Origin of the sequence: Holdemanella hominis, assembly GCF_014306155.1 — a bacterium.
GTDB lineage: Bacteria > Bacillota_I > Bacilli_A > Erysipelotrichales > Erysipelotrichaceae > Holdemanella > Holdemanella hominis.
This window is the reverse complement of sequence record NZ_JACRWH010000012.1, coordinates 1-44,519: the sequence shown is the minus strand read 5'-3', so window position 1 is coordinate 44,519 and position 44,519 is coordinate 1. Positions and strand designations below refer to the sequence as shown.

The following is a 44,519-nucleotide window of genomic DNA, read 5'->3' as shown; positions in this document are numbered from 1 at the left end:
AGTTTCCTTGTCTCTGTTTGTGTTTTGGGTTTTCACAAATTACCATCACACGTCCTTTGCGTCGAATTACTCGACACTTGTCGCAGATTGGTTTAACAGATGGTCTTACTTTCATCTTTCTTCCTCCTACGTAATGATTCACGTATTTTAATGGCCCTGCTAAAATGCGTATGTGTACATGCGGATTTTAACAGAAACGTGAATGTATAAATCGCAAGCAAAGTTGCGCTTATATATTATAAGCGCAACTTACTTGTTTTTCAAGGCTTCTTTTAATTCTGGCCAAATTTCTTCCATAGATTTTGACGCATCAATTTTTGAAACCATATTTTTTTCTTCATAATATGCGATTACTGGTTCAGTATTCTTTGCATATTCATCTAAACGAACCTTTAAGCTTTCTTCGTTGTCATCTTTACGTTGTGTTAATTCACCACCGCAAACATCACATACACCATCAAGTTTTGCTGGTTTTGAATAGATGTTGTAGATTTCTCCACAATTTTTACAAGTACGACGACCTGTAATACGACGAGTTAATTCGTCAAATGGAACATCCATATAAACAATTTTTTCAACTGCTAAATCTGTTCCATTAGTCATTTCTTCAAAAGCTTTTGCCTGAGCCAAAGTTCTTGGATATCCATCTAATAAATATCCGTTCTTTTTATCTTCCAAAGTGTTTAAGTAATCCTTAACCATTTTGTTTGTAATTTCATCAGGTACTAATAAACCTTTTTCAGAATATGCTTTTGCTTGTAGACCCAATTCAGTTCCACCAGCAATATTTGCACGGAAAATATCTCCTGTAGAAATATGATTCAAATTGAATTCTTCTTTGATCTTAGTAGAGAATGTTCCCTTACCAGAACCAGGAGCTCCCATAATAAATATATTCATATCTATTCTCCTGAAGATCTTAGTCTTCGTAATATTTCTTGTAAGATTTTTGAGTAATCAATCCTTGTACTTGACGTACTGTTTCAATAGCAACACCAACAACGATAATCATTCCTGTTCCACCCAAAGCCATTGAGCTTGGAAGATCAGGCCAAATTAATGGCATGACATGTGGCATAACAGCAATAAATGCTAAAGCAACAGATCCTAATACTGTAATTCTTGATAAAACTCGGTTAATATAGTCTTTTGTTTCCGAACCTGGTCGAACACTAGGAATATATGATCCGGATTTACCCAAGTTTTCAGCAACTTTTTCTGGATTAATTTGCATCTTCGTATAGAAGAATGTAAAGAATAAAATCAATAATACATAAATTACAAGTGAATACCATGTTTGCAATCCTAACCATTTTTGCATTTCTTTAATGAAATCATTTGATGGAAAGAATGATGCAATTTGAATTGGTGCCATCATCAATGAACTAGCAAAGATGACCGGAATAACACTTGCTGAATTGACTTTCAATGGCAAGTAGTTTGCTTCACTTGGTTTACTCAATGAAATTGAACTTGATGTATATTGAATTGGAATTCTTCTTTCCGCTGTATTAATCAACGTAACAAAGATAATAATTAATAAGTATATTAATATATACGCAGCAAATAACCAAGCTCCATAGGAAGGCGCAGACTCACCTGAAATTAAGCTTGACCATGCACTAGAGAATTGTTGCGGCATACGCCCAACAATACCAGCCATAATTACCATGGAAATACCATTTCCAATACCTTTCATGGAAATTTGGTCTCCAATCCACACTAAAAACATGCTTCCTGCTGCAAATATTGTTGCAATATATAAAATCTTACTGATTGTAACACCGCCGACAATCAAACCTGTATATGCTTTTGAAAAACCATATACTAATGAGAATGATTGCACAAAGGCAAACACGACCGCAAGATATCTTGTGTACTTGTCTAATGTTTTACGACCATTAGCCCCTGCTTTACTCAACTCTGTTAAGTGAGGAATAACGTCCATACTTAATAACTGAATAATGATAGAAGCTGTGATATAGGGAGTAACTCCTAAAGCGAAGACAGAGAACTGTTCAAGTCCTCCACCTCCTAATAGATTTAACATTGCGAACAATGAGTTTTCCCCAAGACCATTTACTAAATCTGTTGTATTTACATCAGGTACAGTAATGGCTGATCCCAAACGATAGACAAGAAAGGCAAATAGGGTGAATAGAATCCTATTGCGGATATCCTTATTCGTCCACATTGCCTTTATCTTGCCTGCCATATTATAGAACCTCTACTTTTCCGCCTGCTTTTTCAATTGCTTCTTTAGCTGACTTAGAGAACTTAACTGCTTCAACAGTTAATTTTTTAGTTAACTCACCGTTACCTAAAACTTTAAGTCCAGAAAGTTCTTTATTAATAATACCAGCTTCAATTAAAGCTGCTGCATTAACAGTTGCTCCATCTTCGAAACGATTTAATGTTTCAACGTTAACGATAGCATATTCTTTACGGTTGAAGTTAGTGAATCCACGTTTTGGTAAACGTCTTGCTAATGGTGTTTGACCACCTTCAAAACCTAAGCGAACTCCTCCACCTGATCTTGATTTTTGACCTTTTTGTCCACGACCGCTAGTTTTCCCGTTCCCGCTTCCAGGTCCACGACCAACACGGTTACGTTCTGTGCGAGTTTCGGCTAAATTCATTGTATGTAATTTCATCTGATTTACCTCCTATTACCCGCGAATTTCTTCTGGCTTCTTACCACGAAGCGCAGCAACGCTTTCTACAGTTCTTAAGTTCTGTAATGCATCAACTGTTGCACGAACAACGTTGATTTTTGTACGTGATCCTAAACATTTAGTTAAGATATCAGAGATACCTGCAAGTTCAAGGATTGCACGAGTTGCACCACCAGCGATAACACCAGTACCTTCGATAGCTGGACGCATGTATACAGATCCTGCACCATATCTACCAGTGATTTCGTGAGGGATTGTTGTACCGATTACTGGTACTGTGAAGATGTTTTTCTTAGCATCTTCAACGGCTTTTTTGATTGCATCAGGAACTTCGTTAGCTTTTCCTGTACCAATACCTACACGGCCTTTACGATCTCCAACTACAACTAACGCAGCAAAACGGAAACGACGTCCACCTTTAACTACCTTAGTTACACGGTTGATTGAGATTACTTGTTCTTCAAATTCTTTTTGGTCTCTTTTTGGTTTTCTATCCATTGCCATTGTGCGACCTCCTAAAATTCCAAGCCAGCTTCACGAGCTGCTTCTGCTAAAGCTTGTACACGACCAGCGTAAACATATCCACCACGGTCAAATACAACCTCTTTAATATTCTTTTCTAGTGCGCGCTTAGCAATTTCAGTTCCTACCAAACGAGCTGCTTCCACGTTTCCACCATTTTCTAATTTCATGTCAACACTTGAAGCACTGACCAATGTGTTTTGGTTAACATCATCAATGATTTGAACATGGATATGTGCGTTACTTCTGAATACGCATAAACGTGGGCATTCTGGAGTTCCGCTAATTTTTGTACGTACACGTTTGTGACGACGTACACGAGTTTCATTACGTGATACTTTAGTAAACATTTTTGATCTCCTTTCCCACTACTATTTCTTACCTGCTGTTTTACCTTCCTTACGACGGATGATTTCACCAACATAGCGAATACCTTTTCCTTTGTAAGGTTCTGGTCTACGAACAGCACGAATATTTGCTGCAAATTCACCAACTTCTTGTTTATCGATACCTGCAACTTTGATAGTTGTAGCAGTTGGACAAGTTACTTCTAAGCCTTCTTTAACTGGCATCTCAACTTGGTGAGAATATCCAACGTTTAAAGTTAATACGTTTCCTTTCATTGCTGTACGGAATCCGATACCAACTAATTCTAAGTCTTTAGTGAATCCTTCAGATACACCAACTACCATGTTGTATAACAAAGCACGAGTTGTTCCGTGTAATTGTTTTGTGTGTTTTTCGTCATTTGGACGTTTTACAGTGACAACATTATCTTCTACGTGGATTTCCATCAAAGAAGAGAATGTACGTGTTAAAGAACCCTTAGGTCCTTTAACAGTCACCTCATTCCCAGCAGCTACTTCAATAGTAACTCCTGCAGGAACGGTAATCAGTTTATTCCCGATACGTGACATTACGTTTTATCCTCCTATATATTTATTACCAAACGTAAGCAATAACTTCTCCACCTAAGTGGTTCTTTCTTGCTTCTTTGTCAGTCATCATTCCATTGCTTGTAGAAATGATTGCGATACCTAATCCGTTTAATACGCTAGGTAAGTTTTCAACCTTAGCATAAACACGAAGACCAGGTTTAGAAATACGACGTAAACCGCTGATAACTTTTTCATTGTTAGGTCCGTATTTCAATTCGATATTCAAAGTTTTCTTAACATCGCCTTCAACGTTGAAGTCTACGATGAAACCTTCGTTTTTCAAAATTTGAGCAATTGCTTTCTTTTCATTGCTCGCTGGCATACTGACAGAGGCATGCTTTTGTTGCAAAGCATTGCGGATTCTAGTCAGCATATCCGCAATAGGATCAGTCATAATCATATGCAATATACCTCCTTACCAACTAGCCTTTTTAACTCCAGGAATTTGACCTTTGTAAGCCAATTCACGGAAGCAAATACGACATAATTTGTACTTTCTTAATACAGAGTGTGGACGACCACAACGTTCACAACGAGTGTACTCACGAACTTTAAATTTTTGAGGACGCTGTTGTTTGTTAATCATTGATTTCTTTGCCATTTAAAAGCTCCTCCTACTTTTTGAAAGGCATACCCATTTGAGTTAATAATGCCTTTGCTTCTTCGTTTGTTTTCGCTGATGTAACGATTACGATGTCCATACCACGAGTACGGTCTACTTTATCGAAATCAATTTCAGGGAAAATGATTTGTTCTTTAATACCTAATGTATAGTTTCCACGACCATCGAAGCTAGTATCGCTAACTCCACGGAAGTCACGTACACGAGGTAATGAAATGTTGAATAGCTTATCTAAGAATTCATACATTTTTTCTTTACGTAAAGTAACTTTACATCCAATTGGCATACCTTCACGTAATTTGAAGTTCGCAATTGATTTTTTAGCCTTTGTTACAACTGGAGCTTGACCAGTAATAGCTGTTAATTCTTCAACAGCTTCGTCTAATAATTTAGCGTTAGTGATAGCATCACCTACACCAATATTAATAACTACTTTTTCAACGTGAGGTACTTCCATGACAGATTTGTATTCGAAATCTTTCATCATTTGAGGGACAACTACGTTTTTATATTTTTCTTGTAAACGATTCATCTTCTACCCTCCTACTTCACTTCGTTACCGCTCTTTTTGAAGACGCGTGTTTTTACATTTTTACCATCTACAACTTCAACTTTTGTTGTAATACGGCTAGCAACTTTTGCTTTTTCATCATAAAGCATTACATTTGAAACGTGGATTTTAGCTTCTTTTTCAACAATTCCACCTTCTGGATTTGCTTGAGTTGGTTTCAAGTGTTTTTTTACCATGTTAACACCTTCAACGACAACTCTGTCTTCCTTAGGGAATACAGCTTTTACTTCACCGATTGTGCCTTTGTAAGCACCTGTAATAACTTTTACTTTATCACCTTTTTTAATTCTCACTTAGACACACCTCCTATAATACTTCTGGCGCAAGAGATACGATCTTCATGAAGTCTTTATCACGTAATTCACGAGCAACTGGACCGAAGATACGAGTTCCCTTTGGCGTCTTGTCATCTTTAATGATTACACATGCGTTATCATCAAATTTGATGTAAGTTCCGTTTTCACGACGAACACCACGACGTGTACGTACGATTACGGCTTTAACTACATCACCTTTTTTTACGGATCCACCAGGAGTAGCCTGTTTAACAGCACATACAACGACATCACCGATGTTTGCAAATTTTCTTACGCTACCGCCTAAACAACGGATAACTAAAACTTCTTTAGCTCCAGTGTTGTCAGCAACGCGCATACGACTTTCGTTTTGAATCATTGCTTTCTCCTCCTAGTATTAACCACGAGCCTTTTCAACGATTTCAACTAAACGGAAACGTTTTGTAGCAGATAATGGACGAGTTTCCATAATTACTACTTTATCTCCGATACGTGCTTCGTTGTTTTCATCGTGAGCTTTAAATTTCTTAGAATATTTAACACGTTTTCCATATAATGGGTGTGTTTTTTTAGTTTCTACCATAACTGTGATAGTTTTGTCCATTTTATCAGACACAACTGTACCACGGTATACTTTACGAGCGTTTCTTTCCATAGATACGTCCTCCCTACTCTTGGCCAGCGTTTTCACGCTCTGTCAATACAGTTTTAATACGAGCAATTGTTTTCTTTACAGTTTTTAAACGAGCTGTATTTTCTAACTGTCCTGTGGCTTGCTGGAAACGAAGGTTAAAAAGTTCATCTTTAAGCGTATCGATTTCCTGAAGAAGCTCTTCATTTGTTTTTTCGCGGATTTCTTTAGCTAACATTACTTCACTTCTCCTTTTCTAGCAAAACGAGTCTTAACTGGTAATTTGTGAGCAGCAAGACGTAAAGCTTCACGAGCTACTTCTTCACTTACTCCACCAACTTCGAACATTACACGTCCCGGTTGAACTACTGCTACCCATCCTTCAGGAGCACCTTTACCAGAACCCATACGAACCTCTAGAGGCTTTTTAGTACGCGCCATGTGAGGGAAAATACGAATCCAAACATTTCCTCCACGTTTCATATAACGTGTCATAGCAATACGAGCTGCTTCAATTTGACGGTTACTTACATAGTTTCCTGATTCAGCAACCAATCCATATTCACCAAAGTCAATAGTACGACCTGCTTTTGAACGACCTTCGTAGCTCAAACGGTGAGGACGACGATACTTTGTACGTTTAGGCATTAACATTATTCGTTACCTCCTTTTTCTGCAGGTGCTGCAGCTTTAGCAGCATCTTTAGGGGCACGGTTTGAACGAGCATCTGGACGACGACGTCCTTTTCCTTTACGCATTGGGCGTTGTTTTGGAGCTTCTGGTTCTTTAACCATTTCACCAGGTAATACTTCACCACGGCAGATCCAAACTTTTACACCTAAACGACCATATTGAGTCGCCGCTTCTTCCCAAGCATAGTCAATATCACTACGAAGTGTATGTAAAGGAACAACTCCTTCTGAATATCCTTCAGTACGTGCCATATCAGCTCCACCAAGACGTCCAGATACAGCAGTTTTGATACCTTTTGCACCAGCACGCATAGTGTTTTGAATAGCTTTTTTCTGAGTTGCACGGAAAGATTTACGTCCTTCCAATTCGTTAGCAATCCAACGAGCTACTAAACGAGCATCTAAGTTAGGATTAGCAACTTCTACAACGTTAATTTGTACGTTCTTTGCAGAAGCGATTTTTGAAACTTGTTTTTTCAATCCTTCGATTGATTTTCCATCTTGACCGATTACTACACCAGGGTGTGCAGTACGGATGATAACTGTCATACGACCCTTAGTACGTTCGATTTCGATACGAGAGATTTGAGGGTCTGCCTTACGTTTGTCGACAGCTTCGTTTGATAATTTAACGTAGTATGCTTCAACCAATTCACGAATCTTAACATCTTCCAATAATAATGTTCCGAATTCTTTATCGTCAGCGTACCATCTTGATTGCCAGTCACGAATGACTCCGACACGCATTCCAATTGGACTTACTTTCTGTCCCATAGCTTACCTCCTACTCTTTTTCAGCCACTACAACTGTAATGTGGCTTGTACGTTTGTGAATAGCACTCGCACTACCTTTCGCACGAGGCATGAAGCGTTTCAAAGTAATTCCTTCGTCAGCCCAGCAAGCCTTCACATATAACTTGCTTTCATCCAAATCGTTATTGTTAACTGCGTTAGCAACAGCTGAGTGCAATACTTTACCAACAAGGTATCCACCTTTGTTAGGTAAGAATTTCAAAATAGCAGCTGCTTCTTCTACGTCTTTTCCACGGATCAAGTCTAAGACTAGTCTTGCTTTACGAGGTTGAATACGTAGAGTTTTTGCGGTAGCTTTTACTTCCATTTCTTCTCCTCCTACTATCTAGATTTCTTATCATCTGATCCATGACCAGTGTATTTACGTGTTGGAACGAATTCACCTAATTTGTGTCCAACCATGTCTTCTGTTACATAAACAGGAACATGTTCCTTACCGTTATAAACGGCAAATGTGTGTTCAACAAATTGAGGGAAGATTGTAGAACGACGGCTCCAAGTTTTAATAACTTCTTTTTTTTCAGTTTCGTTTAATGCAACAACCTTTTTCATCAAATGGTCATCACAGAAAGGTCCTTTTTTCAAACTACGACTCATTGTATCTTACCTCCTTGCCTACTTACCATTACGACGACGTACAATTAATTTTGTACTAGCCTTCTTGTTACGACGAGTTTTAACACCCAATGCTTTTTTACCCCAAGGAGTCATTGGTGATTTACGTCCGATAGGAGTACGTCCTTCACCACCACCATGAGGGTGATCATTAGGGTTCATTACAGAACCACGAACAGTTGGGCGAATACCTCTCCAACGGTTACGTCCTGCTTTACCATAGTTAACTAAGCTGTAATCTTCATTACCAACTGTACCTACAGTAGCACGGCAATTAGCCAATACTTTACGAACTTCACCAGAAGCTAAACGTAAAGTTACATATTTTTCTTCAATACCTAAGATCTGAGCTGAACATCCAGCACTACGAGCCATCTGTCCACCTTTACCAGGTTTCAATTCAACGTTGTGAATGAATGTACCTTCAGGCATGTTTTTCATTTCGCAGCAGTTACCAATTTTGATATCTGTTTCTGCTCCTGATACAACTGTCATACCAACCTTCAAATCTTTTGGAGCGATGATATAACGTTTTTCACCATCAGCATAGTTTAACAATGCAATGTTTGCTGAACGGTTTGGATCGTACTCGATTGTAGCAACACGTGCAGGCACGTTGTCTTTGTTACGTTTGAAATCGATGATACGGTAAGTTCTTTTGTGACCAGAACCTTGGTGACGTGTAGTAATACGTCCTGTGTTGTTTCTTCCACCTTTAGATTTCAATGGAGCTAACAAACTTTTTTCTGGTTTAGATGCTGTGATTTCATCTTTAGCCAAAGTTGTCATTCCACGACGTCCAGGTGTCATTGGTTTATACTTCTTAATTGGCATAAACTTAATTTTCCTCCTTATCGCAATATTTATTCAGGAAATAGCGTCTTCTCCCTGATTATTCTTCAGAACCGAACAATTCGATTGTTTGTCCTTCTTTAATTTTTACAATAGCTTTGTGTACAACGCTTGTTTTTCCAACATAACGACCTACACGTTTTGTTTTTGGTTTGCAGTTCATTGTATTTACTTTTACAACTTCTACATTGAATGCAGCTTCAACAGCTTTAGCAATTTCAATTTTGCTAACACCCTTAACTACTTCAAAAGTTACTTTGTTATCTTCAGCCATCATCTTCATAGTTGCTTCAGTGATGATTGGGCGGATAATTACGTCTCTGTAATCTTTCATTATGCCAATGCCTCCTCAACTTGTTTTACGGCAGCGCTTGTCATAACAACTTTGTTTGCATTTACTAAATCGTAAGTGTTGATTGCAGAAGCAGACATTACTGTAGCTCCAGCAATATTACGTGCTGATAAGTAAACGTTTGTTGCATCTTCGCTATCTGCAACAACAAACAATGTTTTCTTAGGCGCTTGGATAGCTTCAATAATTGAAACAAATGTTTTTGTTTTTGGTTCAGCAATTTCAAATTTATCCAAAACGCTGAATGCTGTTTCTTGAACTTTTTCGCTCAATGCAGATTTAACTGCTAAACGGCGAACTTTTTTGTTAATGCGGTATGCATAGTTACGTGGAGTAGCTCCGAATACAGTTCCACCACCTCTAAATTGAGTAGCACGGATAGAACCTTGACGAGCACGTCCCGTACCTTTTTGACGGTAAGGCTTGCGTCCACCACCAGAAACTTCGCTACGACCCTTAGTGTCAGCAGTTCCTTGACGACGGCTTGCCATTTGCATCACTAATGCATCATACATAGCCTGTTGGTGTGGTTCAATTCCGAAAACAGCATCGTTCAATTCGATTGAACCAACAACTGCACCAGCTTGGTTAATTACGTCGATAGTAGCCATTATTGAACCTCCTTATTTACAGTATAGTCAACTAAAGTAACAGGTTCTTTATCTCCCTTGCTAGTTTTAGCAGTACGTACCATTACGCAACCTTTTCTAGGTCCAGGAACGTTACCTTTAATTAACATATAGTTGTTTTCTGTATCAACTTTAATAACTGTCAAGTTTTGATTTGTAGTAGTATATCCACCTTCTTGACCAGCCATGATAGTACCCTTCATAATACGTCCTTGACGTGAAGTAATACCGTTTGTAGCTAATGAACCGATGTGACGAATGTTCTTAGATCCACCGTGAGTCTTTGGACCTTGGTGAGCATTGTTACGAACGATTGTACCGTTGTAACCTTTACCTTTACTTGTACCGATTACATCTACTGTTTCTCCTGCGGCAAAGATATCAACGTTAACTAAATCTCCAACGTTTACGTCCATGTCACAGTCGCGCACTTCCTTAATGAAACGCTTTGGACTTGTATTTGCTTTTTTACAGTGTCCGATGTTTGCTTTAGTTGTGCGTTTTTCTTTGATTTCTTCAAATCCTAATTGAACTGCGTTGTAACCATCTGTTTCAACTGTTTTCTTTTGTAAAACAACGTTTGGTGTTACTTCAACTACAGTTACCGGAATCAATACACCATCTTCAGTGAAGACTTGTGTCATTCCTAATTTTCTTCCTAATAGTCCTTTCATCATTGACACCTCCATTAAAGTTTAATTTCGATGTCGACACCGCTAGGAAGTTCAAGTCTTTGTAAAGAATCAATCGTTTCCTTGTTTGGTGCAACAATCTCAATCAAACGCTTGTGCGTACGAATTTCAAATTGTTCACGTGAATCTTTGTATTTGTGAACCGCACGAAGAATTGTTACTACCTGTTTTTCTGTAGGTAACGGAACTGGTCCTACAACCTTTTTAGCTCCGTGTTTTGTCGCAGCTTCGACAATTTTCTTTGCACTATCATCTAAGATTCTGTGCTCATACGCCTTTAAGCGAATTCTCATAGTATTTTTTGCCATGTTTAACTCCTTTCGTTTATTCTAGATAAACATGCTCCATGCGAATTACCTGGCCACACCCATGACAACGGTTCTCAGTGGGTCAGCAACCTCGCACTTCATCGCAAGCTCCTGTATTCTAACACATATATTTCATGCATTCAACCCCTAAATTAAAAAAATTAATAATTCTTTTAAATCCCTTATTTATCGTGTTTTAAAACGTTTTGTTTTTTATTTTTTTAACTGTTTCCAAAAAATAACTGTGACAACTGATATCAGTGGGTCTCAAATATTGTTTTAATTAATAAAAATACACCTATTTTTTCAAAACATGTAAAAAAGCATCTGTTTTTAATCAACAGACGCTAACCAATCCTCTAAATTGTGACAATATGTATCATGATCATCCACAAAACACATATGACGACATTCTGGCATTAAATGCCATTTTGCATTTTTAATTCCATCATACATAGTTTTGGCAACTAATGGCGTACACAAATCATTCGTTCCACTTATTATTAGTGCCGGAACTTGAATTTCGTTCAATCGATTTGTATACTCAAAATCCTTCAAAGTTCCAAGCGGCGTATATTCATTAGGTCCCCAGCCAATTAAATAGGCACGAGTCCCAGTTTTCTTTTCTCTTTTAACACATTCTGGCGTACCTTCATCAAATGGCCCTGCACAATGAAGCTGCATATAATGCTCATTAGCCAATTGATATTGATCAGATTCATAGTCTTCACTTAAAATTGCTCGTTGCTCATCATCCGACATAAATGAAATCATACGATGTTGCTCTTTAGCCCATAGTGACGCTGAAGATAATGTACTCGAAAGAATCAAAGACTTCAATCTCGTGCTTTTCTTTTCAATCGCATAGGCAATTGCTAACATACCACCCCAGGATTGTCCCAACAAATGACAAGATTCAATATTTAAATACTCCATCAACGCTTCAAGTTCTTCCATCCACGTATCTTGATTCCACAATTCATCATGACCTTCTACAAATGATTTACCACAGCCAAGTTGATCGTACATAATCACTTTTCTTCCCGTCTTGGCAATACAATCCAACACTTCAAAATAATTATGAGTTGACCCTGGTCCTCCATGTAAACAAATCAATGGAGTCTTATCTCCTCCATCCACAATACGATAGTATGTTTTAAAGCCCTTAAACGGCATATATCCATCATTTATTTCCATTTTAATCACCATTCACTTATTCCATCATTATATTCACTGCAACAATCTATCCAATATTCCTTATTAACACGAATTGTATCCGTGAATTCTTCATAATCTTCTTTTGATAATCGATAAAACTTTTTAAGACTTGCGATTATTGACTTAACTGTATCCTGTGTGATCCACATACACTTACGTATGAAAAAGTATCCAAAGAAATCACGTAAGTATTCATCCTTACAACCATTTTCCATAGTTAAAGCATCTTCTCTCAACAAAAAATCGTTTAAATAAAAATCTACATTTCCATAATGACGCTTTATTGTTTTATCAACAAATCCCTTTTTTGAAAGTACATCTACAAATCCTTCAATATACTTTGTGTTAATTTTGCAAATTTCATCGCATTACTTTTCGAATTTCTCAAAATCTATCATATCATTTCTTTTGTAGATATATATTCATATCTACATCTCCTTCTATTCCATTCACTTGACCTTTATTTGAATATTGCCATATATCAAATTTATCCTCCATCGGGCAACTTGTTGTATAACTCGCTAGCCAAATCGGATATTTTGATATTCTTTCAAAATCATAATTTTGATATAACCAAGTCATATTTCCATATATCATTGGTTGATATCCAGCTTCTTTGATCTTTTTACAAAACCGTAGGGCCAGCTTCGTTCTTTGTTCTAGAGACAAATCATCAATTCTTCCACCCTGATCAAATTCTTCCATATCATAAACAACCGGCATTTGAATCTTATATCCCTTAATTTTATTCAACACTAAATCTACTTCTTCATCAATCTCTTCAGCCGAAATTGCACTCGAGAAAAAATAAGCACCTACCTTAAGATGATTCTGAATAGCTTGTTGAATATTTGTATTAAAATATTCATCTTCATGTAAGATTCCCTCTTGGGCACCACGATAACCTATCCTTAACATCGCAAACTCAATTCCATCCGTCTTTACTGCTGCCCAGTCAACAGCTCCATTATGGCTTGATACATCAATTCCAGTGGATACCTTATACGAAGAATCTTTATATGTCATTAATCCATTTTCCAAAGAAAATAAATTTAAATCATAATAGCTCTTTTCTTCTATTACCGATTCTTCTTGTGTAAACAACATGTAAATCACATAAACACTACCACTCACAATTAAAATAGGAATCAATATAAGAATTAAAATTCTACTTAATTTAACTTTTCTTCTCATACCCCAATGACCTTAAGAATTTCTAAGCTTGCATTTCTTGACATAATAGGACTTTCAATCAAACCACTCTCTATACAAGTACATGCATGTTCGATTTCACCAGTAAAATCCGATTTCTGTTCTACCACAATCTTTTTATCATTCATTACAAGTTCTGTATTCTTCCAAAAATTCTTACAAGTAACGCTACCCTTTGTACCATATATATGAGCTGTATTTTCCATATCCACATCCCAACTTGTTGCGATATGTGCCACGCACCCATTTTCATATTCAATCAAAGCTTCATCCTGAAATCGAGATACTTTCAATATTGAGCTATTCGCCATTCTATTTGCATAACAAATAGGGTAAACCCCAATATCAAACATACATCCAGATCCTGGCTGGTTAAAATGCCAGTCTGAAATTGTTTCTGTCAGTTTTGTTGCATATTGAGCATCCATTGATTTTATTTCACCAATTTCTTCATTTGAAATCATTTCAAATAATTTTTGATTTAATGGTGTGAAAACCGTTTTATGGGCTTCCATTAAAAAGCAGTTTTGTTGGTGTGCATAATCAAAGCATGCATGTAATTCTTCACTAGATACACACATTGGTTTTTCGCAAACTACATGTTTATGATTTGCCAATGCCAGCTGAATATGTTTGGCATGCAAATAATTTGGCGTACAAATATATATCATATCTATATTTGTATCCTGCAACATCTTCTCATAGTTATCGTAAGCTTTTTTTGCCCCATACTCCTCTTTAAAAGCATCCGCTTTTTCTATACTAGAAGAACATACTGCATATAGATTCGCATTACGTGAAAACAAAACACCTTGTATTACGCGACGGCTAATACCACCTAAGCCATAAACTCCAATTTGTACCATTCTATTCACCTTCTTTTTAAGATTACTTTAAGCTCTTCTCCTTATTCTATATATAGAAATAAGCAGTTACCTCATTTACTCACTATACTTATCTCTTTCTGCCTATTTCTTTCATATATGACAAACGTCCATGGAATTACTCCATGGACATCTTATTGTATGCAGTTTTTGCCATTTGCACATATCCCTCATCACTTGGATGTAAGTGATCTCCACTATCAAATGCATCTTGCATTTTATGTCCATCGCAAATATCTTTATCAAAATCAATCACGCCATCAATTTCATCCGTTGTACGAATCCATTCATTGACTTCATTACGCAAGTTCTCTCTAAAATATGCATAAGTACGCCAACCTTCAATCGGAATCAACGTCCCAATATAGACTTTCATTCCTAATGATTTCGCGTGCTTTACATATTTTCTTAAACCCTCAATCAATTCCTGACTTGACGGAAGATCTTGCCATGGTCTAAATTCATTCTTTTCAACACCGACTGGATGAATAATATCATTTATTCCTTGCAGAATAATTAAAGTATCACTTCCAGCCACATGCATCTCGTGACCAAATCGATAATCTCCTTTTAACCCATATGCTTCATACTGTACACAAGAATATTGTCTTAAAATACGTGTACCACTAACGGCTTTTCGAACTACAGACACTTTTTTATTATTTTCCCACATTAACTTCTGTAAATAATCAGGCCAATCCTGCGAAGTAATAGAATCACCATAACAAGTAATAACTTTATATTCCGGTTCTGTCAAAACAGCCACTTCGCTTAAGAAAAACACCCATGGGGTCTTCATGCTTGAAGCATGATCCATAATACCTGCATGAGAGAAATCACCTTCTCCAAAATAACCCGAACTTAATGGTCCTTGTGTATATACGCCACAACGTAAGTGGGTGAATTCTTTTAAATAGAAACTAATTGCGATTGTTTCTTGTTCATGCACTTTAAAATCCAATGGATCGCTGTAACATTGTTCTCCCACATCAAGATGAAGTCCTTTTGAACCATTAAAAGTAATATCCACAATGGATGTTGAATCTAAATCACGTCCACTAATAACTCGTCCAATTGTGATTGAATCAAAGACCACGCCTTCTTTTCCTGTAAAGTTATCTAAACAAATACGTATCTTATCCCCTTTGAATGTCGATTTCATAGGATAACGCAATGTGATATTCTTTGCGTATTGACTAGGCTTATGTGTCACAATCGACATTGCCTGTCCATATATCGCCTTAAATTCTTTTTCCATAGTTGACCTCCAAATTATTTATTATCTATTTCTACATTCATAAAACACATGTTTTTATCCACAAATAATCATACATGAAACGTTGCAAAAATCCAAACATATACCTTATTATATAAAAGAAGTTGAGGAAATAATGCATGAGTAAATTAGAAAATTATTACGGTAAATTTTGTGAAGACAAAAGATTACTATCAAGACACGGTCAAGTAGAATATACAACAAGCATGAAATACATCCATAAATATTTAAAGTCTGAAGATCGCATATTGGATATTGGAGCCGGAACCGGCAGGTATAGCGTTGCCTTAAGTAATGAAGGATATCAAGTCGATGCGATTGAACTTGTTAAATATAATCTTGGTGTTTTAAAAGCTAAAAAAAGCAATGTGAAAGCCTATCAAGGAACCGCTTTAGATTTATCAAGATATCAAGATAACACTTTTGACATCACCCTATTATTTGGACCTATGTACCACTTATTTAGTTATGAAGATAAATTAAAAGCATTATCCGAAGCTAAACGCGTTACAAAAAAAGATGGAATTATTTTTGTAGCTTACGTTATGAATGAATATAGCGTCTTAGTCCACGGCTTTCGAGATGGACACATCAAAGAATCATTAGCAGCAAAAAAACTCGATGAAACATTTCAAACGCAGACAAATATAGATGATTTATATAGTTACATTCGTCTAGATACAATCAATCAATTAAATAAAGAGATAGGTTTAGAACGAATCCAAATTATTGCCGCTGATGGTCCAAGCGATTATATGCGTCCTATCTTAAACAAGATGGATGATGAAACATTTGAATTGTTCATCAAATATCATCTTGCCACATGTGAAAGACAAGAGCTAATTGGTGCAAGTTCACATACAATAGATATACTAAAAAAATAATGTCACTTTTGTGACATTATTTTCATATTATATATTCCATTGTTAAAACGACTAAACAACATGCAATGGATACTTGAAATAAGCCGTTATCTTTCCAAGCCAACATAATTCCAACTATTAGCGCTGCAAATCCTGCTAACTGAGAATTAGTTTCATATAATATAGTAGGAAAGGTCATCACAGCCAAAGTCACATAAGGAATATAATATAGAAATGACTGAACATATATATTGGTAATGGGTTTATTAAAAAGTGTTAACGGCAAGACACGAATCAAATATGTGACAACCGTCATTGTAGCTACATACATCATTAGATTAGACATTTTCTTCCTTCTTTCTAGGTTTTATAATGGCCGCTGCCATTGAAATTATGATTATTAATAAAGTGGTTCTTGTTCCACCTGAGATTGTCACATCCTTACAAATGTAACTCAATAAGAAACTTATAATAATGAGTAGTCCAATCATACGATCTTTTTTGCCTGAGGAATACTAATAGCCAAAAAAATACCATATAACGCAACACTTAAACTCGCTACAATTTTTGTAGGAAGACTATTACCAGCAACTATTCCCGATGCAGTTCCTAGTGCCCAACATGGAAGTGCCACCAAATATGTACCATATATATTTATGATTCACTTTCCCTTCGTGATTGATTGCCAAGCCAAATAATTCATCTGTTAAATCAAAACCAATACACATCCTATGAAGCAGATTCGTTTTTTCTTCGATTTATTGACTGAGCGCAAAGCTCATTAAGAAATAGCGAGCATTACTGACTAAAGTCATGATAACCATCTGAATGAAAGTACCATGTGTACTAATCATTAAAAAGACAGCATATTCTCCTGCCGATGCAATTATGAATAGGCTAGTCAAAAAACCTTGTATTGGTGATAAGCCTACATTTTTTGCGATGATTCCTAATGAGAAGGAAACCGCAAAGTATCCCATTCCTACCGGAATACTATCTTTGATTCCTTTTTTAAACTCCATAATCTCACTCCTTATTTCTATGCATTATAAGAATCGAATTGTTATTTGTAAATCAAATATTTATAATACTTCCATAAGAAAATGTGATAGATATGAATCTAACAAAATATGATATTTTTTCAAAGTATTAGAAACAAAAACAATTAGTCAAGTTGCTAAAGATCTTGGCTTTTCACAAAGTGCAGTTTCTCAAACAATAAAATCTTTAGAAGAAGAATTAGAAACCACTTTATTCATTCGACAAAAACGTGGTGTCATTCTTAGTAAAGATGGACATGCATATATTCCCTATTTAAAATCTGTTCAGGCAAGCCTTGATAATCTTCGTACTAAAAAGCAGGAAATGAAAGGGGTGGACCAAGTCACATTAAGAATTGGTACATTCACAAGTGTATCTCGACATCTTTTGCCTTCATTAATGGAAAAATTCATTGAAATGTATCCAAACATACAATTTGAACTGTATCAAAGTGAATACACAAATATTGAACAACAATTATTAGAAGGAAGTCTTGATTTAGGATTCACTTGTATTGATGCCATCCAGCGAGTTCAATATCAAGAATTGTATTATGATGAAATGTTTGCGTTGGTGCCACAAAGTCATGTGTTAGCTAATTATGAAGTATTAAGCATGAAACAAATCGCAAAGTACCCTTTCATTCAATTAGATGAGGGAGAATATTCTTTGCCAATAAAAACATTCCAAAATCTAGGATTACATGTACAGATTAAACACAAAGTATATGATGAATTTACTATTTTAGCTATGATACGACAGAATTTAGGTATTTCTATACTTTATCAAAACGCTTTGAGCGACTATGATGATTTGTGTTTGATTCCAATACAAGAAAATCTATTTCGTCATGTTGGATTCGCCTATAATAATTACGATACTTTATCTTATGCAAGTAAGACATTTCTAGATTTCATTCTTAGAAAGACACCAGAAATTCTTAAAAATAAGGATAGTTTTCATATTATTTAAATTTAACATAGTTTTTATACTGTTAAGGTTGACTCACTTACTAATTTATATTATTCTTTTCACGTACATAAAGATATACGGTAGGTGAGGTTACCGCAGGGATTTGGATTTCCTAAGATTACTGCCGCAAAGTTGTGGAGACACAACTCGTTGGTCAGCAGGCTAAGTCGCAAAGGCTTGGCTTAATGTAATTAATATGCCCTGTGATACTAAAGCTTGAACGGTGATACTTAGGTTAATGACGTCATTGTTTAGGCAATGGCGTTTTCTTTATATAAGGAGGTGAGGCTTGTATGTGTACGGATCCGGATGGGAATAGTTTGAATTATTTAAAGAAAGCAGAGGTACATAATTATGATGAACAAAGAAGAATTCATTCAATTACTACAAGACAAAAAATACAAAACTGCACAAAATATACTTTCCGAAATGAACGATATGGATACAGCTGCCTTTTTAGAAGAGTTAGATGCGAAAGAATGTGCTTTGGCATTCCGTTTAATTTCTAAAGAAAAAGCTGCCAATGTATTCTCATGCATGAGTTCGAAGATGCAGACATATCTGGTAGACATGTTTTCAGAAACTGAATTAAAAGAACTATTAGATGATCTTTATATGGATGATACAGTAGATATGTTAGAGGATCTACCTGCAAACTTAGTAACGCGTATTTTGAAAAACTTAGATTCAAATAAGCGTTCAACCATCAACAAACTTTTAAAATATCCTGAAGACAGTGCCGGTTCAATCATGACGACTGAATATGTCACATTGAAAAAAACAATGACTGTAAAACAGGCCATGAACCATATTAAAGATATTGGTATTCATAAGGAAACTATTTATACTTGTTATGTCACAGAAAATAAAAAATTGATTGGTATTGTGACAGCTAAAAGCTTAATGACGAGTGATGATGATGAAAATATCACAAATCTAATGAATACGAACATTATTTCTGTACACACTCATACAGATCAGGAGCAGGTTGCTCACTTATTTAGAAAATATGACTTGATTGCGATGCCCGTACTTGATAGTGATGGATGTCTTGTTGGTATTGTTACATTTGACGATGCCATGGATGTTATGGTTGATGAAACCAACGAAGATATTTCTCGTATGGCTGCCATGGAACCCAATGAAAAAACATATTTTGAAACTACGGTTTGGCAACAAGCAAAACACCGTATCTTATGGCTACTTGTCTTAATGTTTTCTGCCACAATCACAGGAAGTATTATCACCCGATATGAAAATGCCTTCAGCGCCGTACCATTACTAGTATCTTTTATTCCAATGTTGATGGATACAGGTGGAAACTGTGGATCACAGAGTTCAACTTTGATTATTCGTGGTTTAGCTTTGGGAGAAATTCATTTTAAAGAAATTTTTAAAGTTATGTTTAAAGAATTTAGAATTTCACTTGTTGTTGGATTTATTTTGGCTGCAGCTAATGGTTTACGTATTTTCATTCAATACCAAAACTTTAATATCGCAATTGTCATTGCCCTTTCATTAATGATTGTTGTTATTGTTGCAAAATTAATTGGTTGTATTCTTCCATTATTTGCAAATAAGATTGGTGTAGATCCAGCTATTATGGCCAGTCCATTAATCACAACAATTGTAGATACTTGCTCTATTCTAGTTTATTTCAATATTGCAGTACATGTTTTTAATATCGTAGTTTAAGAGATGAGAAATCATCTCTTTTTTTCATAGCACGAAAAAAAGAACCTCAATTGAGATTCTTTTATCGAAAAATATAATTATTTAAATTAGATATCCATATCTTTTTGAGCAGCAGTTACAATAGCCATCTTGTAGATTTCATCTGAAGTACATCCACGAGATAAGTCATTGATTGGCGCGTTCAATCCTTGTAAGATTGGTCCAACTGCTTCATATCCACCTAAACGAGCAGCAATTTTGTATCCAATATTTCCACTTGACAAGTTAGGGAAAATAAAAGTATTTGCATGTCCAGCAACTTTTGAATTAGGAGCTTTTAAACGAGCAACTTCTTCACTTACTGCACAGTCAAATTGCATTTCTCCATCAATATCAAAATCAGCAATACGACGCAAACGATCACTTGCTTCAGTCATCTTAGCAACGCATTCACCTTTTGCACTACCCATTGTTGAGTATGATAATAATGCAACTTTTGGTTCTACACCAAATTGACGAGCTGAGTTAGCTGTTTGCATAGTGATTTCTACTAAATCATCTGTATTAGGGTTAATGTTGATTGAGCAGTCACCCATGATCAATTGAGATTCTTCTTTAATTAAAATGAAGCAAGAAGAAACTAATTGGTTTCCTGGAGCTGTTTTAATCAATTGTAATGCTGGACGTACAGTATCTGCAGTAGAGTATGTAGCACCACCTAATAAACCATCGGCATATCCCATTTGAACTAACATAGTTCCAAAATAGTTTGTACTCTTCAATGCTTTACGAACTTTTTCTTCGTCCATTTTACCACGACGTAATTCGACCATTTTGTGGACCATTTCATCCATGTGATCAAAGTTATTTGGATCGATTTGTTCGATTCCTTCAACATTTAAACTATTCTTTTGTGCACAGCCAGCAATTTCTTCTGGAGTTCCTAATAATACTGGGCGTACAACATCATTATTTTTCAAATCAATAGCTGCCTTTTGTACACGTGGATCCCAACCTTCGGTAAATACGATTCGTACTCCCTTTCCTTGGACCTTTTTTTCTAATTCATCAATAATCATAACTTTAACTACCTCTTTTCTATCAAAGTATAGTCCAAAAATGCTTTATTTACCACAAAAACAATGTGAACTTTTTCTCATAGTTTATCTACAAAATCTGTATACATTAAATAACATATTGTTTATATATCGTATACATTATGTATAAATTGTAATTATTTTACACACAAATGTAAATTAATGTAAATTTTACTTGCATTTTTCATTGTAAAGTTTTACACTAGTGACATCACAAGAAGGGATAGGTGCAAATTATGAAAACAAGTCACTATTTAAAGAAGGCCGGTGCCGTATGTATGGCAGCTGCAATGATGACTGGTTGTGCTGGTGGATCATCTGGTGCAAATGGTAAAACGTTGACAGTTGGCTTAAACACAGGTTTCAATGGAATTTTCTCTCCATTGTATTATCAAACTGTATATGATGATTACGTTATTGAAATGGTTTATCAAAGTATGTTGAGCTATGATCGTGATAATCAATTACAACCAGAACTTGCTACTGAACAACCAACTATTAGTGAGGATGGATCAACATTAACATTCAAATTGAAAAAAGGAGTGAAATTCTCTGATGGATCTAAATTGGATGCAGATGATGTTGTATTGACATTTACAGCTATGGCTGACCCAAGCTATACTGGTCGTTTCTCAACGTATGTTGATTACTTAGAAGGTTATAAAGAATATCACGAAGGAGATGCCGAAACTCTAAGTGGTGTTGAAAAAATCGACGATTACACAGTTGCCTTCCACTTGGCAACACCAAGAATCGACGCGATAAGCCAAGTTGGTACATTCCCAATCATCTCTAATTCACAATTCAAAAAATACAAAAAAGGTGATACAAAGATGTTTGAAGACAAGGCTAGTAAACCAATTGGTACTGGACCATATGTATTGAAAAACTTCCAAAAAGATTCAGCCGCCACATTTGTTAAGAATGATAAATTTAAAGCTGAAGATGGAGAATACCAAATTGATAATGTTGTAATGAAGATTTGTGATACTTCAACAGAACTTCAAGAACTTCAAAAAGGAACTGTTGATTTATTACCACAAGCTGATAACGCTGATAAAGTTGGTACTGCAAGTTTAGATAAGAACTTAACTTACAACAACTACGCATCAAGCTCAATGCAATACTTTATTTACAACTGTGAAGCTGGAGCCACTGCAGATCCTGCTGTACGTCAAGCATTAACTTATGCGATTGACCGTCAATCATTTGTTGATAGCTACTACTCATTCTCTAAAGGAAGTAAAGATGTTAAGAAAACTCAACCTGGTTTCGTTCCAGTATTAATGGCTAACCCAATTTCATCACAATTAGGTGATATCATTACTGGTAAAGAAAAAGATGACAACATGACTTACTATGATTATGACATCGAAAAAGCTAAACAAATCTTAGACGATGCTGGTTGGACTGTAGGAAGTGATGGAAAACGTGAAAAAGATGGACAAAAATTAACTGTTCGTATGGTTTCTACAAAAGGTAAAGATCAATTAGATACAATACTTCCAATGCTAGAAAAAGCTTGGGGCGATGAACTTGGCGTTGATTTCAAGACAAACTTAAGTGAATTCAACACAATGGTTGCAACAGTTCAAGGTGATGATACAGTTAACGATTGGGAAGTATCTTACATGGGATGGCAATTTAGTTCAGGTGATGACACTGGTATCAACTTATTATGCCAAACTGGTCAAACAGATAACACAGCTCGTTTATCAGATCCTGATTTAGATGCATTGTTAGATACTGCATTACATACAACTGATCAAGCTGCAAGTACTGCTGCTTATAAGGAAGCTTATGAAAAAGTTTCTGCTTTATGTCCATATGTAGCAATCAATGGTTTAAGTTACTATGATCTATACAACAAAAAGATCAAAAACTTAGATACAGCTGCATTGTATGACTTCGTTAAAGCGTTAGACAAAGCTACAATTGAATAACAATTAAAGAGATCTGTTGACAGATCTCTTTTTAATACATATAATTCAATTACATACAGAGTAAAAATATGTGCGTTAAGTGTCTTTAACACGGGGAGTTGGTTAAGGAACGAAAAGTTATTCTTGCGGTACATATTTTGCATCCCGCTGTTGTGATCGAAAAAATTAAAGACTTTCTTTTTTTGTATCGCAATATGGAAAAAAGGAGGTCTTTTTATATATGAATCAATACTTTGTAATGTTAAAAGAAAATGCACGCTCATTAAAAAACGTGCGTGTTATCGTAGGTGTGGCATTATTTTTTGCCCTAAATGTTATTCTTAACTTGTTTGGATCCATCCAAATCACAAACCAGTTAAAAATAGGCTTTGCATCCATTGCGATAGCTGCTAGCTGCTTACTTTATGGACCCATTCCAAACTTAGTGCTTGCACCATTATTAGATTTAGTCAATTACATGGTTAAACCTGTGGGTGCATATTATCCGATCTTTATGATTTCAACTATGGCAAGCGCATGTATTTTTTCAGCTTACTTCTATAACTGCGAAAGAATCACTTGGGTTCGCGTCATCTTATGTCGAATAACATATGATGTAGTTGTCAGTTTATTTCTAAACACACTATTTACATCTATGTTGTGGGGAACTCCATTCTTAGTTATTGCGAGTCCTAAATTAATCAAAAACTTAATTTCATTACCATTCCAAGTCGTTATTTTATATTTAGTAATGAAAACATGTATTCAATTAAAGCCAAAGGTGAACCGTTAATAGGTCCACCTTTTTTACTGCAATTTAAACATGTCTTTTTTAGCTCCACAAACTGGACATACATAATCATCTGGTTCACTTTCAAAATCATCACCATCATATACATATCCACAAACACTACATACCCACTTTTCTTCTTTTCTGTATGTAGGTGCTTTTGCCGGTGCGCTTTGTTTTAATACATTATGATAATATGCATAGGTCATTGGTTTACCAGAATCACCTTTCTTGGCATCAACGACTTTTGCCAAGAATACAAAGTGTGTTCCTGCATCCATCTGACTTTGTACTTCACACATCATGTATCCTAACGCATCATCTACAACAGGCAATTCTCTAAACAAATGATGATTCAACTTCGCCCACTTATCTTTATCTTTTCCTGTTTGAAAACCTAAATCCGTAATCACTTGTGAATCTATTGTTTCAGGCAAGATTGATAAAGAAAAATACTTATTTTTTTCAATCAAAGAACAAGTATAATTATCCTTGTTCATGCTCAAGGCAATTAGCGGTCCTATCGTAGAAACCTGAAATACAGTATTCACAATACATCCGCATTCGCGCATGCCGTCTTTTACACCCACGGCATACATACCATAAGAAAGATCATACAAAACTGTGTTGTCCATAAGAACACCTCCCTTGTTACTTCTATTGTAGCAAGTTTAATGGTTATATGCTATATAACTATTCTTCTTTTTCAACACACTTCTGTAATTTACTCATCGTCTGCTTCAAGCTTTTCATTTCTTCTACAGACACATCATTAAATAATGTTTTATTGATTTTACCAATCTCTTCATCAATAATCTTTAAAATAGGTTTACACTCGCCTGTGAGTTGTAAATGGTGTATTCGACTATCTTTTTCATCTATGCAAGTACAAATAAGTCCCTTTTTTTCCAACGAATCAACACTTCTAGAAATCAGAGTCTTTGAAACGCCTAACACCACTTTTAATTCCGTACTTGTTGTAATAGTTGAATTATTCTTTAAAACAATCAAGATAGATATTTCATTTGGTGAAAAATTAAATTCTTGAAAACTATCTTTTATTTTTTTTGCATAATAATCCCTCATTTGATTGGATATACGCAAAAACTCCTCAATCGTAAACATATTATCGCTCCAGTCTCAACAGAACAATTCTAAGCGCTAAAATAGGGTGTGTCAAACATTGCCCCATTTTTCTAATACTTCTCCTACATAATATAGAGAACCACATAATAAACTGTCTTCTTTTGTATCTAAAAGTCTTGAGATCAACTCATCCACTGTAATAATAGGATACCCTAATTTTTCTAATGGATATAGACGAGCACTCGATATTTCTACTAATGTAATGTCTTTACTAATGGATTGAAGTAATTCAATCATATGCGGTGCATCCTTCTCTTTTAATACCGAAAAATAAATCTTTCCTGTAAAATCCTTCAAAGATTGTGTCAACGCTGTTATTCCATGTACATTGTGTGCTCCATCTAATAAAACCAATGGATCTTTTCTAAGAACCATATATCTGCCTGCCCATTTAAAATGATCAATTACCTGTTGAATTTCATTTTCTTCGAGCCAAATTCCAAGTACATTCAACGTTTCTAATGCTAGAGATAAATTTTTAGCCTGATATAACGGTGGATTCAAATGAAATGTCATACCATTCCATCTCAATACATCAGTTTCTTGACAATCAATAAAACATAATGGTGTTTTCATATAATCTGCAACAAGCTCCATTACTTTTTGACATTCCGGTTTATCTTCGGTTGTCAGAGCAGGAACATTTGGTTTAAATACACCTGATTTTTCATAAGCGATTTGTTCAAATGTATCCCCTAAATATTCCGTATGATCAAGTCCTACATTAGTAATTAAGCAGGCTTCATAATCCAAAGCTGTTGTCGCATCCAAACGACCTCCCATCCCAGCTTCAATAATGCAGTAATCAACTTGTTGTTCAATAAAATAGGCCATTGACATCCATAGATCCATTTCAAACATTGTCATCTTATGTAATAAGAATAACTCTTCATATTGATCATAGATTCTTTCCCAATCAGCTAAAGTAATACATGTATCATTCACGCGTATTCTTTCTGTATGATGAATCAAATGTGGAGATGTAAAAACCCCTACTTTATATCCTTTTTTCATCAACAAATCTCTTAGCCAAATTGAAGTACTTCCCTTTCCGTTTGTACCAGCTACCTGAATCTTTTTTAAGGCTGTATGATTTGGTATTGCATCCGTTAACCATTGTCTGAATTCTAATAGGTCATGGTTTTTTCCACGACAATTTTCCATTTTATTAATTTTCTCTTGTACATTCATGGTATTATTATATCACTAAAGAAAGAAGTGAATCACATGATTATGCATAATGACTGGGATCAACTGTTTGATCAAGAAATACAAAAAGATTATTTACTAAATTTACGATATTTTTTAGCTGAGGAATATAAAACAAAAAATATTTATCCTGCAAAAGAAAATATTTTTGCAGCCTTTAAAACAACTTCTTTAAAAGATACAAAAGTTGTTATTTTAGGACAAGATCCATATCATGGTCCAGGACAAGCTCAAGGTTACTCATTTAGTGTACCAAGCAACTTTCCTTTACCTCCATCTTTACAAAACATGTATAAAGAACTAGAAAATGAATATCAAACTCCTGTACATCGCACGGGTGATTTGACCGACTGGGCTAAACAAGGAGTACTATTAATGAATACTATCCTTACAGTTGAAGAGCATAAGCCTTTATCTCATCAAGATAAAGGCTGGCAGAATTTTACAAACGAAGCTTTAAGATGGATCAATGAAAAGGATGGTCCTGTTGTATTTTTATTATGGGGATCCAAGGCTATTCAATCTAAGAAATTACTGACAAATCCAAAACATTTAATTCTTACAAGTCCTCATCCTAGTCCTTTAAGCGCTTATCGTGGTTTCTTTGGAAATAATCATTTTAAGCTTGCGAATGAATATCTAGTTAAAAACAATGAAACGCCTATCCAATGGATATAGGCGTTTTTTTAACATCGAATCTAAAGCTATTGTAATATTCCTCAATCATATTTTCTTGATATCCAACTCTGTTTTTATTTTCATTAATACATTTTCCAATTCGAATCAATGTCTCATCTTTTAAAGCATCTAACATATGCATTCTTTGATCTGCTGCCTGCTCTTTTGATTTTGAAATTTCGTAATGCCTTACATCATAACACCAAAGTTTTATACTAGGATATCTTTGTTTAATTTTATCAGCTATCAATAATCCTTCTGGATCCATGTCTCCACTGTAATAAGTCTCAACATTCGAATTCACCAATATGTCTAAAAGAAGATAGGCTGAATAATTCAATTGTCCATTCGTACATACTAAGCCAATCTTTTCGATTTTTTCTTTCTTTATCATTTTCAGCAAAGCTTGAAATACAGCTGGATTTTCTACAACATAAACTCTATCACAATATACAATAGAGCGAATATGTAATAAATTATCCATATTCACATTTAAAGCTTCGTACGAATCATAAAATCCTGTCCAACCTAAATGTGGTTGATAGTTTTCATTCAACGCTTGAAGTCTTGCGATACTACAATAATTACTAATACCATCTTGATAGAGTCCTGCACGATATAGAATTTCATTTTGTTCTAAATTTGTTTTAGGAAAATTTACTTTTAGAAAATAAACAATTCCATGCATCAATAAATAATAGGCAAAGGTATTCTTATCAAAAGCATGTGGATTTTTTGTATGTAAGCTAGCAAAAATAGATATATTTTCTTTCTTATCTTGCCACATTGGCAATTGGTTTAAAGCCTTCATCACTACGTCTACCGTATTTATACATTTTTGTTCATTTTCTTTTGAAGCTTGCACAATACGAACATAGACAGAATCATGGTCGGTATATATATGATGAATCCACTGTTGGCTTTTTCCTTCTTGTTCTAAAAGATGTTTAAATATATTTTGAATTCGCATCTGTTCTTGTTCTTGTCGATTTTTATTTGTCAAAATATCATGATTAAAGTACATTTTTAACACTTCGTTAAAATCACAATTCTCATATTTGGTATTTGATATTGCCTTTTGAAGTTGTTGAAAAGTAATATGTGCACAATCAACACCATAATAATCTTTTCCCAATAAACCGCTTATACATACGCGATTTGTTTCATCTAATACTAAATTAATACTTCCTTTGCAAGTGCCATATTTTTCATATTGTTTTTTCCATAGATGCATAAATTCAGAAAACTCATTGTCATACAAATATTGGCAAAATTCTTCATTCATCATGCACCAACCAACCTTTTAACATGACCATCCCATTCATATCGTATTGTAGTTACATATTTAGCATCATTTTGACGATATAATTCATAAATTGCTAGGGCATCTACATTTGGATAATCTCCCCATAATACTTGAGAATTCATAATATAATCAAAACCAAATTTTTTGATTAATCCAAACATGGAATCAATGTTTTTAGAATCCACTCCCGCAAATGCTTCATCTAAGGCGATAATTAAAGGTGCATCATCACTGGCATAGGCGAATTTTGCGGCTACCGCTGAAAACAAAGGAACATACATGGCCATGGCCTTTTCACCACCACTAAACACATAAAAACGATTGTTCGTCAGTTCTTTACGTTTTTCACTTCCAATTTCATACATAATTGTAAAATCAAACCATGAACGATAATCTAATAGATCTTTCATTGCTTGATGGAAACTCAAATTCGAATTTGGATCTTCTGCATTTCTTCTAGCACATTTAATTTTTGAACGGAAATGATTGGATAAGGCTTGAAAATCTGATTCTTTTAACAACTGTAAATCTTTTTCTAATAAGCGAACTAATGATTCTGAACTGAGTTCATCTTCATTTTCTGCTTTTTTTGATTTCCATTGCAATCCAAGTTTTAAAGTGCTGCTAGTATTCATTTCTTTCATATACTTATTCATAGTTTCAATCCATCGTTTACTGCTTCGAATATGAACACGTATTTTACTCGAAATCGTATTCACTAGTACATCTTCAATTAAATGTCGATCTTGACTGCTTACCAATTCAGATTGTTTTTCAATATCTATCTCAAGTTGTTTTAATAACATTGTGAAATCAATTTGTTTTCCTTTATATCGAGCTTTAATATTCAAACGTGCCATTGTATCTTCTTGATCATTAAATAATGTAATGAAATGAAGATTATAATCTTGCAAGAAACCTCGGTTCATAAAAAATACAGTTTGAAGATCATTTCCCAAAGTATCTTTGTTTTTTAGATTTGGATATAAATTTACAATATGTTTATGAATGGACACAGGATTCTTTTCTTCAATTGATACATATCCTAAATCCAATTCCAATTCATAATATTTTTTATAGTTTTCTGCTTTTGTACTTTGCGTTTCAATTAAAGATGCATTTTCCAAAATATCCTTTTCACATTGTTCTTTAATATTTTGCCATCTTCCATCTTCTTGATATAGATTTGAAACAACTTTTGGAATTTCATCCAAACGATTCATAATCTTTGACATTCGTTCCTTAATCTTTTCATATCCCATCTCATTCAATTGTGCTTCTTTTACTGAAATCAATTGTTGCAGCTTATGAAGTTGAAACTCCAATTGTTTCTTCTCATAACGAATAGAGTCTAGATCTATTCTCAAATCTTCCAATTGTGATTCTAGAGATATAAATAAATCTATATTCACAATATACTTTTCATGTATAGATTCCATTTGAACAAGTTCATCTTTATATTCAATAAACAAATCTTTTCTTAATCTAAAGACATCTTCTGTGTTAGAAATCCCTAATTTCTCAGAAATATTCGTTATTTCTTTATTCAAATTTTGAATACATATTTGGTATTGATTTATTTGTTCAATATACTTTTTAATTTGTTCGATAGAATGCTCTTGCTTTAAAAGCATTCGATTTACATCCAATAAACTTGAATCTAAATCTGCTTTTTTAGGATATCCAGCATATTCTTTTTCCAAAGTTTTTACTTTATCCTGTGCAATTTTCAAATTACTCTCTAATTCTTGAATGCCTTCCTTTTTTTTATTTATATCTTCTTTCAGTTTTTCTAGTTGGCTTTTTCGATACGCTTCTCTAGAGGCTTTCCCAATAAAAATAGATTTTCTTGTTTGACTAATTACACTACAAATATTTCCTATTTCAAAACCATTGTCAAAGAATTTTACAGAACCTTCATCCAATCCAAAAGTATCACATAAAGAAATATAATCAATTTTAGAATGTAGAATACAAACTTCTAGTTCTTCTATTTTATTATGTGTAAACAAGAAAGATTCTTTCATACCCTTGGGTAGATTTAAAATTTCTTCTTGATACATATCAGGAACAATCAAAGCTGTCATTAAACCACTGCTTAACAATTGTTCTTCTATCGCATTTTTTTCATCTTGATTTAAAGAATCATCAAAATCCAATAAAGTATACATAGGGATGAATGGAATTTTCTTTTCCTCTAGGTATTGTCTTGCCTCTTCTTGTTCTTTGGCAATATCTGGTTGAGGATCTTTTAAACAATTCCAATATTCATATTGTTCTTGAATCTTTTGCAGTTCCTTCGTTAATTGTTTAATTTCAATAGATAATTTTGAAATCGTCTCCGTTTGATTTTTTAAATACCAAATATAACGATTGTGAATATCTTGATCAATTTCATAATATCTTTCTGTATTTCCATAATCCGATATGATTTCAAAAAACTTTTTCATTGTCGATGCATCCATTTTTAAAATTTGATTGGATTCATTCCAAGCTAAAAATTTTTCATGATATTCTTCTTTTAACAAGCGAAATTGCTCTTGATATGCTTTTAATTCAGTTTCAATTTGTTCTAATAGACTTTGTTCTTTTTCATAATCATCTTGTACATGATTTAATAATACTTTTTGATTATCGATTTTTTGAAACAAAGCCAACCCTTGATTTAATACATTCAATTCTTTTTCAATTTTTGATTTTGTGTAATTAAAATCATAAGTATGATTTAGATTCATTAAGAAATCTTGTTTTAAAGCTATATGCTCATCAAACTGCATATTTTCATTCAATTGATCTAATTGTTTGAAGTTTTTATGAATCTCATATTCTAAAGAATCATTATAATCTTTTTGTTTATCATACTTTAATTTACATGAAACATATGCATTATCTTTATTTGATTCTTGTTGCACCTTGTTCTTTAGAGCTTTTTCTTGCTGTGTCAAATCTTCTTTATACCGTTGTACATCACTGGCTAATTGAAGCAGATCTTGTTTGGCCAAACCACTATATTCTTCTTCAAGTACGGATTTTTCGACATGTATATCGTCTAACTTTTTTTTGATTTCAAGAATCATTTCACTTGCGTGATTCTTTTGCTCATAAAAACCTTTCTGTTTCTTCGTTAATTCATCCAATTTATTTTTTTGTTCTATATACTGTAAACTTTTCTTATCTAATAAAGCATAATTATATTGTTCATATACATTTTGAATTGATTTAGCTGCCTGTTGACTTTGTTTTAATACTTCTAAACGATTTTGGACTTCATCCATATTGGATAATGCTTCTGTTAAAGGACGTAAATCATCTTCACTTAAAGGTTGTAAAGATTCTGACAACAATTCATTGATTATTGTTGGCTTTAATGAGTTGCTTAATTTTGGAGAACGTAATTTAACTAACAAGTTGATACTTTCTTTATAATCATCTAGTGTTGGAAATTGAAAAAGAGCTTGATTCACTCGAGCCATATATTCTCGTTGTGTTTCAATAAATTGATGTTGAATTCGATTTTTTAAGCTTTGTTTCGATATTGCCAAATTATGCTCCATTAGCTGAATATCTTTACCAATTCGTTGATTGTCTTCAATCACAAAATACCAAGTATCTAAAGGCTTGTTCTTTCGTGCTCTCATTCCCATTCCAATTGTTTTAAAAATATCGGAATCTTCTCTTTTGAATTCTAAGTATAAATATGCAATTCGTTCATCTCGAGTTGAATTTTCATCAATTAAATAGGTTTCCATCTTTCGAGCTTTGGTACCAAACGCATCTAAACGTTCACTATTCTTATTTCCATCTAATAAGATAGGAATAAAGCTTTGCATCGTAACCGATTTTCCACTTCCATTGCTTCCTCTTAAGAGAATATGACCATTTTTAAAATAAAATTCTTCATTTGTATAATACCAAAAATCAATCAGGCCCATACGGTGCATATGCCATTTACTTGTTAACATTTCTTTTCACCTCAACATCAAATCCACCACCAATTTTTCCACAAATTGGATTGATTTTAATTCTATTTTCTTCTTCATCTACAAATCCATAATTTTTCATTGTATCTAACACGTTTTCACTCACTAAAGATTCACCCATATCTTGATATTTTTTAGGAAGAAACGCTATATTATTTTTGATCCATTTGCGCATCCATTTTAATAAAAGTTCCTTTTCTATATAGGTGATTTCTTCTTCATTTACTTTTAACATTCCATTCTTTATTTTTTTAGTAATTTGCTGCATACAAACTAAAACTAAATCTGAAATTGTATTTCGACTTGGAAAAATTGTTCCTACATTACAATCTTCATCCAGGACGATATAGCTACTTGATGCATGTAAATGTAGATCGCATGGCATAATACTTTGAAAATCTTTTTCAATTTGACGATAATAATGTCGAACATACACAAAATCCTCATCATTTTTATCTGTTCTATAGATGCCTGGTGACAACAACAATCGTCTATACACTCTTTGTCTTCTTACGACGCCTCGATCTTCTTCCATAGAAAACCACTCTGATTTTTTTATATCTTCCAATGAATGAATGTCCATTATATCATGGGCAAAATTACGGATTACATATCGAGAATATCCTGTGTTTTCATATAAAGCTTCGGTATCCTTGTTCTTAATAAAGCCTTCTTCACTACCATCATCAAGTTCAATTATGTGGATAGATAGACAATATTTTAATACACGTACTAATTGTCTTCGTGTATTAAAGTGTGTCCAATCAATCACTCCTTCTTGAAATTGCATTTGAATATATTCTGTTAATGAAGATAATACGAATTGTTCTTCGCGTTCTTTTGATTCCAAAAACAACAATACAAAACAAAACATCTGATATTCTTGAACGGATTGAAATTCTTGGATTCCCATCCATTCTTCAACATATCCTGGTATTTTTTCTAATTTAATTAGATACGGCGTAAGAATAATCATATAGCCAAACTTTTCTTGTACAAATTTACGGATTTCTTTTACCGAATCTCTGACTCTGTTATATAGTTCTGGATCTTCCTTTCGTAGAATCCATTTACGTTTTAATAATTCTTGTAATGCATCCATGTCGGCTACCTCTTAAAACAAATACGATAACTAGGCATCACAAAGATTCCGTCTTCGCATTTAACTTCTATTGTTTTTAAATTAGAATCATCAATATAAAAATCGCGGCCATCATCTGTTTTTGCAGTCTTACTAACATCATTCAATCCTTCAGATAACCATGATAATAATATTTTTCTAGATTCACCATCTAATATATCTATTTTTTCAAAGTCAACCACTCCATCTTGAATATAATTCTTTAATTTTTCGTTTTGCGCTTGTTTATGTTCTAATATTTCTAATCGTTGTTGCTCTTTTTCTAAATTATAATCTTGAGCCGGTTGTCTCTTTGTCTTTACTGTAGCTACTCGAGTTCTAGGTTCTAATGCGTAATATGTTATTTCTTCTTCATATACACCACTATCAATAGAATCTGTATTCCGATTATGAATAGCTTGCATATGCAGTGGTTTATCCACACCAAAAAACAAGGCACTCATTTTATGGGCTTGGTTTAAATCTTGGCATTTACCAAATAAATCTGAAATATGTTTGTATTCTTCGGCTCGATTGGCACCTTGATTCTGTAATTCTCCAATTTGTTGGGCATAACGCGTGATTTTACGGATGATTTCATTCGTTATATCGGACATGCGATTTACTTCGCTAATTCCATTTTTTCCCACAAACCAACTGTATATGCTGTCCCATCTCGCCATAAAATTGTCATATATGTCTTGTTTTTGGATCTTATCATCCATTCTTGGAATAGACATTTCATAATTCACGGCTTTTTCAATCAAAATAACAATGGTTTCAAATGGTATATTTTGAATATAATCCTCTAAGATCATTGCGTGTTCTTGTAAGCCTTTGACAAAGTTTCTTAAATAAGAAATGATCTTTTCTTTAAATAATAAGAATGACTCTGTTTTCATCATTTCCTCTGCTTTTGCACTATTTAAAGTTCGAATATAATCTTGATAATTTTGGTTTAAACGAATAAAATTTGCATTTAAATCTTTCCACCACGTATGAATTTCTAACATACTTGCATCTTGTAAAGTTTCAATACACATAATTTGATATTGAATTCTTTCAAGTAAAGTTGGCTCAAGAGATGCTCCTTCAACTTGTAAATTTTCTAGCTTTAAAGTCATTCGTTCTATTTCAATCGTATACTCAGATAATTGATAACGATATTTTCTGTTTTTAAACTCCTCAATTGACGTTACCTTAGATGTATCTTGAATCGCAATCAAATTTTTCCACTCCGTTAATGAAGATAAATCTGATTGACATTGATCTAGCGTATAATTTGGAAAAAGTCCTGTTTGAATCATAGCTTCAAATACATCTTCTTTATATAGCCAATATTGAATTTTCTCATATTGCTCATAAAAATATCGAATAATAACGCGATATCGATCCACATTTTCAGCTCGTAAATAATTGACTTCCGTAATTGGTTTTGTTAGTTTTTCATTGATTTTCATATTTAAATTTTACTACACTTTTATACAAATAAAAACCGCATTTAAAAAGCGCGGTTTTCTCTGCGGCTATAAGCCTTTACTGCCAGCTCGCATCTCAAGGCGCTGCTTTCACTTCGTTCAAGCTATCGCTTTTGACTCTCGCCAGCCCTCAAAGGGCTTCATTTTTTACTATTTCCTTTTCTTTGCTTTTTCTTGTTTATACGCCTGTTGCTCTGCTTCTGAGAATGGATTTGCGTACTCCTTTACACTCATTTTATCCATTGCGATATCATGCATTTCCTGCTCACGAATATATTTTGCAACTGTAGCATCATTCAATCCTACTGTACTTACATAATATCCTTCACTTCAAAAATGTCTGTTTCCAAACTTATATTTCAGATTTGCATGTCTGTCAAACATCATTAATGCTGACTTCCCTTTCAGATATCCCATAAATTCTGATACAGATAATGATGGAGGGATCATAACCAGCATGTGTACATGGTCTCTCATCAAATGTCCTTCTATTATTTCTACATGCTTGTATCTACATAATTCTCTCAATATTTCACCTAAATCTTTTCGATATTGATTGTATATCACTTTTCGTCTATACTTTGGAGTGAAAATGATGTGATACTTACACATCCATTTTGTATGTGCTAAAGAGTTTGCTTTATTAGCCATTATAATCACCATTCTTTCTTATTTTGATAGCTTGAACACCTTCATTATAGAAAGAATGGTGATTATTTTGTATAACTTTATTTGACACCACCCGCATAGCAGGTGGTTTTGTTGTTTCGTACTTCGTACTCAACCAGCTAAAGCCAAAAGCATAAAAACAAAAAGGAATTGAATGATTTCACACACTCAATTCCTATTGCTCTTTCATTTCATTAAATACTTGTAAAGCTAGACAGCCTAATCCCGTATGAATTCCAACTGCACTTACTAAATTGATGACTTTTACTTTAGCGCCTTCAATTTGGTTTTCAATCTTTTGCGCATATTCTTTTGCAGCTTCTAACGCATCTACGTGTGCAACAATAAATGTATAATTAGAATCTACATTTAATTCTTTTAAATGTTTAATAACACGATCTTGTGCACGTGTCATTGTACGAACTTTATCTAATACATCTACTTTTCCATTCGTACTTTTACCAATATGCAAAATAGGTTTGATTTTCAATAAACCACCTAATGCGGCAGCCATCGGTGTCAATCTTCCACCACGTTTCATATGATCTAAATCATCACACAACAACACAGTTTCACAACTATCCGCAATGTTTTGTAGTTTTTTAATAATTTCATCAATTGGAATGTTTGCTTCATACATCTTTTTAGCTGTCTCAATCATACATCCTTGTTCAACCGCTGTACAATAACAATCAACGCCTACAAATTTCATTTCTAATTGATTTGCAATCATTTCCATAGAATCCAATGTTCCGGATAATCCTCGACAAATAGGAACCGCAAAAATTGTGTCATATCCTTCATTTTTTAATTCTTTAAAACAATCTTCAATTTTACCTAAACTAGGCAAGGATGTTCTCAACACTTTTTTTTCATGTAATTTTTTTATCACTTCAGAATATGTAATTTCTGTATATTCATCTTTTGATTCTTCATCACAAGTAATTTGTAATGGAAGACAATAAATTCCTTTTTCTTTCCAATAGTCTGGATGCTGGCCTGTTCCGGTATCCGTCACAAATGCAATCTTCATAACTAGGCCCCCTTTACTTTTTTCACAAATTGAACGCCTACAGCACCTAATCCTGTATGTACTGCAATAACGGCATACATTGGATCTATATGAATTTGAATGTCTTCGCCAAACACATCGTGTAGCTCATCAATCACCAATTGTGTACCTTCTTGATTTTCTCCGTTTAACACATAAAATTCATAATCTTGTGCATTCGCATCTTTTGAAATCACTTTAACAGCTTTTTTAATAGCTTTGGACATTGTACGTACTTTATCAAAAACATCGACTTTTCCTTCAGTATTTTTAGATACTTCCAAGATTGGTTTGATTTTCAACATTCCTGCAAGCTTAGCTGCCATTGGAGTTAATCGTCCCCCCTTAGCTAGATGATCTAAATCTTCTGGAATTAAAAAACCACGTGAATGATCTACGCTGTCTTTTAAACGTGAAATGATTTCTTCTGGGTGTATTTCTTGTTCAACTAATTTTTGAGCTGATAACACCAAATATTTTTCCACACCTAAAGTAGTATATATATCTAATGTATGAATTTTAACCCCATGCCATTTACCAGATGCCTGTATTGCCTGATTTGTTCCTGATAATCCATTTGATAGAGTTATCAAAATAACATCCGTAATACCATTATTTTTATATGATTCTAATAAAGCCTCAATATCGCCTAATGGTGGCATGCTTGTTTGAGGCATAAAGCCTCTTTCTAAGAATGAATTTAATTCTTCTACTGTTAAATTCACCCCATCTAAATATGTTTTATCTTCTATTTGAACCTGTAAAGGTAAAAAATCAATTCCTAACGCTTGTGCTTCTTGTTTGGTTAATCCACAACCACTTTCTGTCAATACTCGAGCCTTCATTAAAACTCTCCTTTTTTCGAAATCATCCTAATCCTAACATGAAATATTAATTTTCTCAAATGTCTGATATAATTAGTTTGAGGTGATTTATATGAGCGCTTTCATTTCTTTTGAAAATGTAAAAAAGACTTATCATATGGGCGAAATCGACATACATGCCTTAGATAATGTGAGTTTTGAAATACAACAAGGCGAGTTTGTGATTATCGCAGGAGCCAGTGGTGCTGGTAAAAGTACTATCCTAAATCTACTGGGTGGAATGGATACTGTCAGTGAAGGAAGAATCATTGTAGATGGTCGTGAAATCAGTTCTTATAAAGAAAAGGATATGACACTTTATAGAAGATATGATGTTGGATTTGTTTTTCAGTTTTATAATCTAGTTCAAAATCTTACTCTTCGCGAAAATGTTGAACTTGCAACACAAATTTGTAAGAAACCACTTGATACAGATGAAACTATAGAACTTGTTGGACTAAAAGATAGAATGTTCAACTTCCCTAGCCAGCTTTCTGGCGGTGAGCAGCAGCGTGTTGCAATCGCAAGAGCATTAGCTAAAAACCCAAAGCTTTTACTTTGTGATGAACCCACAGGTGCTTTGGATTATCAAACAGGTAAACAAGTTCTTAAGGTCTTACAAGATACGTGTAGAACGCAAAATAAAACTGTCATAGTTATTACCCACAACTTAGCATTAACACCAATGGGAGATAAGGTCATTAAAGTTCGTAGTGGAAAAATTGAAAGTATTACATGTAATGAGCATCCTATGGATGTAAATGACATAGAGTATTAATATGCCTTCTTCTTATTTAAAAGATATTTTCCGTGAAATTAAAATCTCCCTCGGTCGTTTTCTATCTATCCTTTGTATTGTCGCAATTGGTGTGGCATTCTTTGCCGGAATTAAAGCGAGTGCACCGGATATGAAAAACAGTGCCGATATGTATTTTGATACATATAATGTTCAAGATATACAAATCTATTCAACTTTGGGACTTACCAAGAAAGATGTAAAGGCCATTCAAAAATTAAAAGGTGTCAAATCCGTACAGCCAAACTTTTCAATGGATACATTGTCTCAGATTGATTCAACACAAATGGTTATTAAAGTCATTTCTTATGAGATTGATCAAAAGATGAATAAGATCCGTGTAGTCGAAGGAAGAATGCCTGAAAGAGAAAATGAGTGTTTGATTGAGGCTAGCTCTGCTACAAATAAATTATATGGTACTTTCCATATTGGAGATACAATCAAATTACAGAGTGGTACAGATGAAGCTTTATCTAACTCCTTGAAAAACACAAAATATAAAATTGTAGGTACTTGTTATAATCCGAATTACTTATCTTATGAGAAAGGATCAAGTAATATTGGATCAGGAACGGTAAACTCTTTTATATATATACAAAATTCAAATGTTTTAAAGGATTATTATACAGAAGTTGATGTTTGTGTTAAGGGTGCAAAAGAATTAGATTGTTATAGCGATGCATATTTTGATGTTGTTGATCCTGTATTAAAAAGAATCAAAAAAATCGCAAACAAACAAATCGATGTACGTATTCAGTCTTATCAATCTGAATTAGATGGAAAAAAACAGGAAGCAAACGATGAATTGAATGATGCAGAAAATAAATTAAATGATGCTCAAGATAAGATTGATTCGGGGCTTGCAGAGATTCAAAGTAATGAAATTAAGCTTCAGAATTCTAAAAATCAAATTGATCAATGGTGGAATGAATATTATGCAAATTTACAATTATTAGATAATATTCCTACTTTACAAAATGCGATTGCTCAAATTGAAGAGAGTGAACAAAAACTTCCTGAGTTATTGTCTCAGAAAGAACAAGCTGAAAATGGTTTGAATCAAATTAATGCCGCAATGGATGACCTTAATATGCAACGTAAAATGATTCAAGATTCTATTCATTTGATAGACATCTCAATTGAAAAGGCTCAAAACACACCTACTACAGATGAATCATCTGAAGCTATAAAGAATAAAGTAATTGAAAACCTAAACAATGGAAAAGTATATCTGCAAGGAAAAATCGCTGAAATTGACAGTACAATAGCTAAAAAAGCTGAGTTAGAAGCGGCTATACCACAACTTCAGGATGCGATCGACCAAATCCAAGCAGGTGTCGCAAAAAAGGCTAAATTACAATCTCAGTTAAATCAGTTATTAAATGCAAAAAATCAATTAAACAGTGCCTATGTTAATTTAATAAATGGTGAATCTCAATATGAGGATGGAGTATCCAAAATTCAAGATGCCAAAAATGCAATAAATTCAAACATTGAAAAGCTAGCACTATCTAAAGCAGAGTTTAATGTTCGAAAACACGATGCCTTAAAAGAAATAAATGAGGCACAAGAAGAAATTGATAAGATGAGAGGTAAATGGATTGTTTTAGATCGTGACTCCCATTATTCTTATCGTGATTATGGAGCCTGTGCAGACCGTATGGATGGTATTGCCAAAGTATTCCCTGTATTCTTCTTCTTAGTGGCTGCTCTAGTTTGCATGACAACGATGACAAGAATGGTTGATGAACAAAGAAATGAAATGGGAACTTTAAAAGCTCTTGGTTATTCAAAAAGTCATATTGCACTTAAATATATAATCTATGCATTTAGTGCAAGTGTTTTAGGATCTATTTTAGGATGTTCTTTAGGAATGTATTTGTTCCCAACTGTCATCTTTAATGCTTGGAACACTTTATATAACATTGAAAAAATTCATTTTTTATTCCAGCCTGGTCTTATCTTATTAGCCAGTGGCTCTGTAACTGGTATTACTTTACTAGCCACACTATATTCTATTTATAGTGAATTAATTGAAATGCCTAGTCAGTTAATGCGTCCTAAAGCTGCAAAAGCTGGTAAGAAAATTATGCTTGAAAAAATTCCACTTATATGGAAACGTTTTTCTTTCTTACAGAAGGTAACCGCAAGAAATATTTTCCGTTATAAAAAACGATTCTTCATGACTATTATAGGAATTGCAGGATGTTCTGCCTTATTAGTGGCTGGCTTTGGTATCAATGATAGTATTTCAGATATTGTAAACCAACAATATAATGTCATCTATCACTATGATGCCACAATTTCAGCCAAATCAAGTGAAATGACATCTCAAATACATTCTTTAAAGGGGATTAAAGATGTATATGAGGAAGATCATCTTGCGGTAACTACGAAGATTGACAATAAAGACCTTTCTACTACGGTCCATATTATTTCAAATCATGATAAATTTAAAGATTTCTGTACTTTATTTAACGGTAACAAAGAATTTGATCTTGATGATTCTTCAGTATTAATATCTCAAAAAATGGCTACTAAATTGAACAAAAAGGCTGGAGACATGATTACATTAAAAGATACCAATAATAAAGTTATTAAAGCTAAAATCAAGGGTGTATTTACAAATTATGTTGGCCACCACATCTATGCAAGTGAATCGTTATACAAGAGTTGGAATACAAATGCAAAAACAACGCATATTTACTTAATTAAGTCTAAAAAAACAACTAAGAAGTTTGAACGAAATTTAGGTAATAAAATTATGAATATTGACGGTGTGCAAAGCGTAACTTTCTATTCATCTCTACAAAAAAACTTTAAAGACATGATTAGTAGTATTTCCTATATCGTTGTTGTACTTGTTATTTCAGCAGCATGTCTTGCATTTGTAGTTTTATACAATCTAAGCAATGTTAATATTTCCGAAAGAAAACGTGAGATTGCAACAATTAAAGTTCTTGGTTTTACAAGAAAAGAGGTAGATGCATATATCAATCGTGAAACCGTTCTATTAACTATTTTAGGTTCATTGATTGGTTTAGTAATTGGTGTAGCATTACATCACTTAATTATGAACTTAGCTGAAATGGATGATATTATGTTTGGTAGAACAATCAATTCAATATCTTATGTGATTAGTTTTGTGATGACAATTGTTTTCAATGCAATCATCAATTTGTGCATGCATAAAAAATTAAATAACATTCAAATGGTTGATTCATTAAAAGCTGTGGAATAACCCACAGCTTTTTTGTATTAAAAAGCCCTCAAAATGAGGGCAATGTTAACTAGATTTGAGCAATACGCATCATATTTGTGTTGCCTGATCCGATTGGATATCCAGCAACAACAATGATGTGATCTCCTGTTTTGAATCCAGCTTGTAATGCTAAGTTACGAGCTAAATCAATATCATTTTCTTTATTATTTTGAATATTTGAAACGACTGGAGTTACGCCATTAACTGGTAATAAACTACGTTGAGTCACTTCATCAAATGTAACAGCTAAAATTGGAGCACATGGACGGAATTTAGCTAGACGACGAGCTGTATTTCCACTTTGTGTAAATGCAATAATACATTTAATATCAATTGCCAATGCAGTATCAGCTACTGAAATACCAATTGCATCGTTTAAAGTACGTTTACTTGATTTAACATTAGCTTTCAAACGATCTTTATAAGGAATCATTGGTTCAATAGCATTTGCAATCTTAGTCATTGTTTGAACAGATTCAACTGGGTAATGACCTGCAGCTGATTCACCAGATAACATGATACAGTCTGTTCCATCCATAATAGCGTTAGCCACGTCACTTGCTTCTGCACGTGTTGGACGAGGATTTTCCTGCATAGATTCTAACATGTGTGTTGCAGTGATAGCTGGTTTACCAACTTCGTTTGCAGCAGCAATCATACGTTTTTGATAAATAGGTACTAATTCTAAACTTACGTCTACACCTAAATCTCCACGAGCAACCATTACTCCATCTGCAACCTCTAAGATTTCGCGGATGTTATCAAAACCTTCCTGGTTTTCAATTTTAGGGAAAATTTGAATCATATCTTTATTTTCATCAATCAAAATTTGACGAATTGCTAATACATCATCTTTACGACGAGTAAAACTTGCTGCAATATAGTCAACATCCATTTTACATCCGAAACGAATATCTGATTCATCTTTTTCAGAAATAAATGGCATACTTAACTTAATGCCTGGTAAATTACATCCTTTACGACTCTTTAAGAAGTGAGGGTTGTTTACAACACCATGAATACGATCAGGAGTTACTTCAGTAAAAGTGACTTTCATTTTTCCGTCATCCATTAAAATGTAATCACCAACTTTAACGTCGTTAAATACTTCCGGACAACGTAATGTAAATCTTTCGTGGTTTCCTAAAACTTCATCTTTTACTAAATCGATTTCGTCACCTTCAACAAAATTACATCCACCATTTTCGAAATCACCTAAACGAATTTCAGGACCTTTAGTATCTAATAAAATACCAATAGGTTTTCCTGTTTCTTTACTAACCTCACGAATACGTTTAACACGTTCCGCATGTTCTTCATAGTCTCCATGAGAGAAATTTAAACGTGCGATGTTCATTCCAGCTTCAACAAGTTTTGTTAAAACTTCTTTGCTCTCACTAGCTGGACCAATAGTACAAATAATTTTTGTTTTTTTGCTCATATGTATATCCTTCCTTCTAATATATCCTAAACCAAACGATCAAATAAATTCATTAGTGGTTTACGAGATTCTTGTGGCATGCTCAATGCTTCTTCAATTGGATAAGAAATAATCTTGTTATCACGAATTGAAATACATTGTCCACCAATGCCTTGCATCAATAAATCTACAGCTTTTTCCCCCATTTGTGATGCTAACAAACGGTCAAATGGACATGGAGATCCCCCACGTTGAATATGGCCTAAAACAGTTGCTCTTCCTGAAAAGCCCGTATTCAAACTAACCTTTTTTGCAAATTGATCTACATCAGTAATCTTTTCACTAATTACAACAATCGAGTGTTTTTTCTTTTTAATAATATCGATATCTCTTAAACGATCTAAGACATCTTGTTCATCAAATCCTGTATCACTTGTTACTACAATTTCGGCACCACAAGCAATACCTGACCATAACGCTAAGTCTCCACAACGGTTTCCCATAACTTCAACAATAGAACAACGGTGATGTGAATTAGAAGTGTCTCTTAGTTTATCAACACATTCAACTACAGTTTCTAAAGCTGTTTGAAAACCAATCGTATAATCTGTACAAGTAATATCGTTATCAATTGTACCAGGTAATCCGATACAGTTAATGCCCATTTCTGTTAAAGATAATGCTCCACGATATGAACCATCACCACCAATAACCACGACGGCTTCAATACCTCTCTTTTTTAATTGAGCGATTGCTTTTTTTCTGACTTCGATGTCCTTGAATTCTGGTAAACGAGCTGATCCTAATATAGTTCCACCTCTGTTTACGATATCTCCAACAGTTTCACGAGTTAATGGTTCAATATAACCTTCAACCATTCCTTTATAACCATTGTAAATACCAAATACTTCAAGACCACTATTTAATCCAACACGTGTTACCGCGCGTATTGCAGCATTCATTCCCGGTGAATCACCACCAGAAGTCAAAATACCAATTCTTTTAACCATAATATGTCCTCCATAGACTCATTATTAATCATCATAAATATACCACATAAATATTGTTAAAAAAAGAGTAAATTGACCTGAAAACGCTTTTAGGTAAAAAAGATTTATAACTTATTAAATGTTTGTGAAACATTTGACATTTTGTTAACAATTACTAAAAACATATAATGTTATTTTAAAATATATCTAAATATTTATGTACGAAAAAAGCCAAGTCTTTTATTTACTTAGACTTGGCTTTTGAATATAAAAGGAAAAAAAAAGGACCCGGCAGCTAGCTATCTTCGCAGGGGCAAGCCCAACTATTGTCGCCGTGAAAGTGCTTAACTTCTGAGTTCGGGATGAGTTCAGGTGTGTCCACTTTGCTATCGCCA

The 44,519-nt window shown here is 34.0% G+C and carries 51 protein-coding genes, 1 rRNA gene, 2 pseudogenes and 2 riboswitches; of the genes and pseudogenes, 9 read left to right on the top strand and 45 right to left on the bottom strand.

All coding sequences use genetic code 11. From position 1 onward, the window contains the following. From rpmJ to H8911_RS04680, 28 genes are all read right to left on the bottom strand, one after another. Positions 1-115, bottom strand: a 115-nt coding sequence (rpmJ, locus tag H8911_RS04815; RefSeq protein ID WP_003866328.1) for a 50S ribosomal protein L36, incomplete at its 3' end; no start/stop codon positions are given. Positions 116-249: 134 nt separating this feature from the next. Next, the gene (locus H8911_RS04810) at positions 250-900 is read right to left on the bottom strand and encodes an adenylate kinase (RefSeq protein WP_186998860.1); all 651 of its coding nucleotides are present in this window, start codon (positions 898-900) and stop codon (positions 250-252) included. A 19-nt stretch (positions 901-919) separates the two neighbouring features. Then, on the bottom strand, positions 920-2,215 hold the full coding sequence (gene secY / locus H8911_RS04805; protein WP_118114948.1) for a preprotein translocase subunit SecY: 1,296 nt from the start codon (positions 2,213-2,215) through the stop codon (positions 920-922). A gap of 1 nt (position 2,216) precedes the next feature. Further along, positions 2,217-2,654, bottom strand: coding sequence for a 50S ribosomal protein L15 (rplO, locus tag H8911_RS04800; protein WP_117572744.1), 438 nt, complete (start codon positions 2,652-2,654; stop codon positions 2,217-2,219). Between the two features lie 15 nt (positions 2,655-2,669). Beyond that, on the bottom strand, positions 2,670-3,179 hold the full coding sequence (gene rpsE, locus H8911_RS04795; protein WP_117572743.1) for a 30S ribosomal protein S5: 510 nt from the start codon (positions 3,177-3,179) through the stop codon (positions 2,670-2,672). An 11-nt stretch (positions 3,180-3,190) separates the two neighbouring features. Then, positions 3,191-3,547, bottom strand: coding sequence for a 50S ribosomal protein L18 (gene rplR, locus H8911_RS04790; RefSeq protein WP_003864828.1), 357 nt, complete (start codon positions 3,545-3,547; stop codon positions 3,191-3,193). 21 nt (positions 3,548-3,568) lie between these two features. Further along, the gene (rplF, locus tag H8911_RS04785; RefSeq protein ID WP_117924992.1) at positions 3,569-4,114 is read right to left on the bottom strand and encodes a 50S ribosomal protein L6; all 546 of its coding nucleotides are present in this window, start codon (positions 4,112-4,114) and stop codon (positions 3,569-3,571) included. A gap of 25 nt (positions 4,115-4,139) precedes the next feature. Next, positions 4,140-4,535 (bottom strand): 30S ribosomal protein S8, encoded by a 396-nt coding sequence (gene rpsH / locus H8911_RS04780; RefSeq protein ID WP_117572739.1) that lies wholly within the window; start codon positions 4,533-4,535, stop codon positions 4,140-4,142. A 15-nt stretch (positions 4,536-4,550) separates the two neighbouring features. Next, positions 4,551-4,736, bottom strand: a complete 186-nt coding sequence (locus H8911_RS04775; protein WP_003864831.1) for a type Z 30S ribosomal protein S14 — start codon at positions 4,734-4,736, stop codon at positions 4,551-4,553. Between the two features lie 13 nt (positions 4,737-4,749). Then, positions 4,750-5,289, bottom strand: a complete 540-nt coding sequence (gene rplE / locus H8911_RS04770) for a 50S ribosomal protein L5 (protein WP_003864832.1) — start codon at positions 5,287-5,289, stop codon at positions 4,750-4,752. An 11-nt stretch (positions 5,290-5,300) separates the two neighbouring features. Further along, complete coding sequence (gene rplX, locus H8911_RS04765; protein ID WP_117924990.1) at positions 5,301-5,621, bottom strand: 50S ribosomal protein L24; 321 nt, start codon at positions 5,619-5,621, stop codon at positions 5,301-5,303. A 13-nt stretch (positions 5,622-5,634) separates the two neighbouring features. Continuing rightward, on the bottom strand, positions 5,635-6,003 hold the full coding sequence (gene rplN, locus H8911_RS04760) for a 50S ribosomal protein L14 (RefSeq protein WP_003864834.1): 369 nt from the start codon (positions 6,001-6,003) through the stop codon (positions 5,635-5,637). Positions 6,004-6,021: 18 nt separating this feature from the next. Continuing rightward, on the bottom strand, positions 6,022-6,279 hold the full coding sequence (gene rpsQ, locus H8911_RS04755; RefSeq protein ID WP_117572735.1) for a 30S ribosomal protein S17: 258 nt from the start codon (positions 6,277-6,279) through the stop codon (positions 6,022-6,024). A gap of 13 nt (positions 6,280-6,292) precedes the next feature. After that, on the bottom strand, positions 6,293-6,493 hold the full coding sequence (rpmC, locus tag H8911_RS04750) for a 50S ribosomal protein L29 (protein WP_003864836.1): 201 nt from the start codon (positions 6,491-6,493) through the stop codon (positions 6,293-6,295). Beyond that, positions 6,493-6,909: a 50S ribosomal protein L16 gene (gene rplP / locus H8911_RS04745; protein WP_003864837.1), complete on the bottom strand. Its 417-nt coding sequence runs from the start codon at positions 6,907-6,909 to the stop codon at positions 6,493-6,495. Before rplP ends, rpmC begins: the two co-directional genes overlap by 1 nt. Then, positions 6,909-7,721 (bottom strand): 30S ribosomal protein S3, encoded by an 813-nt coding sequence (gene rpsC / locus H8911_RS04740; protein ID WP_117924988.1) that lies wholly within the window; start codon positions 7,719-7,721, stop codon positions 6,909-6,911. Before rpsC ends, rplP begins: the two co-directional genes overlap by 1 nt. A 10-nt stretch (positions 7,722-7,731) precedes the next feature. Then, positions 7,732-8,067 carry a 50S ribosomal protein L22 gene (gene rplV, locus H8911_RS04735; protein ID WP_117572731.1) on the bottom strand — a complete coding sequence of 112 codons (336 nt, stop codon included), beginning with the start codon at positions 8,065-8,067 and terminating at the stop codon, positions 7,732-7,734. Between the two features lie 14 nt (positions 8,068-8,081). Further along, on the bottom strand, positions 8,082-8,357 hold the full coding sequence (gene rpsS / locus H8911_RS04730; protein WP_186998859.1) for a 30S ribosomal protein S19: 276 nt from the start codon (positions 8,355-8,357) through the stop codon (positions 8,082-8,084). 18 nt (positions 8,358-8,375) lie between these two features. Continuing rightward, on the bottom strand, positions 8,376-9,209 hold the full coding sequence (gene rplB / locus H8911_RS04725) for a 50S ribosomal protein L2 (RefSeq protein WP_117924986.1): 834 nt from the start codon (positions 9,207-9,209) through the stop codon (positions 8,376-8,378). Positions 9,210-9,267: 58 nt separating this feature from the next. Beyond that, positions 9,268-9,561, bottom strand: coding sequence for a 50S ribosomal protein L23 (gene rplW / locus H8911_RS04720; protein ID WP_186998858.1), 294 nt, complete (start codon positions 9,559-9,561; stop codon positions 9,268-9,270). After that, entirely contained in the window at positions 9,561-10,190 is a 630-nt protein-coding gene (gene rplD / locus H8911_RS04715; RefSeq protein WP_117572723.1) for a 50S ribosomal protein L4, read from the bottom strand. Before rplD ends, rplW begins: the two co-directional genes overlap by 1 nt. Continuing rightward, the gene (gene rplC, locus H8911_RS04710; RefSeq protein WP_117925007.1) at positions 10,190-10,882 is read right to left on the bottom strand and encodes a 50S ribosomal protein L3; all 693 of its coding nucleotides are present in this window, start codon (positions 10,880-10,882) and stop codon (positions 10,190-10,192) included. The genes rplD and rplC overlap by 1 nt, the downstream gene beginning before the upstream one ends. Before the next feature lie 14 nt (positions 10,883-10,896). Continuing rightward, positions 10,897-11,208 (bottom strand): 30S ribosomal protein S10, encoded by a 312-nt coding sequence (gene rpsJ, locus H8911_RS04705; RefSeq protein WP_003864845.1) that lies wholly within the window; start codon positions 11,206-11,208, stop codon positions 10,897-10,899. A 333-nt stretch (positions 11,209-11,541) separates the two neighbouring features. After that, positions 11,542-12,405: a proline iminopeptidase gene (pepI, locus tag H8911_RS04700; RefSeq protein ID WP_186998856.1), complete on the bottom strand. Its 864-nt coding sequence runs from the start codon at positions 12,403-12,405 to the stop codon at positions 11,542-11,544. A 5-nt stretch (positions 12,406-12,410) separates the two neighbouring features. Further along, entirely contained in the window at positions 12,411-12,665 is a 255-nt protein-coding gene (locus H8911_RS04695) for a hypothetical protein (protein WP_186998855.1), read from the bottom strand. 160 nt (positions 12,666-12,825) lie between these two features. After that, positions 12,826-13,620, bottom strand: a complete 795-nt coding sequence (locus tag H8911_RS04690; RefSeq protein ID WP_117924980.1) for a glycoside hydrolase family 25 protein — start codon at positions 13,618-13,620, stop codon at positions 12,826-12,828. Beyond that, on the bottom strand, positions 13,617-14,504 hold the full coding sequence (locus tag H8911_RS04685) for a Gfo/Idh/MocA family protein (protein ID WP_186998854.1): 888 nt from the start codon (positions 14,502-14,504) through the stop codon (positions 13,617-13,619). Before H8911_RS04685 ends, H8911_RS04690 begins: the two co-directional genes overlap by 4 nt. Positions 14,505-14,640: 136 nt before the next feature. After that, positions 14,641-15,780: a GDSL-type esterase/lipase family protein gene (locus H8911_RS04680; protein WP_186998853.1), complete on the bottom strand. Its 1,140-nt coding sequence runs from the start codon at positions 15,778-15,780 to the stop codon at positions 14,641-14,643. Positions 15,781-15,917: 137 nt separating this feature from the next. On the opposite strand from H8911_RS04680, the gene H8911_RS04675 reads away from it, so the two are divergent. After that, positions 15,918-16,682 carry a class I SAM-dependent methyltransferase gene (locus H8911_RS04675; RefSeq protein ID WP_186998852.1) on the top strand — a complete coding sequence of 255 codons (765 nt, stop codon included), beginning with the start codon at positions 15,918-15,920 and terminating at the stop codon, positions 16,680-16,682. Positions 16,683-16,704: 22 nt separating this feature from the next. Here the strand turns inward: H8911_RS04675 and H8911_RS04670 are convergent, their stop codons facing one another. From H8911_RS04670 to H8911_RS12410, 3 genes are all read right to left on the bottom strand, one after another. Then, on the bottom strand, positions 16,705-17,007 hold the full coding sequence (locus H8911_RS04670; RefSeq protein WP_186998851.1) for an AzlD domain-containing protein: 303 nt from the start codon (positions 17,005-17,007) through the stop codon (positions 16,705-16,707). Positions 17,008-17,148: 141 nt separating this feature from the next. After that, positions 17,149-17,295, bottom strand: a complete 147-nt coding sequence (locus tag H8911_RS12415; protein WP_222620956.1) for an ABC transporter permease family protein — start codon at positions 17,293-17,295, stop codon at positions 17,149-17,151. Between the two features lie 124 nt (positions 17,296-17,419). Continuing rightward, positions 17,420-17,683 carry an AzlC family ABC transporter permease gene (locus tag H8911_RS12410; RefSeq protein WP_217256500.1) on the bottom strand — a complete coding sequence of 88 codons (264 nt, stop codon included), beginning with the start codon at positions 17,681-17,683 and terminating at the stop codon, positions 17,420-17,422. A gap of 124 nt (positions 17,684-17,807) precedes the next feature. On the opposite strand from H8911_RS12410, the pseudogene H8911_RS12910 reads away from it, so the two are divergent. From H8911_RS12910 to mgtE, 3 genes and pseudogenes are all read left to right on the top strand, one after another. After that, positions 17,808-17,945, top strand: a pseudogene (locus H8911_RS12910) (LysR family transcriptional regulator); the annotation flags it as partial. 81 nt (positions 17,946-18,026) lie between these two features. Next, complete coding sequence (locus tag H8911_RS04655; RefSeq protein WP_186998850.1) at positions 18,027-18,674, top strand: LysR family transcriptional regulator substrate-binding protein; 648 nt, start codon at positions 18,027-18,029, stop codon at positions 18,672-18,674. Between the two features lie 69 nt (positions 18,675-18,743). Beyond that, a riboswitch (M-box (ykoK) riboswitch) is annotated at positions 18,744-18,910 on the top strand. Positions 18,911-19,028: 118 nt separating this feature from the next. Continuing rightward, positions 19,029-20,369, top strand: coding sequence for a magnesium transporter (gene mgtE / locus H8911_RS04650; protein ID WP_217256499.1), 1,341 nt, complete (start codon positions 19,029-19,031; stop codon positions 20,367-20,369). An 86-nt stretch (positions 20,370-20,455) separates the two neighbouring features. Here mgtE and pta read toward each other — a convergent pair whose 3' ends face one another. Further along, complete coding sequence (pta, locus tag H8911_RS04645; RefSeq protein ID WP_186998849.1) at positions 20,456-21,427, bottom strand: phosphate acetyltransferase; 972 nt, start codon at positions 21,425-21,427, stop codon at positions 20,456-20,458. A gap of 254 nt (positions 21,428-21,681) precedes the next feature. On the opposite strand from pta, the gene H8911_RS04640 reads away from it, so the two are divergent. Together H8911_RS04640 and H8911_RS04635 are read left to right on the top strand one after the other, a co-directional pair. Further along, positions 21,682-23,388 carry an ABC transporter substrate-binding protein gene (locus tag H8911_RS04640; protein ID WP_186998848.1) on the top strand — a complete coding sequence of 569 codons (1,707 nt, stop codon included), beginning with the start codon at positions 21,682-21,684 and terminating at the stop codon, positions 23,386-23,388. A 54-nt stretch (positions 23,389-23,442) separates the two neighbouring features. Continuing rightward, positions 23,443-23,540: riboswitch (THF riboswitch) on the top strand. 68 nt (positions 23,541-23,608) lie between these two features. After that, positions 23,609-24,160 (top strand): folate family ECF transporter S component, encoded by a 552-nt coding sequence (locus tag H8911_RS04635; RefSeq protein ID WP_186998847.1) that lies wholly within the window; start codon positions 23,609-23,611, stop codon positions 24,158-24,160. Between the two features lie 14 nt (positions 24,161-24,174). On the opposite strand, the gene H8911_RS04630 is transcribed toward H8911_RS04635, so the two are convergent. Genes H8911_RS04630 through H8911_RS04620 form a run of 3 tightly spaced genes read right to left on the bottom strand, consistent with a single transcriptional unit; the run spans position 24,175 to position 26,494 of the window. Next, complete coding sequence (locus tag H8911_RS04630) at positions 24,175-24,792, bottom strand: flavin reductase (protein WP_117924964.1); 618 nt, start codon at positions 24,790-24,792, stop codon at positions 24,175-24,177. A 58-nt stretch (positions 24,793-24,850) separates the two neighbouring features. Beyond that, complete coding sequence (locus H8911_RS04625; RefSeq protein ID WP_117924962.1) at positions 24,851-25,282, bottom strand: MarR family winged helix-turn-helix transcriptional regulator; 432 nt, start codon at positions 25,280-25,282, stop codon at positions 24,851-24,853. Between the two features lie 51 nt (positions 25,283-25,333). Further along, complete coding sequence (locus H8911_RS04620; RefSeq protein WP_186998846.1) at positions 25,334-26,494, bottom strand: bifunctional folylpolyglutamate synthase/dihydrofolate synthase; 1,161 nt, start codon at positions 26,492-26,494, stop codon at positions 25,334-25,336. Between the two features lie 36 nt (positions 26,495-26,530). Between H8911_RS04620 and H8911_RS04615 the strand changes: the two genes are divergently transcribed. Next, complete coding sequence (locus tag H8911_RS04615; RefSeq protein WP_217256498.1) at positions 26,531-27,190, top strand: uracil-DNA glycosylase; 660 nt, start codon at positions 26,531-26,533, stop codon at positions 27,188-27,190. Here H8911_RS04615 and H8911_RS04610 read toward each other — a convergent pair. The 7 genes and pseudogenes from H8911_RS04610 to H8911_RS04580 all read right to left on the bottom strand — a co-directional run bounded on the left by H8911_RS04610 (position 27,174) and on the right by H8911_RS04580 (position 37,639). Then, the gene (locus H8911_RS04610; protein ID WP_186998845.1) at positions 27,174-28,478 is read right to left on the bottom strand and encodes a TIGR02679 domain-containing protein; all 1,305 of its coding nucleotides are present in this window, start codon (positions 28,476-28,478) and stop codon (positions 27,174-27,176) included. The two genes, H8911_RS04615 and H8911_RS04610, sit on opposite strands and share 17 nt — an antisense overlap. Continuing rightward, entirely contained in the window at positions 28,475-32,458 is a 3,984-nt protein-coding gene (locus tag H8911_RS04605) for an SbcC/MukB-like Walker B domain-containing protein (protein WP_186998844.1), read from the bottom strand. Before H8911_RS04605 ends, H8911_RS04610 begins: the two co-directional genes overlap by 4 nt. Then, positions 32,445-33,578 carry a TIGR02678 family protein gene (locus tag H8911_RS04600; RefSeq protein WP_117924954.1) on the bottom strand — a complete coding sequence of 378 codons (1,134 nt, stop codon included), beginning with the start codon at positions 33,576-33,578 and terminating at the stop codon, positions 32,445-32,447. The genes H8911_RS04605 and H8911_RS04600 overlap by 14 nt, the downstream gene beginning before the upstream one ends. 5 nt (positions 33,579-33,583) lie before the next feature. After that, positions 33,584-35,056, bottom strand: a complete 1,473-nt coding sequence (locus tag H8911_RS04595; protein ID WP_186998843.1) for a TIGR02677 family protein — start codon at positions 35,054-35,056, stop codon at positions 33,584-33,586. Positions 35,057-35,224: 168 nt separating this feature from the next. Beyond that, positions 35,225-35,725 (bottom strand): annotated as a pseudogene (gene tnpA, locus H8911_RS04590) (IS200/IS605 family transposase). A gap of 193 nt (positions 35,726-35,918) precedes the next feature. Next, on the bottom strand, positions 35,919-36,776 hold the full coding sequence (locus tag H8911_RS04585) for a DegV family protein (RefSeq protein WP_186998842.1): 858 nt from the start codon (positions 36,774-36,776) through the stop codon (positions 35,919-35,921). A 2-nt stretch (positions 36,777-36,778) separates the two neighbouring features. Further along, positions 36,779-37,639, bottom strand: a complete 861-nt coding sequence (locus tag H8911_RS04580; protein ID WP_117926652.1) for a DegV family protein — start codon at positions 37,637-37,639, stop codon at positions 36,779-36,781. Between the two features lie 91 nt (positions 37,640-37,730). Here H8911_RS04580 and H8911_RS04575 point away from each other — a divergent pair, with 91 nt between their 5' ends. Then, positions 37,731-38,435, top strand: coding sequence for an ABC transporter ATP-binding protein (locus H8911_RS04575; protein WP_186998841.1), 705 nt, complete (start codon positions 37,731-37,733; stop codon positions 38,433-38,435). 1 nt (position 38,436) lies between these two features. Then, positions 38,437-41,694 carry an FtsX-like permease family protein gene (locus H8911_RS04570; protein ID WP_186998840.1) on the top strand — a complete coding sequence of 1,086 codons (3,258 nt, stop codon included), beginning with the start codon at positions 38,437-38,439 and terminating at the stop codon, positions 41,692-41,694. 49 nt (positions 41,695-41,743) lie between these two features. Here H8911_RS04570 and pyk read toward each other — a convergent pair whose 3' ends face one another. From pyk to rrf, 3 genes are all read right to left on the bottom strand, one after another. After that, positions 41,744-43,156 (bottom strand): pyruvate kinase, encoded by a 1,413-nt coding sequence (gene pyk, locus H8911_RS04565; protein ID WP_222620955.1) that lies wholly within the window; start codon positions 43,154-43,156, stop codon positions 41,744-41,746. A 26-nt stretch (positions 43,157-43,182) separates the two neighbouring features. Then, positions 43,183-44,145, bottom strand: coding sequence for a 6-phosphofructokinase (gene pfkA / locus H8911_RS04560; RefSeq protein WP_117926648.1), 963 nt, complete (start codon positions 44,143-44,145; stop codon positions 43,183-43,185). A 265-nt stretch (positions 44,146-44,410) separates the two neighbouring features. Next, positions 44,411-44,519 (bottom strand): 5S ribosomal RNA (rrf, locus tag H8911_RS04555); the annotation flags it as partial.

Coding starts and splice junctions, on each gene's coding strand:
- H8911_RS04630 (WP_117924964.1), bottom strand. CDS start 24,792: ATGGACAACACAGTTTTGTATGATCTTTCTTATGGTATGTATGCCGTG.
- H8911_RS04610 (WP_186998845.1), bottom strand. CDS start 28,478: ATGATGAATGAAGAATTTTGCCAATATTTGTATGACAATGAGTTTTCT.
- H8911_RS04635 (WP_186998847.1), top strand. CDS start 23,609: ATGAATCAATACTTTGTAATGTTAAAAGAAAATGCACGCTCATTAAAA.
- H8911_RS04640 (WP_186998848.1), top strand. CDS start 21,682: ATGAAAACAAGTCACTATTTAAAGAAGGCCGGTGCCGTATGTATGGCA.
- H8911_RS04680 (WP_186998853.1), bottom strand. CDS start 15,780: ATGGAAAAAGAATTTAAGGCGATATATGGACAGGCAATGTCGATTGTG.
- rplD (WP_117572723.1), bottom strand. CDS start 10,190: ATGGCTACTATCGACGTAATTAACCAAGCTGGTGCAGTTGTTGGTTCA.
- H8911_RS04810 (WP_186998860.1), bottom strand. CDS start 900: ATGAATATATTTATTATGGGAGCTCCTGGTTCTGGTAAGGGAACATTC.
- H8911_RS04595 (WP_186998843.1), bottom strand. CDS start 35,056: ATGAAAATCAATGAAAAACTAACAAAACCAATTACGGAAGTCAATTAT.
- rpsJ (WP_003864845.1), bottom strand. CDS start 11,208: ATGGCAAAAAATACTATGAGAATTCGCTTAAAGGCGTATGAGCACAGA.
- rpsH (WP_117572739.1), bottom strand. CDS start 4,535: ATGATTATGACTGATCCTATTGCGGATATGCTGACTAGAATCCGCAAT.
- rplC (WP_117925007.1), bottom strand. CDS start 10,882: ATGAAAGGACTATTAGGAAGAAAATTAGGAATGACACAAGTCTTCACT.
- H8911_RS04575 (WP_186998841.1), top strand. CDS start 37,731: ATGAGCGCTTTCATTTCTTTTGAAAATGTAAAAAAGACTTATCATATG.
- rplB (WP_117924986.1), bottom strand. CDS start 9,209: ATGCCAATTAAGAAGTATAAACCAATGACACCTGGACGTCGTGGAATG.
- H8911_RS04675 (WP_186998852.1), top strand. CDS start 15,918: ATGAGTAAATTAGAAAATTATTACGGTAAATTTTGTGAAGACAAAAGA.
- secY (WP_118114948.1), bottom strand. CDS start 2,215: ATGGCAGGCAAGATAAAGGCAATGTGGACGAATAAGGATATCCGCAAT.
- rpsE (WP_117572743.1), bottom strand. CDS start 3,179: ATGGCAATGGATAGAAAACCAAAAAGAGACCAAAAAGAATTTGAAGAA.
- H8911_RS04605 (WP_186998844.1), bottom strand. CDS start 32,458: ATGTTAACAAGTAAATGGCATATGCACCGTATGGGCCTGATTGATTTT.
- rpmC (WP_003864836.1), bottom strand. CDS start 6,493: ATGTTAGCTAAAGAAATCCGCGAAAAAACAAATGAAGAGCTTCTTCAG.
- mgtE (WP_217256499.1), top strand. CDS start 19,029: ATGATGAACAAAGAAGAATTCATTCAATTACTACAAGACAAAAAATAC.
- H8911_RS04585 (WP_186998842.1), bottom strand. CDS start 36,776: ATGAAGATTGCATTTGTGACGGATACCGGAACAGGCCAGCATCCAGAC.
- H8911_RS12410 (WP_217256500.1), bottom strand. CDS start 17,683: ATGGAGTTTAAAAAAGGAATCAAAGATAGTATTCCGGTAGGAATGGGA.
- H8911_RS04570 (WP_186998840.1), top strand. CDS start 38,437: ATGCCTTCTTCTTATTTAAAAGATATTTTCCGTGAAATTAAAATCTCC.
- rplV (WP_117572731.1), bottom strand. CDS start 8,067: ATGGAAGTAAAAGCTACCGCAAAAACTCTACGTATTCAACCTCGTAAA.
- H8911_RS04690 (WP_117924980.1), bottom strand. CDS start 13,620: ATGAGAAGAAAAGTTAAATTAAGTAGAATTTTAATTCTTATATTGATT.
- pepI (WP_186998856.1), bottom strand. CDS start 12,405: ATGGAAATAAATGATGGATATATGCCGTTTAAGGGCTTTAAAACATAC.
- rplR (WP_003864828.1), bottom strand. CDS start 3,547: ATGTTTACTAAAGTATCACGTAATGAAACTCGTGTACGTCGTCACAAA.
- pyk (WP_222620955.1), bottom strand. CDS start 43,156: ATGAGCAAAAAAACAAAAATTATTTGTACTATTGGTCCAGCTAGTGAG.
- rplP (WP_003864837.1), bottom strand. CDS start 6,909: ATGTTAATGCCTAAACGTACAAAGTATCGTCGTCCTCACCGTTTGAGC.
- H8911_RS04615 (WP_217256498.1), top strand. CDS start 26,531: ATGATTATGCATAATGACTGGGATCAACTGTTTGATCAAGAAATACAA.
- H8911_RS04685 (WP_186998854.1), bottom strand. CDS start 14,504: ATGGTACAAATTGGAGTTTATGGCTTAGGTGGTATTAGCCGTCGCGTA.
- rpsS (WP_186998859.1), bottom strand. CDS start 8,357: ATGAGTCGTAGTTTGAAAAAAGGACCTTTCTGTGATGACCATTTGATG.
- rplN (WP_003864834.1), bottom strand. CDS start 6,003: ATGATTCAAAACGAAAGTCGTATGCGCGTTGCTGACAACACTGGAGCT.
- rplW (WP_186998858.1), bottom strand. CDS start 9,561: ATGAAAGATTACAGAGACGTAATTATCCGCCCAATCATCACTGAAGCA.
- pta (WP_186998849.1), bottom strand. CDS start 21,427: ATGATTATTGATGAATTAGAAAAAAAGGTCCAAGGAAAGGGAGTACGA.
- rplO (WP_117572744.1), bottom strand. CDS start 2,654: ATGAAATTACATACAATGAATTTAGCCGAAACTCGCACAGAACGTAAC.
- H8911_RS04600 (WP_117924954.1), bottom strand. CDS start 33,578: ATGGATGCATTACAAGAATTATTAAAACGTAAATGGATTCTACGAAAG.
- rplE (WP_003864832.1), bottom strand. CDS start 5,289: ATGAATCGTTTACAAGAAAAATATAAAAACGTAGTTGTCCCTCAAATG.
- H8911_RS04620 (WP_186998846.1), bottom strand. CDS start 26,494: ATGAATGTACAAGAGAAAATTAATAAAATGGAAAATTGTCGTGGAAAA.
- pfkA (WP_117926648.1), bottom strand. CDS start 44,145: ATGGTTAAAAGAATTGGTATTTTGACTTCTGGTGGTGATTCACCGGGA.
- H8911_RS04775 (WP_003864831.1), bottom strand. CDS start 4,736: ATGGCAAAGAAATCAATGATTAACAAACAACAGCGTCCTCAAAAATTT.
- H8911_RS04670 (WP_186998851.1), bottom strand. CDS start 17,007: ATGTCTAATCTAATGATGTATGTAGCTACAATGACGGTTGTCACATAT.
- H8911_RS04655 (WP_186998850.1), top strand. CDS start 18,027: ATGAAAGGGGTGGACCAAGTCACATTAAGAATTGGTACATTCACAAGT.
- rpsC (WP_117924988.1), bottom strand. CDS start 7,721: ATGGGACAGAAAGTAAGTCCAATTGGAATGCGTGTCGGAGTCATTCGT.
- H8911_RS04625 (WP_117924962.1), bottom strand. CDS start 25,282: ATGTTTACGATTGAGGAGTTTTTGCGTATATCCAATCAAATGAGGGAT.
- rpsQ (WP_117572735.1), bottom strand. CDS start 6,279: ATGGAAAGAAACGCTCGTAAAGTATACCGTGGTACAGTTGTGTCTGAT.
- H8911_RS04580 (WP_117926652.1), bottom strand. CDS start 37,639: ATGAAGGCTCGAGTATTGACAGAAAGTGGTTGTGGATTAACCAAACAA.
- rplF (WP_117924992.1), bottom strand. CDS start 4,114: ATGTCACGTATCGGGAATAAACTGATTACCGTTCCTGCAGGAGTTACT.